This window comes from Mesorhizobium sp. M1273, from assembly GCF_040318195.1.
Lineage (GTDB): Bacteria > Pseudomonadota > Alphaproteobacteria > Rhizobiales > Rhizobiaceae > Mesorhizobium.
In genome coordinates this window covers 56,514-111,725 of sequence record NZ_JAMYLV010000016.1, presented here as the reverse complement: position 1 = coordinate 111,725, position 55,212 = coordinate 56,514, and the positions used below count along the sequence as shown (strand labels likewise).

Annotated in this window: 59 protein-coding genes, 1 tRNA gene and 1 pseudogene (1 of these 61 cut by a window edge); 23 read left to right on the top strand and 38 right to left on the bottom strand. The window is 62.1% G+C overall.

The features are described 5' to 3' along the window. Positions 1-210: 210 nt before the first annotated feature. The 3 genes from NKH30_RS18755 to NKH30_RS18745 form a co-directional block, all read right to left on the bottom strand. Positions 211-1,143, bottom strand: a complete 933-nt coding sequence (locus tag NKH30_RS18755) for an HlyD family secretion protein (protein WP_352996535.1) — start codon at positions 1,141-1,143, stop codon at positions 211-213. A gap of 92 nt (positions 1,144-1,235) precedes the next feature. Next, complete coding sequence (locus NKH30_RS18750) at positions 1,236-2,510, bottom strand: glycosyltransferase family 2 protein (protein ID WP_352471966.1); 1,275 nt, start codon at positions 2,508-2,510, stop codon at positions 1,236-1,238. Further along, complete coding sequence (locus NKH30_RS18745; protein ID WP_352970408.1) at positions 2,507-3,901, bottom strand: TackOD1 domain-containing metal-binding protein; 1,395 nt, start codon at positions 3,899-3,901, stop codon at positions 2,507-2,509. Before NKH30_RS18745 ends, NKH30_RS18750 begins: the two co-directional genes overlap by 4 nt. Before the next feature lie 374 nt (positions 3,902-4,275). On the opposite strand from NKH30_RS18745, the gene NKH30_RS18740 reads away from it, so the two are divergent. Then, positions 4,276-4,866, top strand: coding sequence for a hypothetical protein (locus tag NKH30_RS18740; protein WP_352996533.1), 591 nt, complete (start codon positions 4,276-4,278; stop codon positions 4,864-4,866). 7 nt (positions 4,867-4,873) lie between these two features. On the opposite strand, the gene NKH30_RS18735 is transcribed toward NKH30_RS18740, so the two are convergent. Beyond that, on the bottom strand, positions 4,874-5,977 hold the full coding sequence (locus tag NKH30_RS18735; RefSeq protein ID WP_352996531.1) for an NAD(P)/FAD-dependent oxidoreductase: 1,104 nt from the start codon (positions 5,975-5,977) through the stop codon (positions 4,874-4,876). A 97-nt stretch (positions 5,978-6,074) separates the two neighbouring features. Between NKH30_RS18735 and NKH30_RS18730 the strand changes: the two genes are divergently transcribed. Further along, positions 6,075-7,322: a cytochrome P450 gene (locus NKH30_RS18730; protein WP_352614131.1), complete on the top strand. Its 1,248-nt coding sequence runs from the start codon at positions 6,075-6,077 to the stop codon at positions 7,320-7,322. 160 nt (positions 7,323-7,482) lie between these two features. Here NKH30_RS18730 and NKH30_RS18725 read toward each other — a convergent pair whose 3' ends face one another. Further along, complete coding sequence (locus NKH30_RS18725) at positions 7,483-8,397, bottom strand: LysR family transcriptional regulator (protein WP_352682001.1); 915 nt, start codon at positions 8,395-8,397, stop codon at positions 7,483-7,485. A 109-nt stretch (positions 8,398-8,506) separates the two neighbouring features. Here NKH30_RS18725 and NKH30_RS18720 point away from each other — a divergent pair, with 109 nt between their 5' ends. Beyond that, complete coding sequence (locus tag NKH30_RS18720; protein WP_352996529.1) at positions 8,507-9,964, top strand: LVIVD repeat-containing protein; 1,458 nt, start codon at positions 8,507-8,509, stop codon at positions 9,962-9,964. Positions 9,965-10,120: 156 nt separating this feature from the next. On the opposite strand, the gene NKH30_RS18715 is transcribed toward NKH30_RS18720, so the two are convergent. From NKH30_RS18715 to NKH30_RS18695, 5 genes are all read right to left on the bottom strand, one after another. Continuing rightward, the gene (locus NKH30_RS18715) at positions 10,121-10,471 is read right to left on the bottom strand and encodes a cupin domain-containing protein (RefSeq protein ID WP_352769997.1); all 351 of its coding nucleotides are present in this window, start codon (positions 10,469-10,471) and stop codon (positions 10,121-10,123) included. A gap of 5 nt (positions 10,472-10,476) precedes the next feature. Beyond that, positions 10,477-11,757: an O-acetylhomoserine aminocarboxypropyltransferase gene (locus NKH30_RS18710; protein ID WP_023674650.1), complete on the bottom strand. Its 1,281-nt coding sequence runs from the start codon at positions 11,755-11,757 to the stop codon at positions 10,477-10,479. A gap of 152 nt (positions 11,758-11,909) precedes the next feature. After that, complete coding sequence (locus NKH30_RS18705; protein WP_352918825.1) at positions 11,910-12,431, bottom strand: CoA-binding protein; 522 nt, start codon at positions 12,429-12,431, stop codon at positions 11,910-11,912. A gap of 77 nt (positions 12,432-12,508) precedes the next feature. Beyond that, positions 12,509-12,931: a VOC family protein gene (locus NKH30_RS18700; RefSeq protein WP_352770005.1), complete on the bottom strand. Its 423-nt coding sequence runs from the start codon at positions 12,929-12,931 to the stop codon at positions 12,509-12,511. A gap of 9 nt (positions 12,932-12,940) precedes the next feature. After that, positions 12,941-13,762, bottom strand: coding sequence for an enoyl-CoA hydratase (locus NKH30_RS18695; protein WP_352501540.1), 822 nt, complete (start codon positions 13,760-13,762; stop codon positions 12,941-12,943). A 156-nt stretch (positions 13,763-13,918) separates the two neighbouring features. Between NKH30_RS18695 and NKH30_RS18690 the strand changes: the two genes are divergently transcribed. The 4 genes from NKH30_RS18690 (at position 13,919) to NKH30_RS18675 (ending at position 16,299) form a co-directional block, all read left to right on the top strand. Further along, the gene (locus NKH30_RS18690) at positions 13,919-14,383 is read left to right on the top strand and encodes a PaaI family thioesterase (RefSeq protein ID WP_352682013.1); all 465 of its coding nucleotides are present in this window, start codon (positions 13,919-13,921) and stop codon (positions 14,381-14,383) included. Positions 14,384-14,596: 213 nt separating this feature from the next. After that, on the top strand, positions 14,597-15,061 hold the full coding sequence (gene rplM / locus NKH30_RS18685; protein WP_023674645.1) for a 50S ribosomal protein L13: 465 nt from the start codon (positions 14,597-14,599) through the stop codon (positions 15,059-15,061). A gap of 1 nt (position 15,062) precedes the next feature. Next, entirely contained in the window at positions 15,063-15,545 is a 483-nt protein-coding gene (gene rpsI / locus NKH30_RS18680) for a 30S ribosomal protein S9 (RefSeq protein ID WP_023674644.1), read from the top strand. Between the two features lie 223 nt (positions 15,546-15,768). Further along, entirely contained in the window at positions 15,769-16,299 is a 531-nt protein-coding gene (locus tag NKH30_RS18675) for a hypothetical protein (protein WP_352614136.1), read from the top strand. A gap of 87 nt (positions 16,300-16,386) precedes the next feature. Here NKH30_RS18675 and NKH30_RS18670 read toward each other — a convergent pair whose 3' ends face one another. Continuing rightward, positions 16,387-17,295: a LysR family transcriptional regulator gene (locus NKH30_RS18670; protein WP_352614137.1), complete on the bottom strand. Its 909-nt coding sequence runs from the start codon at positions 17,293-17,295 to the stop codon at positions 16,387-16,389. 94 nt (positions 17,296-17,389) lie between these two features. On the opposite strand from NKH30_RS18670, the gene NKH30_RS18665 reads away from it, so the two are divergent. Then, positions 17,390-18,268 (top strand): aldo/keto reductase family oxidoreductase, encoded by an 879-nt coding sequence (locus NKH30_RS18665; protein WP_352996526.1) that lies wholly within the window; start codon positions 17,390-17,392, stop codon positions 18,266-18,268. Positions 18,269-18,621: 353 nt separating this feature from the next. Here the strand turns inward: NKH30_RS18665 and NKH30_RS18660 are convergent, their stop codons facing one another. Beyond that, on the bottom strand, positions 18,622-19,680 hold the full coding sequence (locus tag NKH30_RS18660) for a glycerophosphodiester phosphodiesterase family protein (RefSeq protein WP_352745892.1): 1,059 nt from the start codon (positions 19,678-19,680) through the stop codon (positions 18,622-18,624). A 304-nt stretch (positions 19,681-19,984) separates the two neighbouring features. Between NKH30_RS18660 and speB the strand changes: the two genes are divergently transcribed. The 3 genes from speB to NKH30_RS18645 are packed head-to-tail and all read left to right on the top strand — an operon-like array spanning position 19,985 to position 22,788. Continuing rightward, positions 19,985-20,992 carry an agmatinase gene (speB, locus tag NKH30_RS18655; RefSeq protein ID WP_352471982.1) on the top strand — a complete coding sequence of 336 codons (1,008 nt, stop codon included), beginning with the start codon at positions 19,985-19,987 and terminating at the stop codon, positions 20,990-20,992. Between the two features lie 29 nt (positions 20,993-21,021). Beyond that, positions 21,022-21,948, top strand: a complete 927-nt coding sequence (gene argC / locus NKH30_RS18650) for an N-acetyl-gamma-glutamyl-phosphate reductase (RefSeq protein ID WP_352501535.1) — start codon at positions 21,022-21,024, stop codon at positions 21,946-21,948. Next, positions 21,949-22,788, top strand: a complete 840-nt coding sequence (locus NKH30_RS18645) for an aminoglycoside phosphotransferase family protein (protein ID WP_352996524.1) — start codon at positions 21,949-21,951, stop codon at positions 22,786-22,788. Here the strand turns inward: NKH30_RS18645 and NKH30_RS18640 are convergent. Beyond that, positions 22,778-23,872: a COX15/CtaA family protein gene (locus NKH30_RS18640; protein ID WP_352745893.1), complete on the bottom strand. Its 1,095-nt coding sequence runs from the start codon at positions 23,870-23,872 to the stop codon at positions 22,778-22,780. The genes NKH30_RS18645 and NKH30_RS18640 overlap by 11 nt on opposite strands. 151 nt (positions 23,873-24,023) lie before the next feature. On the opposite strand from NKH30_RS18640, the gene NKH30_RS18635 reads away from it, so the two are divergent. Next, on the top strand, positions 24,024-24,251 hold the full coding sequence (locus NKH30_RS18635; protein WP_023674629.1) for a DUF2842 domain-containing protein: 228 nt from the start codon (positions 24,024-24,026) through the stop codon (positions 24,249-24,251). On the opposite strand, the gene NKH30_RS18630 is transcribed toward NKH30_RS18635, so the two are convergent. Further along, positions 24,248-25,306, bottom strand: a complete 1,059-nt coding sequence (locus NKH30_RS18630; RefSeq protein WP_352996522.1) for a polysaccharide deacetylase family protein — start codon at positions 25,304-25,306, stop codon at positions 24,248-24,250. The genes NKH30_RS18635 and NKH30_RS18630 overlap by 4 nt on opposite strands. An 89-nt stretch (positions 25,307-25,395) precedes the next feature. Between NKH30_RS18630 and NKH30_RS18625 the strand changes: the two genes are divergently transcribed. After that, a complete protein-coding gene (locus NKH30_RS18625) occupies positions 25,396-26,625 on the top strand; it encodes a GNAT family N-acetyltransferase (RefSeq protein WP_352996520.1) in 1,230 nt (409 codons plus the stop codon). A 23-nt stretch (positions 26,626-26,648) separates the two neighbouring features. Here the strand turns inward: NKH30_RS18625 and NKH30_RS18620 are convergent, their stop codons facing one another. Further along, complete coding sequence (locus NKH30_RS18620) at positions 26,649-28,898, bottom strand: GumC family protein (RefSeq protein WP_352770032.1); 2,250 nt, start codon at positions 28,896-28,898, stop codon at positions 26,649-26,651. Between the two features lie 255 nt (positions 28,899-29,153). On the opposite strand from NKH30_RS18620, the gene NKH30_RS18615 reads away from it, so the two are divergent. The 7 genes from NKH30_RS18615 (at position 29,154) to NKH30_RS18585 (ending at position 35,249) form a co-directional block, all read left to right on the top strand. Then, positions 29,154-29,717 (top strand): polysaccharide biosynthesis/export family protein, encoded by a 564-nt coding sequence (locus tag NKH30_RS18615; RefSeq protein WP_352491882.1) that lies wholly within the window; start codon positions 29,154-29,156, stop codon positions 29,715-29,717. Between the two features lie 12 nt (positions 29,718-29,729). Further along, positions 29,730-30,854, top strand: coding sequence for a glycosyltransferase family 4 protein (locus NKH30_RS18610; protein ID WP_352817641.1), 1,125 nt, complete (start codon positions 29,730-29,732; stop codon positions 30,852-30,854). Between the two features lie 116 nt (positions 30,855-30,970). Then, on the top strand, positions 30,971-32,506 hold the full coding sequence (locus NKH30_RS18605; RefSeq protein ID WP_352542416.1) for an undecaprenyl-phosphate glucose phosphotransferase: 1,536 nt from the start codon (positions 30,971-30,973) through the stop codon (positions 32,504-32,506). Further along, positions 32,503-33,792 carry an O-antigen ligase family protein gene (locus tag NKH30_RS18600; RefSeq protein ID WP_352542415.1) on the top strand — a complete coding sequence of 430 codons (1,290 nt, stop codon included), beginning with the start codon at positions 32,503-32,505 and terminating at the stop codon, positions 33,790-33,792. The genes NKH30_RS18605 and NKH30_RS18600 overlap by 4 nt, the downstream gene beginning before the upstream one ends. A 36-nt stretch (positions 33,793-33,828) precedes the next feature. Further along, positions 33,829-33,905 (top strand) — tRNA-Pro (locus tag NKH30_RS18595). A gap of 768 nt (positions 33,906-34,673) precedes the next feature. After that, positions 34,674-34,907: a hypothetical protein gene (locus NKH30_RS18590; RefSeq protein WP_352471996.1), complete on the top strand. Its 234-nt coding sequence runs from the start codon at positions 34,674-34,676 to the stop codon at positions 34,905-34,907. Between the two features lie 147 nt (positions 34,908-35,054). Then, complete coding sequence (locus NKH30_RS18585) at positions 35,055-35,249, top strand: hypothetical protein (RefSeq protein WP_023674517.1); 195 nt, start codon at positions 35,055-35,057, stop codon at positions 35,247-35,249. Positions 35,250-35,287: 38 nt separating this feature from the next. Here NKH30_RS18585 and NKH30_RS18580 read toward each other — a convergent pair. Together NKH30_RS18580 and NKH30_RS18575 are read right to left on the bottom strand one after the other, a co-directional pair. Further along, positions 35,288-35,744, bottom strand: a pseudogene (locus tag NKH30_RS18580) (YbaK/EbsC family protein). 119 nt (positions 35,745-35,863) lie between these two features. Continuing rightward, on the bottom strand, positions 35,864-36,142 hold the full coding sequence (locus tag NKH30_RS18575; RefSeq protein ID WP_352471998.1) for a helix-turn-helix domain-containing protein: 279 nt from the start codon (positions 36,140-36,142) through the stop codon (positions 35,864-35,866). Between the two features lie 317 nt (positions 36,143-36,459). Here NKH30_RS18575 and NKH30_RS18570 point away from each other — a divergent pair, with 317 nt between their 5' ends. After that, positions 36,460-36,651: a hypothetical protein gene (locus tag NKH30_RS18570; RefSeq protein WP_023674514.1), complete on the top strand. Its 192-nt coding sequence runs from the start codon at positions 36,460-36,462 to the stop codon at positions 36,649-36,651. Between the two features lie 126 nt (positions 36,652-36,777). Here NKH30_RS18570 and NKH30_RS18565 read toward each other — a convergent pair whose 3' ends face one another. From NKH30_RS18565 to NKH30_RS18535, 7 genes are all read right to left on the bottom strand, one after another. Next, positions 36,778-37,119 (bottom strand): hypothetical protein, encoded by a 342-nt coding sequence (locus tag NKH30_RS18565; protein ID WP_352926083.1) that lies wholly within the window; start codon positions 37,117-37,119, stop codon positions 36,778-36,780. 74 nt (positions 37,120-37,193) lie between these two features. Then, on the bottom strand, positions 37,194-37,736 hold the full coding sequence (locus NKH30_RS18560) for a MerR family transcriptional regulator (RefSeq protein ID WP_023674511.1): 543 nt from the start codon (positions 37,734-37,736) through the stop codon (positions 37,194-37,196). A 245-nt stretch (positions 37,737-37,981) separates the two neighbouring features. Then, positions 37,982-38,305: an integration host factor subunit alpha gene (locus NKH30_RS18555; RefSeq protein ID WP_023717292.1), complete on the bottom strand. Its 324-nt coding sequence runs from the start codon at positions 38,303-38,305 to the stop codon at positions 37,982-37,984. A 104-nt stretch (positions 38,306-38,409) separates the two neighbouring features. After that, a complete protein-coding gene (locus NKH30_RS18550; RefSeq protein WP_352682037.1) occupies positions 38,410-39,381 on the bottom strand; it encodes a beta-ketoacyl-ACP synthase III in 972 nt (323 codons plus the stop codon). 9 nt (positions 39,382-39,390) lie between these two features. Next, positions 39,391-40,461 carry a phosphate acyltransferase PlsX gene (gene plsX / locus NKH30_RS18545; RefSeq protein WP_352996518.1) on the bottom strand — a complete coding sequence of 357 codons (1,071 nt, stop codon included), beginning with the start codon at positions 40,459-40,461 and terminating at the stop codon, positions 39,391-39,393. 123 nt (positions 40,462-40,584) lie between these two features. Next, entirely contained in the window at positions 40,585-41,133 is a 549-nt protein-coding gene (locus NKH30_RS18540) for a YceD family protein (protein ID WP_352456592.1), read from the bottom strand. 40 nt (positions 41,134-41,173) lie between these two features. Beyond that, positions 41,174-41,713, bottom strand: coding sequence for a ubiquinol-cytochrome C chaperone family protein (locus NKH30_RS18535; protein WP_352996516.1), 540 nt, complete (start codon positions 41,711-41,713; stop codon positions 41,174-41,176). Positions 41,714-41,827: 114 nt separating this feature from the next. On the opposite strand from NKH30_RS18535, the gene NKH30_RS18530 reads away from it, so the two are divergent. Continuing rightward, the gene (locus NKH30_RS18530; protein WP_352472003.1) at positions 41,828-42,361 is read left to right on the top strand and encodes an outer membrane protein assembly factor BamE; all 534 of its coding nucleotides are present in this window, start codon (positions 41,828-41,830) and stop codon (positions 42,359-42,361) included. Between the two features lie 123 nt (positions 42,362-42,484). On the opposite strand, the gene NKH30_RS18525 is transcribed toward NKH30_RS18530, so the two are convergent. Further along, entirely contained in the window at positions 42,485-44,626 is a 2,142-nt protein-coding gene (locus NKH30_RS18525; RefSeq protein ID WP_352501522.1) for a sodium-translocating pyrophosphatase, read from the bottom strand. Between the two features lie 251 nt (positions 44,627-44,877). Next, positions 44,878-45,378: a DUF2165 family protein gene (locus NKH30_RS18520; protein WP_352472005.1), complete on the bottom strand. Its 501-nt coding sequence runs from the start codon at positions 45,376-45,378 to the stop codon at positions 44,878-44,880. Between the two features lie 79 nt (positions 45,379-45,457). On the opposite strand from NKH30_RS18520, the gene NKH30_RS18515 reads away from it, so the two are divergent. Continuing rightward, positions 45,458-45,691, top strand: coding sequence for a hypothetical protein (locus NKH30_RS18515; protein WP_023674502.1), 234 nt, complete (start codon positions 45,458-45,460; stop codon positions 45,689-45,691). Positions 45,692-45,718: 27 nt separating this feature from the next. On the opposite strand, the gene NKH30_RS18510 is transcribed toward NKH30_RS18515, so the two are convergent. The 12 genes from NKH30_RS18510 to glyA all read right to left on the bottom strand — a co-directional run. Then, positions 45,719-46,468 carry an ABC transporter permease gene (locus NKH30_RS18510; protein WP_352472006.1) on the bottom strand — a complete coding sequence of 250 codons (750 nt, stop codon included), beginning with the start codon at positions 46,466-46,468 and terminating at the stop codon, positions 45,719-45,721. Then, positions 46,465-47,403, bottom strand: a complete 939-nt coding sequence (locus tag NKH30_RS18505) for an ABC transporter ATP-binding protein (RefSeq protein WP_352996514.1) — start codon at positions 47,401-47,403, stop codon at positions 46,465-46,467. The genes NKH30_RS18510 and NKH30_RS18505 overlap by 4 nt, the downstream gene beginning before the upstream one ends. Continuing rightward, positions 47,400-48,575: an ABC transporter permease gene (locus NKH30_RS18500; RefSeq protein WP_352501519.1), complete on the bottom strand. Its 1,176-nt coding sequence runs from the start codon at positions 48,573-48,575 to the stop codon at positions 47,400-47,402. The genes NKH30_RS18505 and NKH30_RS18500 overlap by 4 nt, the downstream gene beginning before the upstream one ends. A gap of 43 nt (positions 48,576-48,618) precedes the next feature. Further along, on the bottom strand, positions 48,619-49,530 hold the full coding sequence (gene osmF, locus NKH30_RS18495; RefSeq protein WP_352682048.1) for a glycine betaine ABC transporter substrate-binding protein OsmF: 912 nt from the start codon (positions 49,528-49,530) through the stop codon (positions 48,619-48,621). A gap of 159 nt (positions 49,531-49,689) precedes the next feature. Next, the gene (locus NKH30_RS18490) at positions 49,690-50,907 is read right to left on the bottom strand and encodes an MFS transporter (RefSeq protein WP_352996512.1); all 1,218 of its coding nucleotides are present in this window, start codon (positions 50,905-50,907) and stop codon (positions 49,690-49,692) included. Next, the gene (nusB, locus tag NKH30_RS18485; protein WP_023674496.1) at positions 50,904-51,404 is read right to left on the bottom strand and encodes a transcription antitermination factor NusB; all 501 of its coding nucleotides are present in this window, start codon (positions 51,402-51,404) and stop codon (positions 50,904-50,906) included. The genes NKH30_RS18490 and nusB overlap by 4 nt, the downstream gene beginning before the upstream one ends. Then, positions 51,401-51,895, bottom strand: coding sequence for a 6,7-dimethyl-8-ribityllumazine synthase (ribH, locus tag NKH30_RS18480; protein WP_023674495.1), 495 nt, complete (start codon positions 51,893-51,895; stop codon positions 51,401-51,403). The genes nusB and ribH overlap by 4 nt, the downstream gene beginning before the upstream one ends. Before the next feature lie 130 nt (positions 51,896-52,025). After that, positions 52,026-52,643, bottom strand: a complete 618-nt coding sequence (locus tag NKH30_RS18475; protein ID WP_352501515.1) for a riboflavin synthase — start codon at positions 52,641-52,643, stop codon at positions 52,026-52,028. A 30-nt stretch (positions 52,644-52,673) separates the two neighbouring features. Then, complete coding sequence (ribD, locus tag NKH30_RS18470; RefSeq protein WP_352996510.1) at positions 52,674-53,804, bottom strand: bifunctional diaminohydroxyphosphoribosylaminopyrimidine deaminase/5-amino-6-(5-phosphoribosylamino)uracil reductase RibD; 1,131 nt, start codon at positions 53,802-53,804, stop codon at positions 52,674-52,676. A 2-nt stretch (positions 53,805-53,806) separates the two neighbouring features. Further along, positions 53,807-54,316, bottom strand: a complete 510-nt coding sequence (gene nrdR, locus NKH30_RS18465; protein WP_352472013.1) for a transcriptional regulator NrdR — start codon at positions 54,314-54,316, stop codon at positions 53,807-53,809. 153 nt (positions 54,317-54,469) lie between these two features. Further along, complete coding sequence (locus NKH30_RS18460; RefSeq protein WP_352996508.1) at positions 54,470-55,054, bottom strand: invasion associated locus B family protein; 585 nt, start codon at positions 55,052-55,054, stop codon at positions 54,470-54,472. A 69-nt stretch (positions 55,055-55,123) separates the two neighbouring features. Next, positions 55,124-55,212, bottom strand: the end of a protein-coding gene (gene glyA, locus NKH30_RS18455; protein WP_352996506.1) for a serine hydroxymethyltransferase. Its footprint extends 1,225 nt past the window's final position; 89 of the gene's 1,314 nt are visible here — the last part of the coding sequence; its start codon lies off the right edge, out of view; the stop codon is at positions 55,124-55,126.

Genomic DNA, 55,212 nt, shown 5'->3' with positions numbered 1-55,212 from the left:
AAACGAATCAAGCTTGCCGGACGGTGCCTGGAGGACGCGGCACGGATCCTGGTGGATTGACTTCACCTCTTTGATCCCACGGTTTCGCGCGGCCATGGTGGCACTGGCGTCGCTCACAACGCGAAGGGCCTGGAACGTCGTATCGGGCCAGGAAGATTGATTGCGTTCCCAGGACGGCTAAGTAGCTGCCTCCGCAGGATTAAGCAGGCATTACCTGGCCCAACAGAAGCCGAACGCGCAACCACTCACTGATACTTTTTGCGAGACCGCGAAGGAATTCGCCTCATCGAGTGCGATACGGATCAGCCTTGACCTGTCGCGGGGCCGGAACATGTTCTGAAACTCGTCCGGCAACGCGTCGGCGACCGACAGAATCTTTTCGACTGTTCCTCTTGCACGCTCGGTTCCGTTACCCACGTCGACCGCCATTCCTTCGCGCAGCGAAAACAGATAGTTGTCCGGCAGATAGGCGAGGACGTAGGACTTGCCGCCGTCGATCTGTAGAAGCGGATCGCCGAACCGCAGCACCTGGCCAGGGACCGGCACCTTCGCGCCAACGACCCCCTCCGTGACCGAGCGGATGTTTCCGCCGTCATATATGGCCTTTACCTCATCCATAGCCTCGCCCGATCTCGCACGGAATTGCGCCACCAGGGCGAGTTCGGATTTGGTCGCTTGCAATTGACCGGTCAGATCAGCCAGATGTTCGGCGGCCTGGAAGCTGCCACGAACGGCTTCGTCCTTCGTCGAAGTCGAGACGATGCCTGCCGTGACGATGGTGTCGATTCTCGCAAGTGTCGTCCTGGTTTCACGCGCTGTCCGCTCGGCCAGCGGCATCACGGACTGGATCGCTTCGTGTCGGCTGTGGAGCTGGCCCTCGCGAACGGCGAGTTCACCCTGTCGCAACAGCAGCTCCGCGATCTCCTTGACCATGTCGAACGATTGAAGCTCGACGAGCAATGTACCGGGCTCGACCTTGTCTCCCGCCTTGACAAAGACATGCGTTACCTTGGCCGGATAGGCGGCATCGACGGCATACCGATCCTTCAGGACAATACCGTCCGCTGACAAGACGACCGCATCACCAATGAGGTAGTAGACGATCGAAGAGGAAAACAAACCGAGGAGAGCGAGGTAAACCATGCGACCCCAACTTCCCACACTCGCGCGCTGCTGTTTTCCCAGATTGTCCACTCGGACATGTTTTCGAATGTATTTCATCTGAAGCTCGTTCTCTACCAGGGCCGCTCTAGCCGAACTTTGATCGGCGTGTAGTTGTCGCGATGTGAACCTGAGAACACCCATTCATCGATATAGGCGATCAATCGAACGGGTCTCATCACATAGGTCATGAACAGGGAGTAGCCGGGCAGGAACCATATGCTTCGCCAGAACCCCCGTCGCTCGGTGGTCCAACTGGCCAGCGCCAGCACAAACACGTCGAGAACCAGGAGGCCGCACTGCATGCCGATGAGGATCGCGGGCGTGAAAGAGCCGTACTGGAGAGCAAGCCAGACGAGATAGAGCGGGAATATCGCGGCACCAACGACGTTGAAAAGGAGGAAATCCCATTGGTGTAGGGCCTCCGGAAGCCGGAAACCCGAGTCCGAGACACGAAACAGGCGGTAGTGTTTGCGAAAGCGTAGCCAAATGGCATCGCGTTCCCAGCGCAATCGCTGGCGGATATATTGGTATGCGGTTATCGGGACGTCCGTATAGCAGATCGCATCCGGGACATAGGCCATGCGCCAGCCCGCCCGCCGCAATCTCAGCGTGACATCCAGATCCTCGCCACCGCCTACGTCGAACCCCCCAACCCCCAAAAGGGCTTTGCGCCTGAAGGCGCTGAACGCTCCCGAAATGCAAACGACCTGATCGAGAGCTCCAGCAATACGCTTTCCGACCGAAATCGACTGTAAATATTCGATCTCCTGAAACTGGGCGACGATACTCGCGTGGCCGTTGCGCGGTGCAATATCGCCGCATGCCGCTCCAACCGCTGGATCCGAAAAGGGGCCGAGAATATTTTCGATCGCGTACCGATCAAACGAACAGTCGCAATCGACATTGATCAGTATGTCGCCTTTGGCTACGCGGCACGCCAGATTGATCCCGCTCGCCTTGCCGCCCCGCAGATCCGTCGAAATGATGCGCGAGGCATAGCCTTTCTTGACCAGAGCTTGCGAGACCCTGCTCATCCGATCGGTCGAACCATCACTGACAATGACAACTTCGAAGTCATTGAAAGACTGTTCCCGCAACGAGCGGACGCAGGTTTCGATGGACTCAGCCTCATTATGGCCAACCAGAATGATGCTTACATTGGGCCGTAATGGTCGCTCATGCTCAATCGAACCCGCGGCATCACGCGAACGCATGGTCACAGCGGCCGCGACGAACGGAATGATGTAACGGGGGAACTCAAAGACCAGCGTGTACCAGAAAACGGAGGCCAGGCTCGCCGTCGATTGAGCTAGCAGGAATGCAAATCCGAGTTCGAGATCATTCAACGCGAGGCTTGCCCCGTTTTGGTCGCCACCCGAGGGCGAGGGTCAAGCTTTTCGCCCAAAGACGCCTCGCAGATTGAAAGCATTGCCGATATCTGCTCCGACAATGTCTCGTCGCCCTTCGCCGTCATGATGAAATAGTCGGCGGCGGCGCCTTTGTGCACCGATCCTGTCTCCGCAAGGTAATTGCTCAGGTTTTCGATGAAGAGACGGCGCAGTTTCTCAAACACGTCCTGGCCCTTTGATTTTATGAGCGAATCTCGTGCTCCGTAACGCAATTCCGTGACCGCCAACGGCGGGCCCTTCGCTCCGGTCATGCGTGCGCGGTCGAGTTCCTGAACCAGGGATGGCGGCAACCCCAACAAGGACGTTGGCAGCTTTTTCTCCGGACTGGTGAGCAGAGACAGCGCCTGATCCGTGAGTGCGTAGGAAAAAAAGTCGATACGTTTAACGCTGTCGCCATCAGCCCGCGCATCACAATCCTGGCAGACGAATCCAACAGCCGGCTCCGATGTCGAATCCTTGCACCTCCTGCAGATTTGCGAGTGGCCGGGCTTGTCATAGTCCTTTCCATAGTGACGCAATTGCTGGCTGCATTTGGGGCAGACCAGTGCGCTTCCCTGCCGAAAATCGCCTTCAGGACGAAGAGCGGCGCAACGATAATGATGAATAAGCTCGGCCTCGAACATATCGGCCGAACGGCAGGAGGGACATTCCTCGCGAACGGTAAGCCGCCGCGACCCGCAGGCGCCGCACTCATGCACGCGGTCGAAGAAGGTCTTAAGCAGAAGTCCGCGATGGGAGAGATCTTCGGCGATCGGGATCGTCTTGGCCGCCGACGGAAAGCCCGGATAGCTTATGGAGGCCGACGTCATCGGATAGCGCTTGGCTTCGATGCTTCTGCCGGCGACGAAGGCATGCGCAAGAAAGCGCGTTTCGGGCGTATTTGTCGAACGGATGTGCGCGGCAAGCTGTTCGCGGCGGCGGCGAAAATCGAGAATGCATTTTGCCGTCTCCGCCCAAGTCGTTTGCTGCATCAGATCGAAATGTACATCCGCGAACCGGCCGGCACGGCCGCCCAGATCGATGACAGGCACCATCGCCAGCGGAATGTGGTCACGCAGGTTGTCCAGCGGCGAGTTACGCCGCTCATCGGCCAGAAGAACGGCATCGATGTCCCCTTCCGACGAGGAGTCGAACATCGTGCGGTAGATCGCCGAATGCAGAACGACCACGCGTGGGAACCATTCGACGGCAGGCTTCCAGGACAATCCCATTCTGGCCCAGAGTGCCAGGCAAAGGTCGGTGAGTTCATGGCTTGCGGTGGAAGCCGTCGGTGCCGGCAGTTGCACAACGGATTTCGGAACAAGTTCTGCGGGCATGTCGGCCTCCATTTGCCCGGCGCTCGCAAAGGAACGCCGCCACAGGTACGACTTGCAGCCTGGGTGGAGGATCCAAGGGCAACGTCACATTTACTGAAAGGATTATTGCAGGACGAGATATGCGGAAAACGCGGGATCGCATGCGACACCGGATGGCCAGCTACGTCCCCCCACGACGTTCCTGACCAGCGACCAAGTCAATCAACTCGAATACGTCAAATGTTATTCGTTGATTGTTAGCGGATGCTTAATTGGCAGCAAGAATTTGTCTGTCGGACTCAGGTAGTCGAATTAACGAAGTTTGATGAATCGCCTTTTCCACGACATGGCTTTCCCTACAGTTCAACGTTGAACCCGCTTCATGCGGTTCAAACAGGGGGAGTTCCATGACCAGGAAAGCTTCTTCCTTCGCCATTGCCGGCCTGACCATGCTCGGCACAATGTCGGAAACGGCGGCCGGCGGACGCGCGGTCGAATGCTACGAGCAGGTCAATCGGCCGGCCGTCTACGACACCGTCTACGAGGACGTGCTCGTCAGCCCAGCCGGCCAGCAGGTGCAGTATGAAGCGCCGATCTACGGGACGCGCGAGCGCGTGGTGCAGATCGCGCCGGCGCGCGTCAGCTACGAGATCGTGCCCGCCATCACCCGCACCATCTACCGGTCCGTGAGGGTCGATGACGGCGGCTATTCCTGGGAATGGCGCATCATCGATGGCCGCAAGGTGCTGTGCAAGGTCAGGCACAAGGCGCGCTATGAACGCGTGGCCGAGATCGTCGTGATTGAGCCGGAACGCCGGCGGCGCGTTGTCCTGCCCGCCGAATACGAGAGCGTCGCCGAAGAGGTTCTCGTGCGGCCGGAGCAACGGCGCATCGTCGACATTCCGGCGTCTTATCAGACAGTGGCTCGCCGCGTGGTGGTCAGGGAGGGCTCATCCAGCTGGCGGCGCGTGCACATCCCACGCCACTGCCGGTACTAGCAGCCGCTCAGGCCACCTCTGCCCTGAGCCATTTCTTCAGGCCGTCGACATCGCCATTGCCGACGCAGGCCGCAACCCTTCTGCCGACTGCCGCGCCGAACTTGTAGCCGTGGCCGGAGCAGGCCGAGACGACCAGGCATCTGCCTTTCTGGTGTGCCAGAAATTTCTCGTCGGCGGTGAATGTGTAGGCGCAGGTGACCACCTCGGTGACCTTATACTCCTCGATACGGGCAAGCGGCGGCGAAAACAGGTTGCGGATCGCCTTACCCTCGCCCGGCACCGGCTGACGGTTCCAGTCGGCATCGCTGGTCGGCACCCTGTGCAGGCCCGAGCCGAATTTCATGCCGGCGCCGCCTGTCGGCGGGATTGCGTAGCCGTCGACAGTGCCGCCAATGTCGAGGACAACCGGCGCTGCCTGCCAGGCTGCCTGCAGATCCGCCGGCGGTTCGACATAGGCGAGCGCGGTGCGCCAGGTTTTCAGCTCGCGGTCCAGCTCCGGGAACAGTTTCAGCACCCAGGCGCCGGCAGCGACGACGATCCGTTCGGCCTGCATCGTTTCGCCGCCTGCCAGCACGATATGCCCGGCCTCGGCGTCGATCTCGACCACCTTGCTGTTCTCGTAGACATTGGCGCCGTTCGCGCGCAGCCACCTGGCGAGGCCGGCGGCGATCTTGCGGCAGTGCAGCGCGCCGCCGTCCGGCGAAAAATACGCATAGCGGAATGAACCAGGTTCCAGGAACGGCCAGCGTTCGACCGCGGCATCCGGCTCGAACAATTCGAACGGGTAGTTCCCGGCTTCCATGCCTTCTCGGTATTCCTCGGCCTCATCTCCCGGCTGGCGCGAAATGCAGATGAAGCCGCGCGGATCGAGATGGCTTTCGCCGAGATCGGCCCACATCTCATCCCAGGCTTCATAGGCTTCGGTGATCAGCCGGCCGTAGCCCGTTCCGGCCCGGTAGGCGCGGCGGATGATGCGGTGATGATCGCCCGAGGCGGCGAGCGGATTGGGGATCGGTCCCTGCTCGACGATCGAGACGAGGTGCCCGGCCCTGACCAGTGACCACGCCGTGGATAGCCCGGCAATGCCTGCACCGACCACGATCACATTCATGAAAACCGTCCTTCCGCAACCGCTTCGGCGGCTCGCCTCGCGGGAGGGCCAACATACGGTCTGGCACCAGACTGGCAAGCCGCGCTAATGATCTGGCATGACCGAATTGAAGCCGCCCTACCTTGCTTTTGATCCAGCCACGCGTCGCCTGCGGCTCGATCCGCACGAGCCGGCGTTCTTCCAGAATCCGTACGAAGCCTACGCCTTCCTGCATGGCGCATCGAACGCCTTCTTCTGGGAGGAGTTTGGTTTCTGGTGCTTTGGCGGCTTCGACGACGTCAACCGGCTGCTGCGCGATCGCCGCTTCGGCCGGCAGAACCCGGCCGGCATTCCGGACAGCCGAGGCATCGGTCAGGACCGCACGCACCTCAGCGCGTTCGACGGCATCGAGGCCAATTCGATGCTGGAGCTGGAGCCGCCTGTCCACACACGGCTCAGAACGCTGGTCAACCGCGCCTTCGTCTCGCGCCAGGTCGAGCGGCTCAGGCCACGTGTCGAGGCGCTGGCCAACGAACTGATCGACCGTTTCGAACCAGGAGGAGTCGACCTGCTGCCGGCATTCGCAGCTCCCTTGCCGATCACCATCATTGCGGAAATGCTCGGCGTGCCGGTCGACATGGGGCCGCAGCTGCTCGACTGGTCGCATCGGATGGTCGCCATGTACATGCATGGCCGCACCCGCGAGACGGAGGACACGGCCAATCGCGCCGCGCGCGACTTTTCCGATTTTCTGCGCGGCTACGTCGCCGAGCGGCGAAAGAGGCCGGGCGAGGATCTTCTGTCGCTGCTGATTGCGGCACAGGAGGACGGCCAGAAACTGTCGGAGAACGAGCTGGTATCCTCGGCCATCCTTTTGCTCAATGCCGGCCATGAAGCAACTGTCCACCAGACCGGCAATGCGGTGCGCTCGATCCTTGCGCAAGGCGGCGACCCGCGCCGCTTCTTCGCCTCACCGGAAGCAACAGCCGCGACGGTCGAAGAGTGCCTGCGCTTCGACGCGCCGCTACACATGTTCACGCGCTACGCCTATCAGGAGGCCGAGGCCGGGCCGGGGATCATCGTCCAGCCGGGCGAGACGATCGGTCTGCTGCTCGGCATGGCCAATCGCGACCCTACTGCGTTTGCCGAGCCCCTCGCCTTCAGGCCGGACCGTGCCGACCAGAAGAACGTGTCGTTCGGCGCCGGCATCCATTTCTGCATCGGCGCGCCGCTCGCCCGGCTCGAACTGCAGGTGTCGCTGAAAACCTTGTTCGAACGCCTGCCGCGGCTCCAAATGGCCGAACAGCCGCGCTTCCGTGACACGTATCATTTCCACGGGCTGGAAACGCTTGCCGTCAGAATCTGAGGACGGCTTCCGACGACAGGCTTCGAAGCCGGCTCCGGCGAATTCCGGTCAAATAGGTAACATCTCAAGGCCGCGAGTGCCGAATAATCGCTGATCGAACGATGAAGCTACCGGAAGCAGGACCTCACACTAACAATCCCGGATGCCTACAGAAATTCGGTCATGAAGCTTGAAGAGAGACGGGATTTGAATCTTTTTGCGTCGTCTCGCGGACGATGTCGAGGAAGGCCTTCAGCACCGGCGAGGGTTGTTCATGCCGGTAGATGATTGAAGTGTCGATAGACAAGGTTCGTCCCTGGATAGGGCGATAAACGACGCCGCTCCGGCGCAAATTTTGCAGACAGGCGGGCAGCAGCGAGACGCCCAGCCCGACGGATACAAGTCCGATGATTGTCTGCTTCGGCGTTGCTTCTCGAACGATCCTCGGGCTGAACCCGGATGAACGGCACAACCCGACGATCTCGTCATAGAGGGATGGATTGATGCTGCGCGGGAACTGAATCAACGCTTCGGAGGCCAAGTCGGCTAGCGCGACCTCTGCTTCCGAGGCCAGCCGATGCGTTTCCGGCAAGGCCACGATCAGGGGTTCGACCAGTATGCTTTCGACCTTCAATGCGTTGTGAACGACGGGAGGATGAACAAAACCGATATCGAGCTGGCGTTCGGCCACAGCCCTGACTTGATTGGGAATGCGCAGGTCGGTCAGGCTCAACTCGACCTCGGGATAGCGCTTGGTGAAGCGTTGGACGACAGACGGCACCACGCTGTAGATAGCCGCGTCGATGAATCCGACAGCAAGATGGCCGGTTTCGCCACGATCGGCTTTGCGAGCAAGCTCCACCGCCTGCTCTGTCTGCTGAAGCACGGCCCTAACCTCATCAAGGAACACACGCCCCGCCGCAGTCAGTTCGACCTTGCGCTTGGTGCGCTCCAGCAAGCGCACACCCATCGCCTGTTCCAGTTGCTGGATCTGCTTTGTCAGGGGCGGCTGTGAGATATGCAAGCGCGCTGCCGCGCGCCCGAAATGCAGCTCTTCGGCGACGGCCATGAAGGACTGCATCAGCTTGTGGTTCATCTTCAGCCTTTAATTTCCCAAATAGAATTACCCATGGCTCAAACGATATTGGACGGAAAGTATCGGAATCTGCAAAATCCGGAAAGCTGCAAAATCCGGGAGACGCGCTTTGAAAAATTCCGAGATTTCACGCCGCCAGATGCTGAAAGTGCCGCTCATCGGCGCGACGATCGCCGCGACATCTCAATCCGGTCTTGTCTGCGAGGCCCTTGCCCAGCCCGTTCCAGCTTCGTCGCCAGCGCCCCCTGGCGCTTTCGCCCACAATGTCGAAGCAGTGGGCTATACCGATCTCGATCATCGCCCAGCCTTCAAAATGGCGATCAGGCAGGTTGGCGAACGTTGGTATCTCTACACTGGGCACTTCTGGCACTCCGGCTGGAGCATCGTGGACGTGACCGACCCGGCCAAGCCCGAGACGGTCAAGTTCGTGCCCTATCTCGGCACGAATACTTGGACTCTACAAATAGATTTGTCCGGCGACACGATGGTGACCGCCCTCGAAAAGCCCTTTGCTAATTTCGGCGGTGACCCCGACGCACCGTTCGGCGAAGGCGTTCTGATCTGGGATATCGCGGACCCCATCAATCCGAAACAACTCAGTCACTACCGCACCGGCGGAAACGGCACGCATCGCAACCTCTATCCCGGTGGACGTTATGTCCACCTTGCCGCCGGCATGCCGGGTTACAGGGGCAACATCTACGTCATCCTCGATATTTCGGATCGCTCGAATCCGCGCGAAGCCGGACGCTGGTGGGTGCCGGGCCAGCACGAGGCCGGCGGCGAGAGCTTTGCGGCTGCGAAGCCCGCCGCCGACCAGGAGACCGTCGATCGCTACCGGTTGCGACTGAAGCCGCAATGCATGTGCGGCGCCTTCTGCGCCAGCACGGGCGAGGATGTCTCGCTGCACGGCCCGCCTTATGTCACTGGCAATCTTGTCTATTTGCCTTATGGTGCGGCGGGAATCGTTGTGCTCGATATTAGCGATGTCTCCCAGCCGAGGCAGGTCGGCGGCCTGAGCTTCAGCCCTCCGTTTCACTCGCGCTTCGGTGTGCATAGCGTGCTGCCGATTCCAGAGCGCGGCATTGCCTTCGCCAATTCGGAGAACGTCACCTATGGACTTGGTCCGAGGCATCACGCTTCGATCGTCGATATTTCCGATTCCAGTGAACCCTTTCTGCTGTCGCTGTTGCCTGAACCAGTGCCACCCGAAGGCGCTCCCTATTCGGATTTCACAACTCGTGGCGGCTGGCGCGGACCGCACAACATCAACCACCACCAGCATCATCCCGATGTCCAGAAACAAGGCGATCTGTTCTATATCGCGCACTTCAACGCCGGGCTCAGGGTCTATGACGTCTCGAATACTCGGCTTCCGCGCGAGGTCGGCTACTTCATCCCGCCGGAGCCAGTCCGACGCTACGGCCCTATGCCGGAAGACAAGCTGGTTGTTCAGACCGAGGACGTGGTCGTGGACCGGCGCGGCTTCGTTTACATAACTGACAAGAACCAGGGGCTCTGGATTCTCCGCTACACCGGCCCGCGGCCGGAAACGGATCGAACGTGACGGTCACATTCATCCTGAATGAAGCCTTAGTCGGAGCGCGGAAGCGGAGGCAGTCAGGATTTGCCGGGAGTTTCATGGCACCGCGACATGATGAGCCGATACGGATTTTCCGACACGGACATCGATCGCTTTTGTAAAGTCCGGCGCCATGCGAAATCAAAGCTTGATTACATACTCCTTGCGCGTCGTTTCAAGCACTTCCCAGCTTCCTCTAAAGCCCGGCCTCAGCACGAAGCTGTCGCCTGCCCTGACGGTGCGCGCATCGCCGCCGTCTTCAGCGATCACCGAAACCCCTGACAGGATGTGGCAGAACTCCCACTCATCATATTCGATGCGCCATTTGCCTGGCGTCGCTTCCCAGACGCCGGCATAGAGGCCGCCGTGCTGTTCCTCGACATTCCAGGTGCGGAATTTCGGATCGCCCGACATCAGGCGATCCGGCGCTGGTGCGCCAAGTTCCGGTTCGACGGCGTCGACGCCGACGGAAAGAAATTTCGGCGTGGCCATGGCGATCAAACCTTGGCGAGAGCCTGTTCCAGATCGGCGACGATGTCGTTGACGTCCTCGATGCCGACCGAAAGCCTGACCGTGTCAGGCCCTGCCCCGGCGTTGATCTTCTGCTCGTCGGAAAGCTGGCGATGCGTGGTCGATGCCGGGTGGATGACCAGCGACTTGGTGTCGCCGACATTGGCCAGATGCGAGAACAGTTCGAGCGCCTCGACGAACTTAATGCCCGCCGCATAGCCGCCCTTCAGCCCGAATGTGAACACCGCGCCGGCGCCAAGCGGCGAGTACTTCTTCTGCAACGCGTTGTTCTTGTCGCTGGGCAGGCCGGGATAGGAAACCCAGGCGACCTTGGGATGGTTGGAAAGCCATCCGGCGACCGCCGCCGCATTGTCGCAGTGGCGCTGCATCCTGAGCGGCAAGGTTTCCAGACCGGTCAGGATAAGGAATGCGTTGAACGGCGAAATCGCCGCGCCGATGTCGCGCAGGCCGAGCACGCGAGCAGCGATGGCGAAGGCGAAATTGCCGAAGGTCTCGTGCAGGACGAGGCCGCCATATTCGGGGCGCGGCTCCGACAGCATCGGATACTTGCCCGACTTCGACCAGTCGAACGTGCCGCCGTCGACAATGGCGCCGCCGATCGAATTGCCGTGACCGCCGATGAACTTGGTCAGCGAATGCACGACGATGTCGGCGCCATGCTCGATCGGCCGCAGCAGATAGGGCGAGGCCAGCGTGTTGTCGACGATCAGCGGCAGGCCGTGCTTGCGGGCGATGTCGCCGATCTTCTCGATGTCGACGAAGACGCCGCCGGGATTGGCCAGGCTCTCGATGAAGATCGCCTTGGTCCTGTCGTCGATCTGGCTCTCGAAGGTCGAGATATCGTTGGTGTCGGCCCAGCGCACCTGCCAACCGAAATTCTTGAAGGCGTGGCCGAATTGGTTGATCGAGCCGCCGTAAAGCTTTGTCGCTGAAACGAAATTGTCGCCGGGCTGCATCAGATTGTGGAAGACCAGCACCTGCGCGGCATGGCCGGAGGCGACCGCAAGGCCTGCCGTGCCGCCTTCGAGTGCCGCGATGCGCTCTTCCAGCACCGCCTGGGTCGGGTTCATGATGCGGGTGTAGATGTTGCCGAACGCCTTCAGCCCGAACAGCGAGGCGGCATGATCGGCATCGTCGAAGACGAAGGAGGTGGTCTGGTAGATCGGCGTCGCTCGCGCGCCGGTCGCCGGATCCGGCTTGGCGCCGGCATGGACGGCGAGCGTGTTGAAACCGGGCGTGCGGGCCATCGAAAAACCTCCCTCAATGGTGAATGGTGAATGGTGAATGGTGAATGGTGAATGGCAAAGTCGGCCAGCCCCACCCTGATTGCAAGCGGCTCATATGCCGCCTTGCCGGCCTTCCAGAAAAATCCTTCTATTCACCATTCACTATTCATTACCTACTTCTGGCGAACGCCGAAACTCTGGAATCCCGGCCGCATCAGCGGCTTCTTCGACGACAGCACGCCTGAATTGACGCCGGTCCAGCCGATCTCGCCGGACAGCTTGCCATATTCGATCTTGGGGCAACGGTTCATCACCACCTTGATGCCGGCGGCTTCGGCGCGTGCGGCCGCCTCGTCATGGCGTATGCCAAGCTGCATCCAGATGACCTTCGGCAGCGGATCGAGCCGCAGCACCTCGTCGACGATGCCCGGCACGGCAGCGGAAGCGCGAAACACGTCGACCATGTCGACGGGTCCCGGAACGTCGGCGAGCCTGGCATAGGTCATCTGGCCGAGGATCTCCTTGCCGGCCTGGCCGGGATTGATCGGGAACACCGAAAACCCCTTGCCGAGCAGATATTTCAGCACGAAATAGCTCGGCCGCACGTCGTTGGCCGACGCGCCGACCATGGCGATGGTCTTCACCGAATTGAGAATGCCGGCGATATAGGCGTTGTCGTAGGCGTCGTGGTTCATGCCTTGTCCTCATACAGCGCTTCGGAGTGAGGTGCCAACAGCCGCGTCAGTGGCTTGCAATGGGCCAGGGAAAGCCGTCAGCCCGGCAGCGAAATCGATCCGTCTTCCGCGATCGGAAAAGCCGGATTGTGCGCGACTTCCCAGACATGCCCGTCGGCATCGGCGAAATAGCCGTACCAGCCGCCCCAGAAGGCGCGCCCGGCCGGCTTGACGATCTTGCCGCCGGCCTTCTCAGCCGCCGCAAGCACTTCGTCGACCTCGGCGTCAGAGCGGGTGTTGTAGGCGAGGTAGACGGCCGACGGCGCCTTCGAGAAGCTGACGCCCGAATCCTCTTCGGCGCTTGGGCGCGGAAACAAGCCAAGAATGGCGCCGCCCATCTGGAAGAAGGCAACGCCCTCGGTGATCCCGGCATGGCGGGTCAGGCCCATCGCCTCATAGAAGCGCGTCGCACGGTCGAGATCGTCGGTGGCGATGGTGATGATGGAGATGCGCGGTTCCATATCCGCCTCCTATTCCTCCGGCCATTCCGGCTTGCGCTTGCCGATGAAGGCGCCAATGCCCTCTTCCGCATCGCGCGCCAGCATGTTCTCGACCATGACGCGCCCGGTGTAATCATAGGCCTCGGCCAGCCCCATTTCTGCCTGTTCGTAGAAGGCTTCCTTGCCGATCTTGACGACCAGAGAGGATTTGGACGCAATGGTTTGCGCGTATTTGGTGACAATCTGATTCAGATATTCGCGCGGCACGACGCGGTTGACCAAGCCGAATTCCTTGGCGGTTGCCGCATCGATCGTCTCGCCGGTCAAAAGCATCTCCATGGCGTGCTTGCGCGAAACGTTGCGCGACAGCGCCACCATCGGCGTCGAGCAGAACAGTCCGATATTGACGCCAGGCGTGCAGAAGGTCGCCTCGTGCGAGGCGATGGCGAGATCGCAGCTGGCGACCAACTGCAATCCGGCCGCCGTCGCCAGACCGTCGACTTCGGCGATCACCGGCTTAGGATGGCGAACGATCGCCTGCATCAGCGCGGCGCATGCGGAAAACGTCTTTTCGAAGAAGCCCCTGCCGCGATCGGCATCGGCGCGGTGCGCGCTCAACTCCTTGAGGTCGTGCCCGGCGCAGAACACTTTGCCGGTCGCCCCAAGGACGATGACGCGGACGGATTTGTCGGCCTTGGCGCGGTCGAGTTCCGCCGTCAGCGCCGCCATCACTGCAAGCGAAAGAGCATTGGCCGGCGGATTGGCGAGCGTAAGGCGCAGCACGCCGTTGTCCAGCCTGGAGACGACCGGCCCTTCGGCAACGGCAGGCTTGATGGCGACGATTTCGGCCATGATCATTCCTCTGCGATTCCGGATCGATGATGGACTAATCTAGTATGCCGCCTCGCTTCGTCCAACTCCCTCGTCCGCTTCTGCCATAATGAATGGGGTGTTGCCAGAAACGCCACGTCGCGTTCATACATGCAGGGCGCAAACCGGGAGACTGAAATGCCCGCCCACAGCAATCTCAAGCCGGTGCTGACGGCTGCCGAAATCAACGCGCTGATGGCGACCATTTTCCCGCAGCTCAACGACCAGTTCACCTTCTACGAGGCGTTGGAGGTGTTTCCAGGCGGCTGTGTCGTGCGGCTCAACGCCGACGAGCGCCATTTGCGTCCCGGCGGCACCGTGTCGGGTTCGGCGCTGTTCACGCTGGCCGACATAGGCGGTTATGTCTGCGTGCTCTCGCATGCCGGGCCGGATGCGCTTTCGGTCACCACCAGTCTCAACATCAATTTCGTCCGCAAGGCCGAGAGTGGTCCTATCGACGGCCATTGCCGCATCCTCAAGCTCGGCAAGAGCCTGATGGTGTTCGATATCGACATCGTCGCCGGCCCGGAGGGACACACGGTAGCGCACGCAACGGGCACCTATTCGATCCCGCCAAAGCGGATTGATGGTGTGGTAAAATAATACCTTTCATCCAAGGCATTGTTTTTGCTGGATTTTGATAGCTCGCCGACATTTCACGCGCCTTGACGCAGTCGCCGTCCTCTCCTATAAGCCCTCACGGAACAGCGGCCCGCAAAGGCCGCCGTTTTGTTATTGGCGGCGGGCAAGCGCCTTTCGCCAATCCAAGCAACAAGAAACGCCTTCTTTGAAGGTCCGAACCGAAAGCAACAATCCATGGCAACCTTTTCGCAGAAGCCTGCGGATGTGGTGAAGAAGTGGGTGCTGATCGACGCCGAGGGTCTCGTCGTCGGCCGTCTCGCCACTGTCATCGCCAATCATCTTCGCGGCAAACACAAGCCCACCTTCACCCCGCACGTCGACGACGGCGACAACGTCATCGTCATCAATGCCGACAAGGTGGTGTTCACCGGCAAGAAGTTCACCGACAAGGTCTATTACTGGCACACCGGCCACCCCGGCGGCGTCAAGGAGCGCACCGCGCGCCAGCTGCTCGAGGGTCGTTTCCCCGAGCGTGTCGTCGAGAAGGCCGTCGAACGCATGATCCCGCGTGGCCCGCTCGGCCGTCGCCAGATGAAGAACCTCCGCGTCTATGCAGGCACGGAACATCCGCATGTCGCCCAGCAGCCCGTCGTCCTCGACGTGGCCAAGCTGAACGCCAAGAACAAAAAGGTTTCGTAAGATGGCTGAGCTTTCCTCGCTCGCAGAACTCGGAGCTGCCACCGGCAATACCAACACCCAGCCGGCCGCACCCGTCCACGTCCAGAAACTCGATAAGTCGGGCCGCGCCTACGCCACCGGCAAGCGAAAGAACGCCATCGCCCGCGTCTGGGTGAAGCCCGGCTCCGGCAAGATCGTCGTCAACGACAAGGTGTTCGCCGAATATTTCGCGCGCCCGGTCCTGCAGATGATCCTCAACCAGCCGATCATCGCCGCCAACCGCGCCGGCCAGTACGACATCGTCGCCACCGTCATCGGCGGCGGCCTCTCCGGCCAGGCCGGTGCCGTGCGCCACGGCATCTCCAAGGCGCTGACCTATTACGAGCCGGCGCTGCGCGCCGTGCTCAAGAAGGGCGGCTTCCTGACCCGCGACAGCCGCGTCGTCGAGCGCAAGAAGTACGGCAAGGCGAAGGCCCGCCGCTCCTTCCAGTTCTCGAAGCGTTAAACAGAGACCTGTTTTCTATCGATTTTTTCAGAGGGGCTGCGTATTCGCAGCCCCTTTTCTTTGTCGACATAGCAATCCCGCATCTTCAGGTGACCCAACATAATATTAGTAGTATCTTAATTACAGGCGCGTTCCAGATCCCAGGCCAGCAGCCAACTCCACAGAGCGGGAGCTGTGCACGTTGCGACGCGCCGGTAACCCGACGCTCGCGAAGGAGGAGGCAATGCGCATCCATTCCAGCAGTGTGTTTCTGGCAGCTGTCGCCGCCACTTGGGCATTCGCCGCGCCTGCGGCCGACAAAAGCGACGAGCAGCTGATCGATAATGCGATTACAGCGGCACCGGCGGCTGTCGGCAAAAACGCCGCCGTCGTGAATTGGGAGATGAAAACGTTGAGGAAGGGCACCAACGGTTTCACTTGCATCCCGGACGACCCGAGCACTCCCGCCGACGACCCAATGTGCACGGATGAGAACGGGATGGCGTGGATGCACGCGATCATGTCCAAGAAGGAGCCGCCTGCAGGGAAAGTTGCTTTCGCCTACATGCTAAAAGGAGGCGATGCGGCCAGCAATACCGACCCCTTTGCAACCAAGCCGCCGGAGGGGGCCGAATGGCTGCATGATGGTCCGCACGTGATGGTCATGAACGCACCAGACATGATGGCCTTGTATCCCCACGAGCCGAACCCCACACAACCATACGTCATGTTCCCCGGCACGCCCTACGCGCACCTGATGATTCCAGTCAAATAGATCAAGCAACACCTGCCGCGAAGCGTAGTGGCGGGTCACCTGAGGGAAGGGAGCCGCGCTTATTTTCGGGCGCGGCTCTCCTGGGTGTCAGGGCTGGCCGGCGGACGCCTTGATGAAGTCAATGAACGCCCGCAACGGTGCCGGCACGAGGCGCCGGCCGGGATAGTAAAGGAACGGCCCGGAGAAGCTCTGCCACCAGGGTTCAAGCAGCGGTTCGAGCGCCCCGCTCTCGAAGTGAGGGCGTAGCCAATCCTCGAACAGGCTGATGATGCCCGTGCCGGCGATGGCTGCATCGACTTTGAGGTCAGTCGCCCCGCCCAGGGTCACGAGAAGCGGCCCCGTCGGGTCGACCCGCACCACCTCGCCGTCGCGCTCGAATTCCCACGGCGGCATCGCACGGCTGGCAAAGCGGCCGCGCAGGCAGGCGTGGCCGAGCAGGTCGCGCGGGTGTTGCGGCCGGCCATGACGATCCAGGTAGGCCGGGCTGGCGGCGGTGGCGAAGCGCTGCACGCGCGGTCCGATCGGCACAGCGATCATGTCCTGCTCCAGCCGCTCCTCATAGCGAATGCCGGCGTCGCACCCCGCCGCCAGCACATCGACGAAGCTCTCCTCCGAGATCACCTCCAACCGGATGCCTGGATAGGCGGCGAGAAAAGGCGGAACGATGCTGGGCAGTACCAGCCGCGCCGCGCTGACCGGCACATTGAGGCGCAACGTACCTGCCGGCCTGTCGCGAAAGCCGTTCACTACGTCGAGAGCCGACTCCACCTCGGTCAAGGCAGGACCGAGCCGCGCCAGCAGGCCTTCGCCGGCTTCCGTCAGGACAACGCTGCGGGTCGTCCGGTTGAGCAGCCTGACACCGAGCTGCGTCTCCAGGCGCCGCACCGCCTCGCTCAAGCCGGACGCACTGCCGCCGCTGGCGCGTGCCGCATCCCGAAAGCCTTTGGCGCGCGCTACGGCCACGAAGGCGTTCAGGTCCCCGAGATCAATCTGCATTGTTCGTCATTCCGCACAGCCCGTGCGAATTGTAGCCAATTATCATGAGATCGGACAGCGTCTATCTGTGCACCGTTCCTGAAGGAGAAAGACCATGTTCAGCGTCAACCATTCCGGCACATTCATCCTCGGCGACCGTAAGGTGAGACGGCTCGGCTACGGCGCCATGCAGCTCGCAGGGCCAGGCGTCTTCGGCCCACCAAAGGACCACGACGCGGCATTGGCCGTACTGCGCGAAGCCGTTGCACAAGGCGTCAACCACATCGACACCAGCGACTTCTATGGCCCGCAGGTGACCAACCTGTTGATCCGCGAAGCGCTCGCACCCTATCCCGACGACCTCGTTATTGTCACCAAGATCGGTGCCCGACGCGGCACGGATGGCTCGTGGCTGCCGGCTTTCTCGGCAGAAGAGCTGACACAGGCGGTGCACGACAATCTGCACAATCTCGGACTCGACGTGCTGGAGGTGGTCAACCTTCGGGTCATGTTCGACGCGCATGGCCCCGCCGAAGGGTCGATCGAGGCGCCGCTTGCGACGCTTGCCGAGCTCCAGCGACAGGGCCTCGTGCGCCACATCGGGCTGAGCAACGTCACCGCCGCACAGATCGCCGAAGGCCGCCGGATTTGCAGGATCGTCTGCGTGCAGAACCAGTACAATCTGGCGCATCGGGGCGATGATGCCTTGATCGACGATCTGGCCCGCGACGGCACCGCCTATGTGCCGTTCTTCCCACTTGGCGGCTTCAACCCGTTGCAGTCGTCGACCTTGTCCAAGGTCGCGGCACGCCTCGGCGCCACGCCCATGCAGGTCGCGCTCGCCTGGCTGCTTCGCCGCGCGCCCAACATTCTTCTGATTCCCGGCACGTCTTCCGTCGCGCATCTGCGGGAGAACCTCGCCGCTGCCGACCTCGAACTGTCGGACGATGTCATCAAGGAGCTGGATGGTGTGGCAATGGCGGCCTGCGGGTAGATTGCGGAAGGCAGTGATGAGCCAATCTCCCCCAAGTGGGTTCCCTTGCGGGGGAGATTGCCGGCAGGACAGCGAAGGCGCGACCTTGCAGGCGGAACCGCCGAGGCGCTGAAGGATCGTCGCATTTTTCTGCTACTACGCCACATTTTGTTCTTGCTTTGTGCCGGCAGCTATGCTACTAATCTGGGTATGGTGCTAATTGGCTCCAGCGACCCGCCCACGGAGGCGGGTTTTCTGTTTCTGGGTTCCTTCGAAAGTTTGGCGCTGCCGGCCTGGGGTCGGCGGGACAGCGCCCTTCTGCCCTGCCGGGCATCGTCACCACAAGAGGGAGATCCAATTCTCGCCGCGCCGGTCTAGTTGATGCTGGCCGTGTTGGCCGGCTCGGCCGGGCGCTTCTCACCGGCATAGGGCACGCGAAAACCGTTCGCCGCCAGCCAACTGATGGCGGCCTTCGGTTCGTCGGTCTGGATGATGGTGGCGCCGCGCTCGACCCAGAAGCCATAAGTCTCGCGCGGCAGGCTGGCCGCAACCGCCAGCTCGTCGCCGCGACCGCCGGCGAGGAAGCCTCCCGGCTTGTTGACGATGGCATAGGTGTCGGCCCAGATGTGCCAGTCGCCCCTCACCGCCAGCGCGCGCATGCGCGGGCTGAACAGCGGGCCGCCGGTCTCGGTCAGTGTCTCTGATCCCATGCGCCAGTTGATCATCTCGACCGCGCGCATCGGGAAGGCCCGGCCCACTTTCTCGGCAAACATGGCGTCGCGAACCGCGTCATCGGCGATAATCGGCATGAACTGGAAGCCGCTGCCGATCGCGTCCATGGCGGCCTTGACACTGGCAATCCGCTCCGCATTCCACAGGTTCTCCTTGACGATCACCTGTTCGGCCATGCCGAGGTCGCGCGCAACCGCGACCATGCCGACGAGGCTTTCGGTGTCGAGCTTGTTGTCGAGATTGATGAGGATCCTGTCCCTGGTCGTCATCAACATCTCGCGCAACGTCGAGACCGTCTCGCCCGTAACGGCGCCGGTGCCTTCGATCACCAAACGGCACGTCTTGAGTTCGGCCATCGTGCGGTTGACCACCTCACCCTTGCAATTCGTCGTGCGGTCGAGCCAACTGTCATGCATGACGACGAACTGTCCGTCCTTCGAGCGCCTTATATCGACCTCGACGATTTCGGCGCCCATTGCGATCGACGCCTCGGCGGCGGCGATCGAATTTTCGGGATAGAGCGTCTTGCCGGATTGCATGCCGCCGGCGCGGTGCGCGGCCACTATCACATGGTCGCGCCATTGGTTGGCGTGCTCGAAGCGGTCGAGAATCTGCCTGGCGCGCGTTTCGCCTGCCGATGCCTGGCCAAGGGAGAGCGCCAGCGCCGCGGAAAGTAGAAGGCTCAGCCAAATCGTTCGCATGAGACAGGTCGTTCGCACGAGAATCGCTCCGTACCGGGATCGCACCCCGGTTAAGCGATGCCCGTGACAGGCAGGTGAACGAAGCCGGCTTGCAAAATGCCGGAAAATCAGGTCAGCGCCGGCCGAAGCAGTCTTCGGCGGCTACTTTCGGTTGCTTGCCAGGCAATCTCCTGGCGAGCCTGCCGGGTTCGCCTGGCGAGCAAGGATTTGTGACCGGATCGAATGGCCATGATCCTCCGCAGGGGTCGCAATTCTGAGAATTATGTCCAATAAGGGTGCGCGTCGACGCACAGGAGATCGCTTCATGCCGCCAAGGACCATCGATCATGCCTTCACCACCCGCTCCAGGACGGGTGCGTCGTTCGAGCCGACCTATGCCGGCGCCCTGTCGTTCATGCGGCGCAAATATTCGAAGGACGTGAAGGACGCCGATGCGGTGGTGTGGGGCATTCCCTTCGACGCTGCGGTCACCAATCGGCCGGGCGCCCGTTTCGGACCGCAGGCAATCCGCCGCGCCTCGGCCATCCTCGACAACGACCCGCAATATCCGTTTTCGCGCGATCTGTTCGAACAGCTTGCCGTGGTCGATTATGGCGACTGCCTGCTCGACAGCGGCAATCACCAGAAGACGCCTGCCACGATCGAACGCGAAGCGGCCAAGATCCTGAAATCCGGCGCCTTTCTGCTGTCACTCGGTGGCGATCACTTCGTCACCTGGCCGCTGCTCAAGGCGCATGCCGCCATCCATGGCCCGCTGGCTCTGGTGCAGTTCGACGCACACCAGGACACCTGGCCCGACGACGGCAAGCGCATCGATCACGGCTCCTTCGTCGGCCGTGCAGTCAAGGAGGGCATCATCGACCCCGACCGGTCGATCCAGATCGGCATCCGCACCCATGCGCCCGACACGTTCGGTATCAAGATCCTGTACGGCCATGAAGTGGAGGAAATGCGTGCGTCCGACATCGCCTATGCCATCGTCGACCGTACGGGCGGCAAGAAGACCTATGTCACTTTCGACATCGATTGCCTGGACCCGGCTTTTGCGCCCGGCACCGGAACGCCGGTCGCGGGAGGCCCGTCTTCGGCAAAGATCCTGTCGGTGCTGCGCCAGATCAACCAGCTCGATATCGTCGGCGCCGACGTCGTCGAGGTTGCGCCAGCCTATGATCACGCCGATATAACGGCGATTGCCGGCTCGATGGTGGCCATGCACTATCTCGGGCTGCTGGCGGAACGAAAGGCCCGGCTCGAGGAAATGAACCAAGGCAATCACAGCGTTGCCGGATTGAATCAGGCGAGCGGCATATAGCTTTGAGATAACAGGAATTTTGGCACGCAATGAAACCGAAAATCTTCATCGACGGCGAGCACGGCACCACCGGTCTGCAGATAAGGGCGCTGCTTGCCGAGCGCGGCGACCTGGAAATCATCTCCATCCCGACCGAGCGCCGCAAGGAAACGGCAGCGCGCGCCGAGTTCCTCAATGCCGCCGATGTCGCGATTCTCTGCCTACCGGACGCGGCCGCCAAGGAAAGCGTTTCGCTGATCGCCAATGACACCACCAAAGTGATCGACGCCTCGACGGCGCATCGTGTCGCCGATGGGTGGGAATATGGTTTCGCCGAAATGGACAAGGACCAGGCGAAGAAGATCGCTTCGGCGAAGCGCGTCGCCAATCCTGGCTGCTGGCCGCAAGGACCAATCGCGACGCTGCGGCCGCTGGTTGCGGCGGGGCTGCTGCCGGCCGATTTTCCGGTCACCGTCAACGGCATTTCCGGCTATTCCGGCGGCGGCCGGCCTATGATCGAGGATTATGTCGCCAAGGGCGAGGATGCGCCGGAATTCCTGCCCTACGGACTGACGCTGCAGCACAAGCACGTGCCGGAACTCAGGACCTATGCCAGGCTTTCGCACGATCCGATCATGCAGCCGGCAGTCGGCAATTTCGCGCAAGGCATGATCACGGTGGTGCCGCTGCAACTCGGCGGCCTCGACCATGTGCCGACCGGCGCCGAGCTTCACGCGGCGATCGCCGATCATTTCGCTTCCATCGATGGCGGCGTGGTCGAGGTGGCGCCGTATCTGCATCAGGAACGCATGCCCGACATCGATCCGGAGATCTACAACGGCACCAACCGGATGAAGCTCTATGTCTTTGCCAATGATAACAGGGCGCAGGCGCTGCTGCTTGCCGTCTACGACAATCTCGGCAAGGGCGCCTCGGGCGCTGCCGTGCAGAACATGGATCTGATGCTCGGCCTCTGAATGGATGCGCCAGCATTTCCGAAGCGCTGGAAGGTCGGCGCGCCCGAACTCATCGCCGAAACGTTCAGCAGCCGCATCTGGAAGGTTGATCGCGAAGACGGCTCACCGGCAATCGTCAAGGATCTAAAGCCTTTCGACGATGTCGAGGACGAGTTGCGCAGCGAGCATTTCCTCGCCTGGCGACGCGGCGAAGGCGCGGTGCGGCTGCTGGGTCGCGATGGCCACCGGATGCTGCTCGAGTATGCCGGCGAAACCTCGCTGTCACAGATGATTGCGGATCAGGGCGACAATGCCGCCACCGCGATCGCGGCGGAGGTAATGGCCAAGCTGTTCTCGCCGTCGAAGCACCCTGCCCCGCCGGACCTTCAGCCGTTGCGGATCCGGTTTTCCAGCCTGTTCAAAAAGGCGAAGGCCGATCGCGCCGCCGGCGAAAAGAGCCTGTATGTCGAAGCTGCCGAAATCGCGGAACGGCTGTTGTCCAATCCGCACGACGTGCGGCCGCTGCATGGCGACCTGCATCACGACAACATCATGCACGGTCCGCGCGGCTGGCTGGCGATCGATCCGAAGGGCGTTCTCGGCGACCCCGGCTTCGATGCCGCCAATGTGTTCTACAACCCACTCGACCGAGACGATCTTTGCACCGATCCGCGGCGGATCGCGCATATGGCGCATGTCTTTGCAGCAACGCTCGGCCAGTCGCCGCCCGCGATACTGGACCACGCCATCGCCTATGGCTGCCTGTCGGCTGCATGGCACCATGAAGATCGCAATGCGGTCGACGAAAACCGCGAACTGGCGATTGCCGCGGCAATCCGGCGGGTGCGGCTCAGCCTCTGAGAGCGATCTCGTGGGGCAGCGGGTAAGCGCCCTTGGTACCGCGCCAATGCGCGGCGGCGAAGCCCAGCAGAAACAGCGCGAATGCCTGATGCGTCAGGGCCATGTGCAGAGGCACCTGCATCAATAGCGTGCCGATGCCGATCGACGCCTGCACCACGACAATCAGGAACAGCAGCGTCGCGCGTCGGGCATGCGTCGTGCCCGGCAGGCGCTGGCGTGTCGCAATCATGTGCCAGAGCGCGACCGCGAAGATCGTGTAGGCGCCGACCCGGTGGACGAATTGCACCGTCTTCGGGTTTTCGAAGAAATTGCGCCATGCCGGCTCCAGCAGCAGCAGGTCGCCGGGAACCAGCTTGCCGTCCATCAGCGGCCAGGTGTTGTAGCTCAAGCCGGCGTCTAGCCCTGCGACCAGCCCGCCGAGATAGATCTGGACCAGCGCCAGCAGCACCAGGAAGCCGGCCAGACGTTGCGTCGAGCGGTCGGCAGCAGGTTCCGAGTGCGGCGCCAGCCCACGCGCGACCACCATGGTCGCCGTGAAGATCAGCGCCGCCAGCGTCAGATGCGTCGCCAGCCGGTATTGGCTGACCGAAACCCGGTCAACCAACCCGGACGCCACCATCCACCAGCCTATCGCGCCCTGCAGGGCGCCGAGAAGGAGGATGCCCGACAACTTCGTGCCGAGGCCCCGCTCGATGCGGCGCGTCGCCCAGAAGAGCAGCAGCGGCAGGGCGAAGACCACGCCGACACTACGCGCCAGGATGCGGTGCACCCATTCCCACCAGAAGATCGACTTGAACGCCTCGATGCTCATGCCGTTGTTGAGTTCGGCATATTGCGGGGTCTGCTGGTAGCGCAGGAACTCCTCCTGCCACTCGGCATCATTGAGCGGCGGGATGACGCCGTGTATCGGCTGCCATTCGGTGATCGACAGGCCGGAATTGGTGAGCCTTGTAGCGCCGCCGACCAGTACCAGCGCAAACAGCACCAGGAGCACGACATAGAGCCAACCGCGTACCAGCGCGCGGTTGCGAAGGTCGCGATCGCGGGCGGCGAAAGGCGCGGCATCGGATATGGCAGCAGCCATGGATTTGTCCCGGCGGTTGAAGTCGCGGATTGGTGAACCATCGCAACCCGGCTTGCAAGACCGGACAGCGCGGCACGCCGTCGCGCCGTTTCTGGCGGGTTGCGCGTATTGGCTGTTCGGCCTAAGCGATAGCGATCAACGAGATCGCGCCATGCCCATTCGCCTGAAAAAGCTGATCGGAAGCTTCCTGCTGGTAGTGCTGGTCATAGTCTATGCGCTGGTCGCCTCGATTGTGGCGGTCGCCCAATTGTCGCAGTCCGGGCCGCTGGCGCACTTCATCTTCTTCCTGCTCAGCGGGCTTTTGTGGGTGCTGCCGGCGATGGGCATCATCAAATGGCTGATCCTGGAGCCGCGGCCGAAGGGGCGAGGCAACAGTTAGATCGTCACCACCGTCTTGCCGGCATTGGCCAGCGGCGTCGTCACGCCCGACAACATTGTTCGGATGTGGGCGACGCTCTGGTAGCGGCCATTGACCGAAATGCGCGGCAGGGCGTGCAGGAAGCCGGCATGCTCGGCGCGGAGTATGCCGTGGCGGGTCGTCACCGCCGAGGCGTAGCCGGCATCGCGGACTAGGCCTACTTCGCGGCGGCCGACGGCACTGGCATAACCGTAGGGATAGGCGAAATGGCGCGGCTCCTCGCCAAGTTTGGCCTGCAATATGCGCTTGACGTCGCCGATCTCATGTCGCGCATCGCTCTCGGGAAGCCGCTTCAGATTGCAGTGATTGACGCTATGTGCGCCGATCGTCACCAGCGGGTGCCCGGCCATGGTGCGGATCTCGTCCCAGTTCATCAGCGTGCTCGGGCGCGGACCACCCAATTCGATGCCGTTCGAGCGCGCCAGATCGCGCAACACCGCACGCTGGTCCTGCTCGCGCACCTTCAGCGTCAGATGAGCGTGCAGGCGCGCATTGGCCTGGACCTTTTTTCCCGGACTCGAGCAGTCGATTGTCACCGGGCCAGCGGGCGTCGTCAGCGTCAGGCGATCGCGCGCATTGACGATGTCCTCGACCACGTCCCACCACAAATCGGCAGCGCCGTCGATCAGTCCCGGCGCGACGTAGATGGTGATCGGCGCGCCGTGCTTCTCCAGCACCGGCAGCGCCTCGGTCATGTTGTCTCGATAGGCGTCGTCGGCGGTGATCGTCGCAAACTGGCCGTCCTTGTCGCCGGCCTTGATGCGCTCGATCGCCTCGTCAAGCGTGACGAAACTGTAGCCGTTCGCCTTCATGTCGGCGATCACGGTGTCGAGAAACCCAGGCGCGATGTTCAAGTGGCGGTTGACGCCGTTCGGCTTTTCCGGTGTCGCGGTTACCCGATGCAGCATCAGGATGGCGCCAAGGCCGCCGATAAACGGCTTGGCCAGCGGCGCGAGACCGGAATAGCGGGCGAGATTGAGCGCCAGTTTGCGGATTGCCTCGCCCCCGTCGATCATTCATTCACCTTTTGCGCCTAAGCTCATCAAGCATGGAATGCGCCTGCGCGGACCCCCAATCGCGACGAATACGCCCCAAGGATTGAGGTATGGTTGACGCCACCGCGTCATTTGACGGCAATCGGCTGGCAAGCAGCGAGGCGTCGCCGTATGCCTTGCCGGCCGGCAAAGCCGGCCTGTCAACCTCGGTCGCCGATAGTGCGGCGTTGGCGGCGTACGCAGAATTCTGCCATTCGGCGCTTTTTGCCCCTGCGCAAAGCGCCGGCTGGATCCTGAACTGGGCCGCACATACCGGCGCCGACGTTGTCGTTGCGACGCTGCGCGCCGAGGACAGGCCGGTTTTCTCACTGGCGCTGGAGGTCACTCGCAGTGGAGCGTTCCGCGTCGCCCGGTTCATGGGCGGCCGCCATGCAAACGGCAATTTTGCCGCCGCCGACCCGCAATGGCTGGCGAATGCCGATAGCGCGGCGATCCGCTCGATGCTGGCGGCGATTGCCAAGGCGCGGCGCGACATCGATCTTGTCGCGCTGGAGCGGCTGCTGCCCGATCTCGACGGCGTTGCCAACCCGCTCTCCGCCTTGCCGCATTTTTCGAGCCCCAATCTGTCGCTGGCTGCCGGTCTTGTGGGAGGATTTGACGCACTGCTCACCCGCGTGAGCGGCAAGCGCAGGCGCAAGAAGCATCGCTCGCAGGCGCGCAAGTTCGAGGCCGTTGGCAGCTATCGTCGCATCGAGGCGAGGACTGCGGACGAGGTGCACATGCTGCTCGATGCCTTTTTTGAGATGAAGGAATCCCGCTTCCGCAAGATGGGCATCGCCAATGTTTTCGGTGAGGCGGAGGTGCGCGCTTTTTTCCGCTCGCTGTTTGCCGACGCGCTTCAAGAGGAAGATCCGTCCTTCGTCCTGCATGGGCTGGAAGTCGCCGGCAAACTTCGTGCAGTCACCGGGTCGAGCCGCTCGGGCAAGCGGCTGATCTGCGAGTTCGGGGCGATTGCCGAGGACGACCTCGCACACACCAGCCCGGGCGACTTCCTGTTCTTCGAGAACATCCAGGAAGCCTGCGAGGCGGGTTTCGAAATCTATGATTTCTCGGTCGGCGACGAACCCTACAAGCGATTGTGGTGCGATGTCGAAACGCAGCATTTCGAGGTGCTGGTTCCGCTGACGCTGAAAGGTCGTGCGCTGGCGCTTGCGCTCAGGCACGGCGCAAGCCTGAAGGCATTCATCAAGCACAGCCCAATGGTCTGGAAGCTGACCAAGCTGCTGCGCCGCAAAGCCGTGGGGCGGACAGCACCGGCCGCAGGCGAAGACGACAGCTGATTTCGATTTGAGAGAAAACTGCCTCAGGCGGCCGAGCGCCGTCCTGGCATTGGGCCCGGCGCCACATGGCCGATGGGCGTGACCAGCGTCAGGTCGGGATAGCCACTCTCGATGAGCGCGACCGCGGCCTGCGTCACCTCGTCGTCCGGCTCAAGCATGGAGAGCAAAACCTCGGTCCCCTCGCCCACTAGGCGGCTGATGCCTTGCGCGCCGGCCGGTCCGCATTCGACCACGACCAAATCATAGGCGGTGGTCAGCGACTGCATGATTATCGGCAGCCGGTCGGCGGCGCGCATGGCGCGGACCGGATCGGCTGTGCCGACGGGAATCACGTGGCAGTCCGAATAGAGATCGGGGTGGATCACATCGCTGAACTGCGCTTGTGAGGCGAGCAGATCGGTGATGCCCGGAAACAGCCCGCTGTCCAGCATCGGCCGCGAGGCGGCACCCGAAGCGGTGAGATCAAGCAGCAGCACGCGAAGCCCGGCGTCGGAGACTGCGCGCGCCACCAGCACTGCCGAGGCAGCCGCCTCGTCGCCTTCCGGCGAGACGAATATGGCGCGGGCGGCACCGGTGGCGATCAGTTTTTCCGCGGCCTTGTCGATGTCGACCTCGCCGAGGATAGAACGTGCCGGTTCAATGTCTCCAGCTGCCATTTCAGAGTACTCCGGTTCGATTTTCTCGGCAGCCGCTTCCGCCACCGCGACGGGTTCCGGCTCCACTTTGCTTTCAATGATATTGTCGTCGTCGGCCTCATCGATCTCAACGACTGCCGGTTCGGACCGGCCAACCGACGGGTCGGGCTCGGCCATCACGCGTTCGGCCTGGACAGCCGGCATCGCAACCTGCTCGATGCGCTCGAAATGGGCACCGGCGGCCGGACGCATGGCGCGGCCGGAAAACAGTTCCTGCAGCAGCGTGACGATCGCCATGATGAGCAACGAGCCGACAAAGGCCGCACTGACAATCGGACCAATCTTGGGGAAATAAGGTTCGGCCGGCACCTGGGCCTCCGAAAATACGCGAGCGTCGACGGGCAGATAGTTGCGATCCTTGCGTGCGGCCGCCTGGAGATAGCTGGATGAATAGAGATCGAGCTGCTGACGCTTGGTCGCGGCATCACGCTGCAGCGCATCGAGTTCCACCTGCTCTTCGCCGGCGCGGGCGGACGCCGCCTTCAGCGTGTTGACGTCTGCCACGAGTTGAGCCTCTCGCGCCTTCGCGGTCTCGGCCTGCGCCATCAGACCTTTCATGATCTTTTCCGCTTCGTTGCGGATCTGGCGGTCGAGATCCGCGAGCTGCGACTTCAGCGCGCGGATGCGCGGATGGTTGTCGAGCAAGGTGGTGGAAAGGTCGGCGATGTTGTTCTTGAGTTCGACTTGCCGCTCGCGCAGGCGCTGGATCAGTTCGGAAGACAACACCTCCGGAACGGCATCCAGCGAGCCGCCATTGCGCAACGCCCTGCGCACGCTGTCAGCGGTCGCTTCCGCCGAAGCGCGATTGGCGCGCACGCGTGACAGTTCGCTCGACAATTCGGACAGCTGCTGGGTGGCAAGCACCGAATTGTTGCCGCCCATCAAAAGATCGGACTGCGCACGGAATGCGGCAACCTTGGCTTCCGCCTCCTTCACCCGGTTCTGCAGATCCGCGATTTCCGGCGCCAGAAAGTCGGTGGCGGCGGAATTCGATTCGAGCTTGGCATTGCCCTTGGAGGCGATATAGGCGTTTGCAATGGCGTTCGGGATCGCGGCGGCAAGCTTTGGATCCTCTGACGAGAACTCGATTGCGATCGCGCGGGTTTTTTCAACGCCATAGACGTTGAGCTTCTCATGCATTGCGTCCAGCACGCGCTCTTCCAGCGGAATCTCGAACGGATCGCTTTTCAAGCCAACAAGGACAAGGGCGCGGCTCAGCGCCGACATCTTCAGCGCCTCGTCGAATTCGGGCAATTTCGCCAGGTTGAGCTTCGCCGCCACTTGCTTGAGGATGTCGGGGGACGAGATGATCTGGACCTCGGTGGCCACAGCCTCTTCGTCGGGAATCGACCGCTCGTTGCCGTTGGCCCCGGCTGGCCGCGTGAACTCCGATTCTCGAGGCCCGATCTCCAGCTTGGCTGCCGCCTTGTATTCGGGCGTTGCAAGCCAGGCGAGCGCAAAGGCCAGGCCGGTTACAACCAGTGCGACGACAAGGATGCGCAGCCAGTTTCGCGCCAGGCTGGCGAAAAGCTGCCTGAGATCGACGTCGACATCTGCGGCCGCGGATTGAACGGACATGCATCCCTGCTCCGGTACTGAGTCAGCATGCACCGTAAACAACTATGGTAACTCAGCCGTTAATATCGCGGTAAGAACCTGTCAGGCCCTATTAACAAGCCGCAAACAAGAGGCTGAAAACCATCTGCATTCGTCGATCCGGCCCGCATCGGCCGCGCGCCTTTACCGGCCATTAACCCTAACAGGATGATAACCGAGCTCGATCGTTAAGGTTTGCCGCAGAGTCGCCGGCTATTCAAAGGTACGTGTCCGCTCATGAAAAGCACTGCTCCCCTTTTCCGCGCGCTGCTTGCCGTATCGATGCTTTCGGGCTGCTCCAGCTACCGGCCGACGCCGGCCGCATTCCATGAAGTTCTCGACCAGCCCTATCGCCTCGGCGCCGGCGACCGCGTCCGCGTAACCGTGTTCGAGCAGGAAGGACTGACCAATACCTACAGCGTCGATCAGTCCGGCTATCTCTCGCTGCCGCTCGTCGGCAACGTGCCGGCGCGCGGCCACACCGCCCAACAGCTTGAAAGCGAGATCGCCGAGAAACTGCGACAGGGTTATTTGCGGGATCCCGATGTTTCGGTAGAAATCGATCGCTACCGGCCGATCTTCGTCATGGGTGAAGTGAGTGCGGCGGGGCAGTATTCCTACGTTCCAGGCCTGACCGTGCAGAAAGCCGTCGCCATCGCCGGCGGGTTCACGCCACGCGCCAACCAGGAAAGCGTCGACATTACCCGCGACATCAACGGCAAGGTGATAACCGGACGCGTGGTGACCTCCGACCCGCTGCTGCCCGGCGATACAGTCTATGTTCGCGAACGCCTGTTTTGATGTGCTGACAAAGTGGCGGACACACTCAGGATCGTCCACTGCTTTCGCTCACCGGTCGGAGGCATCTTCCGGCATGTGCGCGACCTGACCGAGGCTCAGGTCGCCGCCGGCCATGCCGTCGGCATCGTCTGCGATTCGACGACGGGCGGCGATTTCGAGGAACGGCTGTTCGAACAGATGAAAGGCAGCCTGGCGCTCGGCATTCACCGCACCCCGATGCAGCGTCATGTCGGGCCAGGCGATCTCGCCTCGGCCCGGCGCACCTACAGGATCATAAAAGAATTGCGGCCGGACGTGCTGCACGGGCATGGCGCCAAAGGTGGCGCCTATGCCCGTCTGTTTGGCTCATTGTTGCGGGTATCCAGGTCTCGCGTAGCCCGCCTTTATTCGCCGCATGGCGGCTCGCTTCACTATGACGAGACCACCGCCATGGGGAAGCTGTTCTTCGCGCTCGAGCGCTTCATGGCTCGCTTCACCGATTGCCTGCTGTTTGTTTCCGATTATGAGCGGCGGACTTATCGCAGGAAGGTCGGCGAGCCGCCCATTCCGAACGCTCTCGTCCACAACGGCCTGCGCGCCGCCGAGTTCGAGCCGGTGCGGACCGAGCACAATGCGGTTGACCTCCTCTATATCGGCATGATGCGCGACCTCAAAGGCCCGGACATCTTCATCGATGCGCTGGGGCGAGCCGCGACACGGCTCGGCCGCCCATTGAAAGCGCTGATGGTCGGCGACGGCGACGACCTGCCGCGCTATCGCGCCCAGGTAGATCAGCTCGGCCTCGAGGTCAGCTTCCTGGCGCCGATGCCGGCCAGGCTCGCCTTCAGGCTGGCCGAACTGGTCGTCGTTCCCTCGCGCGCGGAAGCCATGCCCTATATAGTTCTGGAAGCGCTCGCCGCCGGCAAGCCGATCATCGCGACGGCGGTCGGCGGCATACCGGAAATCTTCGACACCGGCTCGCCTGTCCTGATCCGGCCCGACCCGCGCGAACTTGGCGACAAGATAAGCGCCGCATTGGCCGATCTCGACACCTACAAAGGCCTGATGCCCGGCCTCGCCGACCTCAAGGCACGCTTCGGCGCCGATGTAATGGCCGCCGAAATCGAAAAGGCCTATTTCGCCGCGCTCAAAAAATAGAACAACGGGTTTCCACCGGGCTGCTCCTGGTGAAAGCGTCTCCAAAGCCATCCGTTGTTTCAAGGGTTTCTTAGCTCTCTTTTGCTATTCACCTGAGGGAAACCTGCGGACGCCCCATGAACGAAATCGACCCAGCGCGCCGTTTTTCGCTAGACGCGGTGCGCAAATTCGACGCCCCTGCCGAGAACAATACGGCCGGCGGCATGAACGATGTTGCCCGCCAGGTCGCCTCGCAATACCGGCGCGATACGATGTCGCCGATCATGGTGAGCGGCGTCCTGCGCATGGTGGAATTCGCGCTGCTGTTGGTGTCAGGTCTTGCCGTCTATTTCTATTATGTCGGCTTTTTCAACTATCTTGCCTGGCAATACTCACTGACGATCGCCGCCACTTCGTTCCTCGCGGTCGTTCTGTTCGACGTCACCGACCGCTACCAGATCGTCGCGCTGATGCGGCCGATCGCCAATTTCGGCCGTCTCCTGCTGGTCTGGGCCGGAACATTCGCCTTGATGGCGCTCACCGCCTTCACCATGAAAATGTCGGAAGACTATTCGCGCCTGCTCTTCGGCACGTGGTTCGTCGTCGGTTTCGTGCTGATCCTGGGTCTCCGCCTGGTGATGTCGAAGCTGATCCGGCGCTGGGCGCGCGACGGGCGGATGGAGCGCCGCGCCGTCATCGTGGGCGGCGGCAAGGCGGCGGAGGTATTGATCCGCTCGGTCGAAAGGCAGCCCTACAACGACATCCGCATCTGCGGCATCTTCGACGACCGTGGCGACAAGCGGTCACCGCCGGTTGTCGCCGGCTATCCCAAGCTCGGTACAATTTCCGAACTCATCGAATTTGCCCGCATCGCGCGCATCGACATGCTGATCGTATCGCTGCCGCTGACCGCCGAATCGCGCGTGCTGCAGTTATTGAAGAAGCTGTGGGTGCTGCCGGTCGACATCCGGCTATCGGCGCATTCGAACGCGCTGCAGTTCAGGCCGCGCGCCTATTCCTACATCGGCTCGGTGCCGATGCTCGATATCTTCGACAAGCCGATCAACGACTGGGATTCGGTCGCCAAGCGCGCCTTCGACATTGTCTTTTCGATCATCGGCATCATCGTGTTCTCGCCGGTGATGCTGGCGACCGCAATCGCGATCAAACTCGACAGCAAGGGGCCGGTGCTGTTCCATCAGAAGCGGCACGGCTTCAACAACGAGATCATCGACGTCTACAAGTTCCGTTCGATGTATACCGACAAGGCGGACCCGACGGCCAAACAGACCGTGACCAAGAACGATCCGCGCGTCACCCGCGTCGGCCGCTTCATCCGCAAGACCTCGGTCGACGAACTGCCGCAGTTCTTCAATTCGCTGTTCGGTTCGCTGTCGCTGGTCGGGCCGCGCCCGCACGCCATTGCCGCGCAGTCGCACAACCTCCTCTACAATGAAGTGGTCGACGGCTATTTCGCTCGCCACAAGGTCAAACCCGGTGTGACCGGCTGGGCGCAGATCAATGGCTGGCGCGGCGAGATGGACACCAACGAGAAGATTCGCATGCGGACGGAATACGACCTCTATTATATCGAGAACTGGTCGCTCTTGTTCGACCTCAAAATCCTGTTCCTGACGCCGATCCGACTGCTCAATACGGAAAACGCGTATTGAGCGCGACGGCCTATGAATTGCCCGCGACGGCGGTCAACGCCAAGCTGATTGCATTGGTTGCTTCGGGGGCGGTTTTCCTCGGTGTTTTCCTGTCGGGCTTCGTCATCGATGAACCGGCGCCATACGACCTCTATATGGTCGGGCTGATCGTGGTGTGGCCCTTGTTCGGCCTGCGCATACAACGCGCGGCGGTGCCGCTGCTGGTGCTGCTGGTGATCATGAACATCGGCGGCATGATCTCGATGACGCAGATGTCGGACCTCGCCGGCACGCCGCTCTATCTCGCCGTCTCGCTGTTCCTGGCCTTAACCGCGGTTTTTTTCGCTTCGGTAACGGCGGTCCGGCCCAGTCTCTACCGGGTGATCTTCGTCGCCTATGTGGTGTCGGCGGTGCTGACTTCGCTGGTCGGCATAGCCGGCTATTTCCATGCCTTTCCAGGAGCCGAGATCTTCACCAAATACGACCGTGCCGCCGGCGCCTTCCAGGACCCGAACGTGTTCGGTCCGTTCCTGGTGCTGCCCGGCATCTACCTGCTCTACCTGCTGCTTACCGGCTCGGTCGCACGCATGCCGCTATTGGCGGTGCCGTTGCTGATCATCACCGCCGGCATCTTCTTTTCCTTTTCGCGCGGCGCCTGGGGCATGTTCGCCGTTTCGGCGATCCTTTTGACCGGTGCCTTGTTCCTGCAGAGCGCCAGCGGCAAGTTCAGGCTGCGCGTCGTCGTCATGACCATCGCCGCCGTCGGACTGCTGGTCATCGCAATGATCGTCATCCTGCAACTGCCAGGAGTCGCCGAAATGTTCTCGAACCGCGCACAGCTCGAACAAAGCTACGACACCGCCCGGCTCGGCCGCTTCGCCCGCTATACGATCGGCTTTCAGATGGCACTGGAGCATCCGTTCGGCATCGGCCCGCTCGTCTTCGGCAAGATCTTCGGCGAGGACACGCACGACATCTGGCTGAAGATGCTGATGGATTACGGCTGGCTCGGCTTCGTGTCGTTCCTGACGCTGACGTGCTGGACGATCGCCGCCGGCTTCCGCATTCTGCTGCGCGACCGGCCGTGGCAGCCTTATCTTCTATGCGCCTACGTCGCCTTCATCGGCAATATCGGGCTCGGCACCTTCATCGACATCGACCACTGGCGCCATGTCTACCTGCTGCTCGGCTTGATCTGGGGTGCCATCGCGCTCGAATACCGCCACCAGTGGCAGTTGCGGGCGACGCAGCGACCGGCAATCCCCGTCGCGGTTGCCTCAGGCAGGACAGCAACCGAATTCGGTTGACCGGACCCGGTCTATCACGATACATCGCGACCGGTCCGGAGTGTAGCGCAGCCCGGTAGCGCACTTGACTGGGGGTCAAGGGGTCGTCGGTTCGAATCCGGCCACTCCGACCATTAAAATCCAAAGGCTTAGCCAGTTTTCCCCCAAACTGGCTGTACAGACAATAGCCGCACTGCAGCCAGCGCAACATACGCAGGCGCGTGATCTCATCGAGGAATCGATCACGCATCACTCGTGCGCGAGGCACGGAGGCTGGCGTCTAGCCAGAAGCCCACCGAGAAACCGCGCGGTAATGGCTAGGTAAGCTTTGCTGCGTACGCCAACCTTTATCGTGAGAAAAGGTCCCGCCGCACATGCCAGAACGGCGGGACTCGATCAGGCGCCTTGCATCAGGCAGGGGTGACTCGGGGGTTGGGCATGCCCGGTGCGCGCGGATCGTACTGAACCCTAGGCGCATCAGCTGCAATGCGTCCACCAACCATCGGTTGGAAAGAACTAATTCAATCCCGACGGCTGGCCTGGCCTGAACAGGCGCGCGCTCAAGGCTCAGTTTCTTCCCGGGGAGGAGCTTTTTGGTCAGGACAATCAGGATAGGGCAATTCTTCACACGGAGAGGGCCTGTCGCCAACGCTGCGATAATGTTCCGCGAGTTTTGCGAAACCGTAGGCGAAGGCGAAAAGAAGCGCGAGGACAACCGCTATTCGGACGGCCATACCGTATTGTAGCAGGATCCTCGCATTGGAGCGCGCGGCGTTTTGGTACGTTTGAATGTTGAGTTCGAAAAAGGTTGGCTCTAGTTGAATTGCCGTCGTCCGCAGTTGTAAGGGCGAGCGGACGCTACGAAGATGCCACGCGCTTTCGCCCTTTTCGGGAGAGATGCAATGTCGCTTCAAGGAGTTGCCTGTCCTGCCGAGCTGACCATGTTGACCAAGGCACTTGATGCCCGATGCCGTGAACTAGGCCTCGCTGATGGAGATCCAGGCAGAGAAGTGCTCGGCCGCAGAGTGATGGATTTATTTGAAAGTGGTCAGCTCAGCGCCGAAGATTTGAGACTGGCTCTGAGCGGCGAGATCTTTAACGCCAAAAATCCTCCGGCCGGAGCCAGTGGGCCTTGATACGGCAAGCGGCTATCCGCGCAGCCATTTGAATCACTGGCCCAGCGTCGGCTTCCGTGTGCGCAGGAGCGCGTGTGAACAAATGTGATTTTGCGGTCGGTGCCAGACGGGCTAACTTTACCCATCGAGCGAAAGAGGAGAATGATCATGAAGACATTCCTCGCAATAGCCGCGGCACTGACCATGTCCATATCAGCTGCCTCTGCGGATTGCCCCGCGCATTCCAAGGTTCAGGCATCGGTCGACACGCAGACGAAGACAGCAAGCGTCGAGAAGGCCGATATGTCGACTGTCACGGACGCTCAGACGATCAAGAAAGAAGAGCCACAGAAGACCGAGTAGCGGTAACGCTCAGCGGATTCCACGACCCGGATAAATCGCTACTGGCACACATCCACCCACTCGGCGTCGACGAGTTCGGCCAGGCGTTGCGGGCTGAGCCGCACGGCGGCATTCGTCGCCTGCCGCCGGGACGACCTCGTCAAAGGCGCGCAGCGAGATGTCGCAGTAGACCGGGAGCGGCGCCGGTAGGCCGAACGGGCACACCCCACCGACGGGATGGTTGGTCGCGGCGAGCACCTGGTCGGCGTCCAGCATTCGCGCCTTGCCACCAAACCGGTCCTTGAATTTGCGATTGTCCAGCCTGGAGATCCCGCTGGCCACGATCAGCATCGTCTGGTCGCCGGCGCGCAAGCAGATCGTCTTGGCAATCTGCGCCGGCGCTACGCCATGCGCTTCGGCGGCCAGAGCCACCGTCGCCGAGCTTGCCTCCGTGACGATGACGTCAATGTCGGCCGCGTGTGCGGCGAAGAAGGCGCGAACGGATTCGAGGCTCATCTCCAGCAATTTCCGTCTGGCGTCGCCGTGGCGGCCGGCAAGTCCACTACGTGGCCGAAAAAACGAAGCCCGCCAGGGCGACCCATGGCGAGCTCGTGGAATAAAAGCATGACACGTCGCTACGACACGGATCGCCTTTTGGCAGGCAACACGGCTTCGTCAAACAGAGCGCTTTCCGGAAGTTGAAGCGCGGAGGCAATACGCCGACGTTTCGAGGGATCGGCATCCTTGCCGCTTTCAACGTCGGCAATCTCATAGGCTGCCAGCCCGCACGCCAGGGACAGCTCTTCGATGCTGTATCCACGGGCTTCCCGGGCGGTTCGGACGGCACTGCGTTCAGGCGTAACCGCGCTCGCCGCCAGTTCGGAATAAGGTTCGCGTTTTGCTATTTGGGGCATTGGCAACTCCGTGGGATGAAAGAGTTAGATCAAATCATGTTGTTGCCTGAGACGATCGGGAGAATGCCCGCTCGCCGGTGATTTGCCAAGCATCAAAGATAGCGTCACGGCATCGTGAACCGACGCCGGAATGGATGGCGGATGCCGGCGAGCTGACATCTGGCCGGATCCTCAGCAGACACAGTTCGGAAACAAAATTCTACAGGCCGGAGAAACTGCCGAAAAACTCCAAGGCGATAGTCCCAACCGCAGCGCTCGAGTCACCGACCTGAATCAGTGACGCTCAAATTCCGCCTGCGCAAAAAGGAAACGATGTCATGAAGAAGCCTCTTCTCTCCGCCCTTGGACTTGCAATCGCACTTGCCCTCTCGATGCCGATCATCGGCGCAAGCAGCGCGAATGCGACGACGATGCACACCACCGTCAAGAAGCATCACCGCCATCACTACCATCACCGCGTCCACCACTACCGCCACCATCACAAGAAGGTTGTCGCGAAGAAGTACTGAAAACACCCTCGGGCGAACAACCCGCAGTCAGGCGTTCTGGTCCTGGATCAAGGGCGGCGCGCTTGCCGGGTTTGCCGTGTCGGCGAAAAATGGCGGCGGTCCGCTGACCACCGCCATTTGCTTTTCTTAACGTGCCGACCTTGAACGCGCTCGCGGCGCGTTTTGCTGTCGGCCGCCGAGGAACAGACTGGCGACGAGCCCGACCAGAACCAGCCCGACAGCGGCCGCCGTCGCCGGGTGATCTCGGGCGGTCTTCTCGATCGCCCGGCCTTGCCTTTTGATTGCCGGCAAGGCGTTGCCGAGCCGCTCAGTGATATCCGAATAGTAATCCGACGCGGTATCGCGCCCGTCTTCGTAAAAGGCGCCGCCCTGCTTCAACACGGCTTTCTTCAAGGTGGCCAGTTCCCTGGCCAAGGCCGCGACCTGCTTGTTGAGATCGGTGTCGGAGATGCTCGAAAGCGATGCCATGACGTGCTTCCTTCATCTGCAGAAGGAAGCCTAACGTATGACCCTGAAGACCGTTCCGGTCAACCCGGCGGGCTCTAGCGAACCTGATCGAGCAGGCGCTTGCATTCCAGGAGGTCGAACAGCGCCTCCTGCAGCAACGCGCGATTGTCACGGGAAAGTTTTGACGTGTCCGGCGGAACCGGACCTTCCTCGTCGGTCTTGCCTATACCGAAAAAACGACGGCTGGGTTTCACCCTCGGCTGGCCAACCAGCATTTCGTCGTCCGGGCCGCGCGGCTGCGCCGCTTGCGTCAGCGGTACCGTGTCGGCCTGTCGACGCTGCGAGATCGCCTCGACCGCCGCCATGTCGCCACTGCCGACGGCGATCAGAAACTGGTTGCCGTTCTCGCGCAACAGCTTCTGCACGCCCTTGATCGTATAGCCCTGGTCGTAGAGCATATGACGAATACCCTTGATCAGTTCGACGTCCTGCGGACGGTAGTAGCGGCGACCGCCGCCGCGCTTCATCGGCTTGATCTGGTTGAAACGCGTCTCCCAGAAGCGCAGCACGTGCTGCGGCAAATCCAGATCCTCCGCGACCTCGCTGATGGTGCGGAAAGCATCAGGGCTCTTGTCCATGGACGAATCCTCACGCTAGAGCATGATCGCGAAAGGCGGGAACCGGGTTCGGGCGACATCACGCTTAACAAAGAGAGCAGCTTTCCGTCCCGGCGGAACGGATCACACCCAAATACCGATCCGGCCTACCGAATCGCATCTTATTTCAGCGGTTTATGAAACAATATTCAAGCCCGGCGCAAAAGCAGGGTTCATTTTTCAACCGAAGCCTGGAGCATGATTCTTGGCAAAGGGGGATTGGGCGGCTACTTGCTGCCCTTGGCTTTGCTGTTTTGATGGGAGCGCAGGATACGGTTCTTCAGTACGTTCGACGACTTGAAGGTCATCACCCGGCGCGGCAGGATCGGCACTTCCTCACCGGTCTTGGGATTGCGCCCGATGCGCTCGTTCTTGGAGCGGACGTGGAAAGTCGCGAAGGACGACAGCTTCACCGTCTCGCCGCGAACGATCGCCTCGCAGATCTCATTCAGCACCGCCTCGACAAGCTCGGCCGATTCAGTACGTGACAGCCCAACCTTGCGGTAAACGGCTTCGGCGAGGTCGGCGCGCGTAAGTGTCTTTCCCCCCATACGAACCGTCCCATCAGCTCAAAAACATAAATCGATACAAGCAACGGCAGAACCTAAGTAATTGATCCGTCAAGGTCAAGGACCCGAACCCGATAGTTCGGCACTTACCAGCGGAGCAGGACGGCACCCCAGGTGAAGCCGCCGCCCATCGCCTCGAGCAGTACCAGGTCACCCTTTCTGATGCGACCGTCGGCGACGGCTGCGGACAGTGCCAGCGGCACGGAAGCCGCCGAGGTATTACCGTGCAAATCGACGGTCACCACCACCTTCCGCTCCTCTATCCCGAGCTTTTTGGCCGAAGCGTCAATAATTCGTTTATTGGCTTGATGCGGCACGAACCAGTCGAGATCGGCGGCGCCGATGCCGGCCTGTGCGAACGTCGCCTCGATGACGTCGGTGATCATGCCGACCGCATGCTTGAACACTTCGCGGCCTTCCATCCTGAGGTGCCCGACCGTTCCGGTGGTCGACGGCCCACCGTCGACAAAAAGCTTGTCCTTGTGGATGCCGTCGGAGCGCAGGCTGGCCGCCAGAACGCCTCGGTCGGCGATGCCGCCTGCCCCCGTGCCTGCTTCCAGCACCATCGCGCCGGCGCCGTCGCCGAACAAAACGCAGGTCGAGCGGTCGTTCCAGTCGAGAATACGCGAAAATGTTTCCGAGCCGATCACCAGTACCCGTCTGGCCAAGCCGCCGCGGATATAGAGGTCCGCGGTCGTCACTGCATAGACGAAGCCGGAGCAGACCGCCTGCAGGTCGAAGGCAAAACCGTGGTGCATGCCGAGCCGGTTCTGGATCTCGACCGCGGTCGCGGGAAAGGTGTTGTTGGGCGTCGAGGTCGCCAGCACGATCAGGTCGATGTCGTCAGCCGTCAGGCCGGCACTGTCGAGGGCCGCGCGCGCTGCCGCCTCGCCCAGCGAGGCCGTCGTCTCGTCGTCGGCCGCAATGTGGCGCTGGCGAATGCCGGTGCGCTGGACGATCCACTCGTCCGACGTCTCGACCATGCCTTCGAAATCGGCATTCTTCATAATGCGGCGGGGCAGCGCGGCGCCCGTGCCGCGCACGACGGATCTGATCAATGCTCTTTCCTATTCCTTTGCGTCGATGACGACGTCGGATTTCCGGATTGTCTGGGCATTCGGATTGCGGGCATGGAACAGGTCGAGATCGGCTTCGATGCGGTCAAGCAGATTGTTGCGCACCATGTCGTAGCCAAGCTCGATCGCCGCCGCGAAGCCATCCGAATCAGCCCCGCCATGGCTCTTCACCACGATGCCGTTCAATCCGAGGAAGACGCCGCCATTGGAGCGGCCGACATCCATCTTCTCGCGCAGGCGATCGAAGGCGGTCTTGGCGAAGATATAGCCGATCCTGGCCATCAGCGTCCGGTTCATCGCCGCGCGCAGATAGCCGGCGATCTGCCTAACGGTGCCTTCCGCCGTCTTCAGCGCGATGTTGCCGGCAAATCCCTCGGTAACGACGACGTCGACACTGCCCTTGCCGATGTCGTCACCCTCGACAAAGCCATGGTAGTTCATCGAGGCCATGTTGGCCTCGCGCAACATACGACCCGCCTCCTTGACCTCTTCCTGACCCTTGATCTCCTCGACGCCGACATTGAGCAGCCCGACGCTCGGCCGTTCGATGCCGAAAACCGAGCGCGCCATGCCGGTGCCCAGAATGGCAAAGTCAACCAGTTGATGCGCATCCGCGCCAATGGTGGCGCCGACGTCCAGCACCACGCTCTCGCCGCGCAATGTCGGCCAGAGCGCCGCGATTGCCGGGCGATCGATGGTCGCCATGGTGCGAAGGCAGAATCTGGACATTGCCATCAGCGCGCCCGTATTGCCGGCCGAGATGCAGGCGTCGGCAGTGCCTGCCTTGACCGCCTCGACGGTCTTCCACATCGATGACTTCCAGCGGCCATGGCGCAGCGCCTGGCTCGGCTTGTCGTCCATCCGCACTGCGATCTCGCAGTGCACGAACTCACTCACTTCCGCCAGCTTGGGGAATTTGGCGAGTTCGGGCCGTACCACTTCTTCGCGCCCATAAATGACGAAGCGTATATCCGGACGGCGGGTGGCGACAGTCATGAGCGCCGGGATGACCACGCTTGGCCCGTGATCGCCGCCCATGGCATCGATGGAAATCCTGATCACGCGGTGTTCATCTCACGGTTGATTGGCCAGCGGGCTTGCCAAGGTGCGGGGCTCGCGAAGGTTCGGCGAAAATAACGGTTTTGGGCTGCCGCACAACCAACTTTTCTCAAATTGGGTCAGCCATCAGGATTTTCCCAACAGTGATCTGAGCTTTTGCTGGAATTCATTCTCCACAGGCTCGGCATCGCCGGCGGCCTCCAGCGATACACCCGGCTTGCGCGGATATGGATCGATCGCCAAGCCAAAGAACTGCTCGGCAAGCGCCCCGACGTCGATCGCATCGCCGGAAAAGGTTTCCGGGCTGTCGGGGCCTTCGGCGTCGAGCAGGATCTCACCGCCGCCGTCGAAACCTTGCCGCCCGAGCTTGGATTGCTCCGGCAGGAACAGCGCTTCGACCGGCTCGTCGATATGCGCCTCGACCGGGTCGAGGGTGACGATGCAGGCCTGCGTTATATCGGCCTCGACATGGCCGCTGACTTTCACCCCGTTGCGTTTCCAGGGCTCGACCAGGAGTTCGGCGCGATAATTCTCGACCGAAAGCAGCTCGTGCTCGACGGCCAGCAGGGCGCGCTGCCCAGCGTCGGCATCGATCACCACCGGCAGCCCCTTTTGCGGCAGCCGGGCGACATTTGCCAGGAATGACACTGGGCTGTGGGTATCAGGGTGTTTCATCTTCGCCTCCACTTCGCCACCTTCATAGGCCTGCCGTCGCTCAAGCGTTGGCCACGGGAAATGACACCGTTCCGGAAACGATCGATTCGGTCGGCTGTTCCGCGAGTTGCCTTGATGCATCGGCGGCATAGAGTGCCAGTTGCGACGCTTGCGGCCAGGCGCCGGCATCCGGCCTGACATTGCGGGCAAGGGCGACGGCGAGTGCATCATGGTCATTTCTTTGCAGCGCATCATCATAGGCGGCGGTACGGCCATAGAACATTTTCGCCAGTTTCCGCATTCGCTTCGGCACGCCGACGTCGCCAATGCCCAATTCACGCAACGAATGTTCGACATCCATGAAGAACTCGTCGATCAGCACCTGCGCAACCTCTGCCGCAGCACCGCCCTCGCCGCGCAACCGGTGCTGAAACAGGAACATGTGCAACGACAGCATCTCGAAGCGGCCGAGCGGCGTGTCCGGTACGTTCCAGGCGGAATAAAACACCGTTTGCCGCGCCGCCGCCACGATTTGTGCGTAAAGCGCCTCGGTGATGGCGCGGTTGGCATATCGTTCGCGGCCAAAGAGGCGCTGGAACATTTGAGGGTGGTCTCCCGGGACCGTTTGTTGAAGTGGCCTTGTTGCATCGGCAAGCAAGCTGGTTTACCGGTTTTGCGGCCCAGCGCAAGTTGCGGCCAGCTTATGGAGTTGTAGTTGCGCGCGCTGAAATTCAAGTCGACTTTCCTGCCCAAGCCCGGCGGTGCGGTTTCGCTGCTGGTGATCGCTGCGGCACTTTCCGCCTGCAATTCGTCCAAGATGATCGGCGATCTCAATCCGAGCGAGACGCTGACGCAAGGCTACGTCATAGACCAGCAGGCGATCGACCTGGTGCCGGTCGGCTCAAGCCGCGAACAGGTGCTGCTGGCGCTCGGCACTCCCTCGACGAAGGCGACCTTCGATAACGAGGCCTTTTATTACATTTCGCAGACGCGCAAGCGCTATGTCGCCTTCGACAAGCCGCGGCTGGTCGACCAGCATGTGCTGGCGGTCTATTTTGGCGATGACGGGCGCGTCACCCAGATCGCCAATTACGGCTTGAAAGACGGCAAGGTGTTCGACTTCATCTCGCGCACCACGCCGACCGGCGGCAAGGACCAGAACTTCCTCAGCCAGATCATCAGTGGCGCCAGCAAGCTGGCGCCTGGTATTCCCGGCGCCAGCGGCGGCAGCACGCTCGGCGGCAGCTGATCCACCCGAGGGTGTCGGCTTCCTTCCGTTCCTTTCGCTTCCCTGTAAGCGGCATATCTCAGGCAATGAAGAACCCGCGGGAGCGATCCCGCGGGTTTTGTTTTAAGGCCATAGCGACCGAGCTTAGCCGTGCGCGAGAACGGCCAGCAACAGCAGCGCGACGATGTTGGTGATCTTGATCGCCGGGTTGACCGCTGGGCCGGCAGTATCCTTGTAGGGATCGCCGACCGTGTCGCCGGTCACCGAAGCCTTGTGCGCTTCGGAGCCCTTGATGTGCTTGAGGCCGTCCTTGTCGACGAAACCATCTTCGAACGACTTCTTGGCGTTGTCCCAGGCGCCGCCGCCGGAGGTCATCGAGATGGCGACGAACAGGCCGTTGACGATGACGCCGAGCAGCGAGGCGCCAAGCGCGGCAAAGGCGGATGCCTTCGAACCGGAGATCAGGAGGACGCCGAAATAGACCACCAGCGGCGCCAGCACCGGCAGCAATGACGGAACGATCATCTCCCGGATCGCTGCCTTGGTCAGAAGGTCGACGGCGCGCGCATAGTTCGGCTTCGAGGTGCCTGCCATGATGCCCGGATCCTCCCGGAACTGCTTGCGCACCTCCTGGACGATAGCACCCGCGGCGCGGCCGACGGCGGTCATGGCGATGCCGCCGAACAGATACGGGATCAGGCCACCGAAGATCAGGCCGGCGACGACGTAAGGATTGGAGAGGTCGAAGGAGACGTCGCCCATACCCTGGAAGTAGGGGTATTTGTCGCCATTGGCGGCAAAGAACTTCAGGTCGTTAGAGTAGGCCGCGAACAGCACCAGCGCGCCGAGGCCGGCCGAACCGATGGCGTAGCCCTTGGTTACCGCCTTGGTGGTGTTGCCGACAGCGTCGAGCGCGTCGGTTGACTGGCGCACTTCCTTGGGTAGGCCGGCCATTTCGGCAATGCCGCCGGCATTGTCGGTGACCGGGCCGAAGGCATCGAGCGCGACGATCATGCCGGCGAGGCCAAGCATCGTCGTCACCGCGATCGCCGTGCCGTAGAGGCCGGCGAGCTGGTATGTCGAGATGATGCCGCCGACGATGACGATCGCCGGTAACGCCGTCGCTTCCAGCGAGACCGCGAGGCCCTGGATGACATTGGTGCCGTGACCGGTGACCGAGGCCTGGGCGATGGAGTTCACCGGACGCTTGTTGGTGCCGGTATAATATTCGGTGATCACCACGATGAGTCCGGTCACCGCAAGGCCGACAAGGCCGCAGATGAACAGGTTCGTGCCGGTGATGGTCATGCCGGCGACGGTGCCGATCTCACCCCAGCCGATGCATGCCGAGGTGGCCACGGCAAGGCCGACAATTGACAGCAGGCCGGTGACGATCAGGCCCTTGTAGAGCGCGCCCATGATCGAGCCGCTGGAACCGAGCTTGACGAAGAAAGTGCCGACGATCGAGGTGAGAATGCAGGCGCCGCAGATGGCCAGCGGATAGAGCATGGCCGCGCCGAGAACGTCGGTGCCACCGAAGAAGATGGCGGCGAGGACCATGGTGGCGACCACGGTCACCGCATAGGTCTCGAACAGGTCGGCGGCCATGCCGGCGCAATCGCCGACATTGTCGCCGACGTTGTCGGCAATGGTGGCCGGATTGCGTGGATCGTCCTCGGGAATGCCGGCTTCAACCTTGCCGACAAGATCGCCGCCGACGTCGGCGCCTTTTGTGAAGATGCCGCCGCCGAGACGGGCGAAGATCGAGATCAGCGAGGCGCCGAAGCCGAGCGAAACAAGCGAGTCGATGACGACGCGATCGTTTGGCTGCAGACCCATGAACTGGGTCAGGATCAGGTAGTAGATCGAGACGCCGAGCAGGGCCAGGCCAGCAACCAGCATGCCAGTGATGGCGCCCGACTTGAAGGCGATCTCGAGGCCGGCAGCGAGGCTGTTGGAAGCCGCCTGCGCGGTACGCACATTAGCGCGCACCGAGACGTGCATGCCGATGAAGCCAGCGGCACCCGATAGAACGGCGCCGATCAGGAAGCCGATGGCGGCGGTGATCGAAAGCAGCCACCAGGCAAGCAGCAGGACCACGACGCCGACGATGGCGATGGTGGTGTACTGGCGCGCCAGATAAGCCTGAGCGCCTTCGCGGATGGCCGCGGAAATTTCCTGCATGCGTGCATTGCCCTGATCGGCCGCGAGGACCGAACGTGTCGCCCAGATGGCGTAAAGGACTGAAAGCAGACCGCAGGCGATGACAGCTGAAATTATGGTCATTGCCGAATTTTCCTCGATTGGTGGCCCAAAAGAACCCCTCCCCGGGCCGTTGAGACAGGGGACGAATTTTCCGCAACCGGAATCCGTCCCTTCGCAGCGGCTTATGCGAAACAGGGCTCGGAACGTCAAGATATTGTTCCGTTCCTGTCCGGCTTTCGCCCAAAAGATCCCGGGTTTCGCCCAAAAGGCTGGACGGCAGCGCCTGTCGACACTGCCATCCGGTTAGATCGGTTGAAATCGGCGAACAGTGGTCAGGCTTTACGCGGGTCGCCGTCCGGCTGGACGACGAAGACCAGCACCAGCAGCATGGTGATGTAGAATTTGAACGCCGCCTCCTGACCATTCCAAGTCGAAGACTGCCACATGGCGAACCACTCGCCGCCAACGACCATGAAGCCGAAATACCAAACGAGGAAGCCCATTGTGGCGGCAATGATGGCGAACTTCTTGGCATCGTTGAAAGCCTGTCCGCTGGCGTTGCGCGCCTGCCAGAGTTGCCAGGCGGCGATTAGGTAAAGCAGGCAGGTCAGCGCCTCGCCAATGATGATCAGCCAGTAGCCAGCCGTCCACAGCGACGGGTTGGTGATCGAGCGGTACATCAGTGCATTGCCGGGAAAGGTCGTATCCATGCTCAGCACATGCTGGACAAAGGCGAAGTTTGAGCCGTAATCGGTGATGTTGCCGAAGGCGACGAGGAAGGCGAAAGCCGCCAGACACAAACACATGACGATCTTGGAGAAACGCGCGGTCATGGCAAGAACTCCTGCTGAAAGATCGGGGCATCGCACTCATCAATCGCCGAGTCCCGAAGATCGCGCAACGGGTGGGCCAGTGATCATCGTGCTCACAGCCATCGCGAGACATTATGCCGGCAAGCAAGACATTGCCGAGACTGTCGAAGCCCTCGATCTCGACAGTGATTGCGCGGTGGGCGACTTGGTCTCTGTGGTTAGAGCCGACACACAGCACGATTTCGCCATCATCCGCCGCCGCTGGATCACCGGCGAGACGGGCACAACGCTGGAACTGACGCTCGATCATCCGACGCGGTCGACCGGCCACTGAAAAAAGAGCGAACTTCGCCCCGAGACGCTACTCGGGCTCGCGTCCCATGCGCCGGGCGGTGTAGCGCTCGACCGCCGACAGCCCGTCATAGATCAGCACGGCAAGGGCGGCGACGATCAGGCCACCCTGCAGGATGAAGGCGAGGTTGTTCGACAGCAGGCCTGCGATGATCACCTCGCCCAGTGTCCTCGCCGCTACCGTCGAGCCGATGGTCGCGGTGGCGAGGCTGATCACCACCGACAGCCGGATACCACCGAGAATGATCGGCGCGCTGAGCGGCAGCTCGACCTTGACCAGTCTTTGCCAGCCGGTCATGCCGGCGCCACGCGCCGCCTCGACTACGTTGGCCGGCAGCGTCGTCAGGCCGGTCAGCGCATTCTCGAAGATCGGCAGCAGTCCGTAGAGAAACAGCGCAATCAGCGTCGGCTTTTCGCCGAAGCCGACGGCCGGCACGGCAAGCGCCAGCACCGCCACCGGCGGAAAGGTCTGGCCGATATTGACCAGGCTGCGCGACAGCGGCAGGAATTCGGCGCCGGCTGGCCTGGTGACCAGAATGGCCAGCGCGACCGCAACGACCGTCGCGGCAACGGTCGCGATCAGCACGGTCCGCAGATGCAGCAGCGTCAACGTCAAAAGGCTGCCCTGATTGTAGATTACCGGCGCGTTGTTCTCTGTCAGCGGCTTCAGCAGCGGTTCGAACCAGCCGGGATTGGTGACGAAGGCAATAAGCACCACCACCAGGGCAAGCCTGAGCAGCAAGGGAAGCCAGGCTTTCATGCCGGCCTCGCCGCTCGCTTAACCAGCCCGTCCACAGTGACGCGGCCAAGTGGCTTGCCGTCGGTATCTTTCACCGGAAGTGCCGGGCGGCCCGACCACAGGAGTTCGGCGAGCGCGTCGCGTTGGCTGGCGTCACCGGGGATCGCCTCGCCTTCGGCCGTGCCTTTTTCCACCGCGTTGCGCACCCGGCCAAGCGACAACAGCCGGAACGGTTTTTCACTGGCGCCAACCAGGGTCTCGACAAACGCGCTGGCCGGTTTCGCCAGTATCTCGGCCGGCGCGGCATATTGCACTACTTTGCCGCCATCCATCACCGCGATCTTGTCGCCCATGTGAACGGCCTCTTCCATGTCATGGGTGACGAGGATGATGGTGGTGCCGAAGCGTTTCTGGATCGCCAGCAGATCCTCCTGCGCCTTGTTGCGGATGATCGGATCGAGCGCGCCGAACGGCTCATCCATCAACAGCACGTTGGGTTCCGCGGCAAGCGCCCGGGCGACGCCGACGCGCTGCTGCTGACCGCCGGAAAGCTCATGCGGATAGCGTGGCCCGTAGGCTTGCGGGTCGAGCTGGTATAGCGTCATCAGCTCGTCGACGCGGGCCTTGATGCGGTTGGCGTCCCAGCCGAGCAATACCGGCACAGTGGCGATGTTCTGCGCCACCGTGCGATGCGGAAACAGCCCGTGGCCCTGGATGGCATAGCCGATGCTGCGGCGCAGCTCATAATCCGGGACCGAGCGGTTGTCGACGCCGTCGAGCTTGATCACGCCCGATGTCGGCTCGACCAGCCGGTTTATCATGCGAAGCAGCGTCGTCTTGCCGGAGCCGGAGGTGCCGACGATGACGGCGATGCTGCGCGGCTCGATTACTATCGACACGTCGTCGACGACTGTCGTCTCGCCGTAGCGCTTGGTGATGCCTTCGATCTCGATCATGCCGTCTCAACCCTGCGCTTGCTTGCGCTCATTTCGATCACTGCATCGAGGATGATGGCAGCGGCGAAGGCCAGCACCACCGTCGGAACAGCACCGAGCAGCACCAGGTCCATCGCCGTCTGGCCGACCCCTTGGAATACGAACACGCCAAAGCCGCCGCCGCCGATCAACGCGGCAATCGTGGCGAGGCCGATATTCTGCACCAGCACGATGCGGATGCCGGTGAGGATCACCGGGAAGGCCAGCGGAAACTCGACGCCGAACAGCCGCTGGCGGTCGGTCATGCCCATGCCGCGCGCTGCGTCGTTGGCGGCACGCGGCACACCGGCAAGGCCGACCACGGTGTTGGCCACTACCGGCAACAGTGAATAGAGGAACAAAGCGACGAAAGCCGGCGCTGTGCCGATGCCGCGAATGCCGAGCGCGGCAGCACCCGGCACATGCGAAGCGACCCAGCCGAGTGGTGCGATCAAGAGGCCGAACAGCGCGATCGAAGGAATGGTCTGGATGATGTTCAGCACGTTGAGCACGCCGGCCCGCAATTTCTCGACGCGATGGCAGAGGATGCCGAGCGGCAGGCCGATAATCACCGCAGCCGCCAGCGAACCCAGCGCCAGCGTCACGTGCTTGGAGCCTTCCGCCCAAAAACTATCAGCGCGATTGAAATATTCCTTGAGGATCGACAGGCTGTTCCAGCTTCCCGAGACGAGCAGCAGCCCGATCGCCGCGGCGGCGACAACAAGCACGCCGATGCGTGCCTGCGGCGACAGGTTCAGCCGCGTAAGCACGTCGGCGAGCAGAAGCGTGAAGGCGAAGATAAGCAGCCAAAAGCCCGAAGCCGGCGAGATACGGGCGAAGGTGTTGCCGGCGGGTGTCAGGAAACTGCCGGCGACGCCGATCAGCAGCGCCAGCGCTGCAAGCGCAACCACACTGGCGGCGAGGCGCAGAGCAAGCGGCGTTTTCAGCAGCGCAATGAGCGCCGCTGCGACGACAATCGCCATCAACAGCGGACCGACCGTCGCAGGCAAAGATTCGAGGATCGAGCGCGCCTCGCCGGGTACGATGCGATTGGCGCGGAAGGTGGCGAATGGCGCCGCAAAAGCCGCATAGGCCGATATCGCCGCGATGACCACGCCGAGCTTGTCGAACCGGATGCGCACGCCCTCCCCCATCGGCCGATCCGGCGCACCTCGAAAGCGGAGCGCCGGAATCGCCTTACTTCAGGAAGCCGTTCTTTTTCAAAAAGTCCTCGGCGACGCCCTTGACCGGCTCGCCGCCAACCTGCACGCGACCATTCAACTCCTGCAACGTGACGAGATCGAGCTTGGCGAACACCGGCTTCAGCAGCGTCTCGATCTCCGGATGCTCCTTCAGCACCGCCTCGCGGATGATCGGCGCCGGCTGGTAGACCGGCTGCACACCCTTGTCGTCCTCAAGCACGACGAGGCCGGAGGGCGCGATGCCGCCGTCGGTGCCATAGACCATGGCGGCGTTGGCGCCGTTGGTCTGGTTGGCTGCGGCGGCAATTGTCGCCGCCGTGTCGCCGCCCGACAGCGTGATCAACTGGTCCGGCTTCAGCGTGAAGCCATAGGTCTTCTGGAAAGCGGGCAGCGCGGCCGCCGAATTGACGAACTCGGCGGAGGCCGCCAGCACCACCTTGCCGCCGCCCGAGACATATTTGCCGAAGTCGGAAAGGGTGACGAGCTTATTGGTATCGGCGACCTCCTTGCGCAGGGCGATCGCCCAGGTATTGTTCGCCGGTGACGGTGACAGCCAGACGATCTTGTTGGCGTCGTAGTCGAGCTTCTTGGCAGTCTCGTAGGCCTTGGCGGCGTCTTTCCACACCGGATCATCGGCCTTCTCGAAGAAGAAGGCGGCGTTGCCGGTGTATTCCGGATAGATGTCTATCTCGCCGGCTGTAATCGCCTTGCGCACCACAGGTGTGCCGCCGAGTTGGATGCGGTCGGTGGTCTGGATATCGTTGGCGTTCAGCACCAGTTGGATGATATTGCCGAGCACGCCGCCTTCGGTGTCGATCTTCGACGACACCACCACCTGGGCACTCGCCGAGGCCAACGCAACTCCGAGCGCCAGTACAGCGCCGGCCAGAACCTTGATTGAAAACATCTCACAAATCCCTTGCTGTGAACCGGAATACGGCTGCCGCATATGAGCATGGCTTCGATGCCCCGTCGGGGTACACGGTTTCATAAGAAAGGGGATGGGCGCAATAATTTTGTTCGGATGCGAGTGACTCCGCCGTTGCCTCGTCCCGACAGCGTGACGTCAGCTGGCCGCGCGCAAGCCCGTCATCTTCAACACGCCCAGTGCCACGAAGCACAGCACGACGACCGGGAAAATCATCCAGTTCAACATCTCCCAGCCCCAGGCATTGTAGACCGCCCCCGACATCAGCGAGGCGAAGGCGACGGAGCCGAACAGGACGAAATCGTGAAACCCCTGGACCTTGCCTTTTTCGGATGACTGGTAGCTGTCGGCCACCATGGCGGTGGCACCGATGAAGCTGAAGTTCCAGCCAAGGCCGAGCAGGATCAGCGCCGTCCAGAACTGCCACAGTGCCAACCCTGACAGCGCCACTGTGGCGCAGCCAATCAGCAGCACCAGGCCGATCGCCACGATCCGCTCAGCGCCGAAGCGATAGATCAGCGACCCCGTGAAGAAGCTCGGCGCGAACATCGCCATCACATGCCAGGAAATGCCGAGCGTGGCGTCGTCGGTCGAAAGGCCGCAGCCGACCATGGCCAGCGGCGCGCCCGTCATGACGAAGCTCATCAGCGCGTAGCTGCCGACGGCGCAAAACAGCGCTGCGACGAAGCGCGGCCTGGTGACGATTTCCGAGAGCGGCCGGGCGTCGCTGTCGGCGATTTCCACCTTGTCGGTTGCCTTGGCCGGGATGCGCAACAAAGAGAGACTGGCGGCGCCGACCGCCGCCAGCACCAGGATGGACGCAAACGAGCCGGCAAACTTCACCGGCGAGAACAGGTCGCCGGTGAAGATGACGATCTGCGGTCCAAGGATGGCGGTGACGATGCCGCCGGCCAGCACGAAGGAGATGGCGCGCGCCTTGAATTCAGGCGGCGCATTGTCGGCGGCGGCAAAGCGGAACTGCTGGACGAAGGCGCCTCCGATGCCGATCACGGCCAAGCCGAAAGCGAATAGCCAGAAGCTGGCATGAAACAGCGCCAGCGTGGCGACCAGCCCGCCAAGCGCCGTGACCGCTGTGCCGGTCATGAAGCCGTCGCGCTGGCCGAGCCGGCGGATGATCGCCGCGGCCGGCAAGGAACCGAGCGCCACGCCGACATTGAAACCGGTGATCGGCGCGGTTGCCAGCGACTTGTCAGCATCGAGCAGGTACTGCCCCGCCAATCCGCCCATGGAAATGGCGATGGGTGCGGCCGAGCCGATGATCGCCTGCGAGGCTGCGAGGATGAAGGCGGTGCGACGCGCTTCCTTGCCCGCCCCAACGGCGACGATAGCAGTCATGAGGCGTCCTTGCCGCGGCCCTCGCCACGCACCCGGCGCGACACGCGATCAAGCACCGCATTGACCAGTTTCGGCTCGTCTTCCTCGTAAAATGCCTTGGCGATGTCGACATATTCGGAGACGATAACCGCCACCGGCACGTCCTCGCGCTGCATCAGCTCGTAGACGCCGGCGCGCAATATGGCGCGCAATGTGGAATCGAGCCTCGACAGAGGCCAGTCCTCGGTCAGCGCCTGTCGGATGACTGGATCGATTGTCTTCTGGTGCTCGACAACGCCGGCAAGAATGGCGCGAAACCATTGCGCGTCGGCCTCGCGATAGAGCGCGCCGTCGACTTCCTTGCCGAGCCTGAACGCCTCGTACTCGGCGGTGATCTCGAAGACGCCGCTGCCGGCGACATCCATCTGGTAGAGCGCCTGCACGGCGGCCAGACGGGCAGCACCGCGCTTGTTGGCGTGGCGCACCGTGGGCTGGCCGGGCGAAGCGGGTTCGCTCACGAGGGCGCTCCCAGCTGTTCCTTTAGAGCGATCATGGTCAGCGCCGCACGCGCCGCAAAGCCGCCCTTGTCGCCTTCCGAACGCCTGGCGCGTGTCCAGGCCTGTTCGTCGTTTTCGGTGGTCAGGATGCCGTTGCCGATGCAGACCGCATCCTGCACGGACAGGTCCATCAGGGCACGGCTGGATTCATTGGCGACGATATCGAAATGATAGGTGTCGCCGCGGACCACCGTGCCGAGGGCGACGAAGCCGTCATAGTTCGTCCCGCCTTCGGAGGCACCGTCGAGCGCGAAGGAAATCACCGCCGGGATTTCGAGCGAGCCCGGAACGGTGACGACATCGTATGTCGCGCCCGCTTCCTCGAGGGCCTTTGTCGCGCCTTCGAGCAACGCGTCGGCAAGGTCGTCGTGAAAGCGCGCCTCGATGACAAGAAGGTGGGCCTTCTTCTTCGGACGGATGAACGCTTTGCCGTGTTGGGATGTGCCTGCCATAGATGTCTCCGGGGATCGCCGGTGACTTAGGCCGAAGCCGGTTTGATCGCAAGCGGAAGATTGCCGAAGGAACTTTCAAGGCCAACTCGGCGGCGGTCGCACCAGGGAATGGGCTTTATGGACGAGCGCCTCAAAGCCCCTCTTTAGCCGCCTCCACCAGTCGCGCCGCATAGCGGGCCATGGTGTCGATCTCGAGATTGACGCGATCGCCGACCTGGCGTTCGCCCCAGGTGGTGACCGTCAGTGAGTGGTGGATCAACAGCACGTCGAAGCGGCTGCCTTCGACCTTGTTGACGGTCAGCGAAGTGCCGTCGAGTGCGACGGAGCCCTTGGGCGCGATGAATTTGGCCAGCTCTCGCGGTGCATCCAGGGTGAAGCGAACGGCGTCGCCTTCCTCCTTGCGCCCCACGATCTCGGCCATGCCGTCTACATGGCCTGAAACGATATGGCCGCCAAGCTCGTCGCCGATCTTCAGCGCCCGCTCCAGGTTGATGCGCGTGCCGGATTTCCAGCCCATCGCGGTCGTCAGCCTGAGTGCTTCTTCCCAGGCCTCGACCTCGAACCAGCGTGCGTTGGCGCCGTCTTCCGGCAATCCCGTCACCGTCAGGCAGACGCCGCCACAGGAAATCGAGGCACCGATGGCAATGGTCTGCGGATCGTAAGCGGTGTCGATACGCAAACCGACGCCTTCCCTGAGCGGCTTCACGGCAGCGACGGTGCCGACATCGGTGACGATTCCAGTGAACATTAGTTTGGCCCCGTGAACATCAGTTCGGTCCTAGATGTCTCTTATCCATTCCGCATATGTATCTTCGCCGAAACGCATGTTGCGCAATTTGCGAAATCCCGGCGGGATACTGTTGGCATCGATCGGCGATACAATGCCGCCCTCGCCGATCGCGTCCGGCCCTTGAAACAGCACGATACGATCGACCAGTTGTTCGTCGAGGAACGCCTTGGCCACCCTCGCGCCGCCCTCGACCAGGACGCTTGCCATGCCGAGCGCCGCCAGATCCTCGAGCAGTTCCGGCAGCGCAATATCGCCTTCATACGTCTCAGTACCGATGAAGCGAACGCCGGCACGTTCGAGCGCGGCGCGCCGGTGCGGATCGGCCTCGGCGCAGGCAGCGACATAGAGCGGCACACGATCGACGCCGGCGACCAGTTTCGAGGTCTCGGGTAGCCTGATCTGACGGTCGAGTACGATGCGCGCCGGCGAACGGCTCTCCAGTCCCGGAAGCCGAACCGTCAGCGCCGGATCGTCCTCCAGTGCCGTGCCGATGCCGATCAATATGCCATCGGCTCCGGCGCGCATCAGATAGACTTCGCGTCGGGCGATATCGCCGGTGATGGAGACCTGTCCCTCGCCTTTCACGCCGATCTTGTTGTCGCTCGAAAGCGCAAGTTTCAGGATCACTTCCGGGCGTTTTTTCAGAGATCGAATCAAATAGCCGGCCATCTGCTCCGCAGCCTCGGCCGCCAACACTTTTTCCACCACTTCGACGCCGGCGGCACGCAAGATTGCATAGCCCTTGCCGGAAACACGCGGGTCAGGATCGCTGGCAGCGCCGACCACACGCGCCACGCCGGCACTGACCAGCGCATTGGCGCAAGGCGGCGTGCGGCCGTGATGGGCGCAGGGCTCCAGCGTTACATAGGCGGTGGCGCCGCGCGCCAGTTCGCCGGCCTCTGCCAAAGCCTCGGTCTCGGCATGCGGCCGGCCGCCGACGGCGGTGACGCCGCTGCCGACGATCATCGGCCCGTCGCCGTCATCGCGCACGATCAGCGTGCCGACGGAAGGGTTGGTCGAGGTCCGCCCGGCATTCTTGCGCGACAGCCTGAGGGCTGCCGCCATATAGCGGCGATCGAGGACCTCTTGTTCAGCCGTGCTGCGTCCGGACCCTGCCATGCTCAGCTGGCGTCCTCTTCGCTCTTCAGCTCTTCGCCCCTGGGCTCGTCGGCTTTGAGCTCGTCGCCTTTGAGCTCGCCCAACACGTCGTGGAAATCCTTGGCCTCGCGGAAATTGCGGTAGACGGAGGCAAAGCGCACATAGGCGACATCATCGAGCGACTTAAGCGCCTCCATGACCAGCCGGCCGACTTCCCCCGAGGCCACCTCGGTCTCGCCCGAGCTTTCGAGCTGGCGCACGATGCCGGTCACCGCCCGATCGATACGTTCCGGGTCGACATTGCGCTTGCGTACCGCGATCTCGACTGAGCGCAGCAACTTGTCGCGGTCGAACGGCACCTTGCGCCCAGACTTCTTCACCACGACGAGATCGCGCAATTGGACGCGCTCGAAAGTGGTGAAGCGGCCGCCGCAATCCGGGCAGACGCGCCGCCTGCGGATCGCTGCACCGTCTTCGGCAGGGCGCGAATCCTTCACCTGCGTATCTTCGGACTGACAGTAGGGACAGCGCATGGAGAGCCTTCGGTTCGCGATTCTCGTGGTGCGAACGGCTTAGAGGTTTTTGCCACGATGGCAAAGTATGGCCGATGACCGATCGCGCCTCAGAGATAGCGAGGCACGAGGAAAATTGCGAGAGCGGCAATCAGTTGGACGGCAATACGCCAATCAGGGAGCGACGTCGCCGGTCGGGAAGCCGCAGGACGTGCCGAGATAGCGATAGGCCTTGGTGAAGCCGTCCATCGATATCGTCGCGACCGGCTTGTCGGCGAAGCTGACATCGAGGGCGCTGGTACGGCGCATGGCACGCAGTATGGCAACCGTGGTCTCGGGTTTGTTGTCCATCATCCACTGTCCGTCGGCGATAATATGAAAACCAGCCTTGATCTTGTCGTTGACGTCGCGGAACACCGCCGGGATGTTGTCCCCCTTGGGCAAGTCACTGTTTCTCACGGCGATGATGAGGCTCGGATAGCCCTCGGGTGGCAGTACGTCGCCATTCGAGATGGCCAGCGTGAGGGTGCCACTGGTGCCGTTAGCGTCGAAAAAGACCGTCGAGGCGGCGCAGGTCTTGCGCACATCCTCGCCGGTGTTGACCTCGTCCACCGTGGTGGACCAACTGCCGAAGGTCTCTGTCTTGGGTGCTGCCGGCGTCGGCTCGGTCTGCGCAAAGGCCGCGCCGAGTAGCGGCGAGGTGGCTAAGGTGAGCAAGGCAGCGCCAACACTGGCGAAACGGAAAATTCGCATCATCATCAAGCGTCTCCGAGATGCAGCCGTGCCCAGTTGATCGGCGCCGTCACAGTTGGGGAACGACGCCCAGCGTCAACCAAGATACGGGTAAAGCGGAAAACGATCCGTCAATGTCGTCACCTTGGCCTTCACGGTTGCCTCGACGGCCGCATTGCCCTCGT

Excerpts from the sequence above, each read along its gene's own strand:
- NKH30_RS18625 (WP_352996520.1), top strand. The coding sequence starts at position 25,396 with ATGGTTGACGCCACCGCGTCATTTGACGGCAATCGGCTGGCAAGCAGC.
- NKH30_RS18730 (WP_352614131.1), top strand. The coding sequence starts at position 6,075 with ATGACCGAATTGAAGCCGCCCTACCTTGCTTTTGATCCAGCCACGCGT.
- NKH30_RS18520 (WP_352472005.1), bottom strand. The coding sequence starts at position 45,378 with ATGACCGCGCGTTTCTCCAAGATCGTCATGTGTTTGTGTCTGGCGGCT.
- NKH30_RS18535 (WP_352996516.1), bottom strand. The coding sequence starts at position 41,713 with ATGTTCCAGCGCCTCTTTGGCCGCGAACGATATGCCAACCGCGCCATC.
- ribH (WP_023674495.1), bottom strand. The coding sequence starts at position 51,895 with ATGGCAGGCACATCCCAACACGGCAAAGCGTTCATCCGTCCGAAGAAG.
- NKH30_RS18745 (WP_352970408.1), bottom strand. The coding sequence starts at position 3,901 with ATGGAGGCCGACATGCCCGCAGAACTTGTTCCGAAATCCGTTGTGCAA.
- NKH30_RS18505 (WP_352996514.1), bottom strand. The coding sequence starts at position 47,403 with ATGATCGAGATCGAAGGCATCACCAAGCGCTACGGCGAGACGACAGTC.
- NKH30_RS18570 (WP_023674514.1), top strand. The coding sequence starts at position 36,460 with ATGAAGAAGCCTCTTCTCTCCGCCCTTGGACTTGCAATCGCACTTGCC.
- NKH30_RS18510 (WP_352472006.1), bottom strand. The coding sequence starts at position 46,468 with ATGAAAGCCTGGCTTCCCTTGCTGCTCAGGCTTGCCCTGGTGGTGGTG.
- NKH30_RS18645 (WP_352996524.1), top strand. The coding sequence starts at position 21,949 with ATGGATGCGCCAGCATTTCCGAAGCGCTGGAAGGTCGGCGCGCCCGAA.
- NKH30_RS18525 (WP_352501522.1), bottom strand. The coding sequence starts at position 44,626 with ATGACCATAATTTCAGCTGTCATCGCCTGCGGTCTGCTTTCAGTCCTT.
- rpsI (WP_023674644.1), top strand. The coding sequence starts at position 15,063 with ATGGCTGAGCTTTCCTCGCTCGCAGAACTCGGAGCTGCCACCGGCAAT.
- NKH30_RS18710 (WP_023674650.1), bottom strand. The coding sequence starts at position 11,757 with ATGGCCCGCACGCCCGGTTTCAACACGCTCGCCGTCCATGCCGGCGCC.
- NKH30_RS18575 (WP_352471998.1), bottom strand. The coding sequence starts at position 36,142 with ATGCCCCAAATAGCAAAACGCGAACCTTATTCCGAACTGGCGGCGAGC.
- NKH30_RS18695 (WP_352501540.1), bottom strand. The coding sequence starts at position 13,762 with ATGGCCGAAATCGTCGCCATCAAGCCTGCCGTTGCCGAAGGGCCGGTC.
- NKH30_RS18660 (WP_352745892.1), bottom strand. The coding sequence starts at position 19,680 with ATGCGAACGATTTGGCTGAGCCTTCTACTTTCCGCGGCGCTGGCGCTC.
- NKH30_RS18635 (WP_023674629.1), top strand. The coding sequence starts at position 24,024 with ATGCCCATTCGCCTGAAAAAGCTGATCGGAAGCTTCCTGCTGGTAGTG.
- NKH30_RS18725 (WP_352682001.1), bottom strand. The coding sequence starts at position 8,397 with ATGAACCACAAGCTGATGCAGTCCTTCATGGCCGTCGCCGAAGAGCTG.
- speB (WP_352471982.1), top strand. The coding sequence starts at position 19,985 with ATGCCGCCAAGGACCATCGATCATGCCTTCACCACCCGCTCCAGGACG.
- NKH30_RS18690 (WP_352682013.1), top strand. The coding sequence starts at position 13,919 with ATGCCCGCCCACAGCAATCTCAAGCCGGTGCTGACGGCTGCCGAAATC.
- NKH30_RS18735 (WP_352996531.1), bottom strand. The coding sequence starts at position 5,977 with ATGAATGTGATCGTGGTCGGTGCAGGCATTGCCGGGCTATCCACGGCG.
- NKH30_RS18560 (WP_023674511.1), bottom strand. The coding sequence starts at position 37,736 with ATGGACAAGAGCCCTGATGCTTTCCGCACCATCAGCGAGGTCGCGGAG.
- NKH30_RS18490 (WP_352996512.1), bottom strand. The coding sequence starts at position 50,907 with ATGACTGCTATCGTCGCCGTTGGGGCGGGCAAGGAAGCGCGTCGCACC.
- NKH30_RS18540 (WP_352456592.1), bottom strand. The coding sequence starts at position 41,133 with ATGAAACACCCTGATACCCACAGCCCAGTGTCATTCCTGGCAAATGTC.
- NKH30_RS18640 (WP_352745893.1), bottom strand. The coding sequence starts at position 23,872 with ATGGCTGCTGCCATATCCGATGCCGCGCCTTTCGCCGCCCGCGATCGC.
- NKH30_RS18755 (WP_352996535.1), bottom strand. The coding sequence starts at position 1,143 with ATGGTTTACCTCGCTCTCCTCGGTTTGTTTTCCTCTTCGATCGTCTAC.
- osmF (WP_352682048.1), bottom strand. The coding sequence starts at position 49,530 with ATGTTTTCAATCAAGGTTCTGGCCGGCGCTGTACTGGCGCTCGGAGTT.
- NKH30_RS18740 (WP_352996533.1), top strand. The coding sequence starts at position 4,276 with ATGACCAGGAAAGCTTCTTCCTTCGCCATTGCCGGCCTGACCATGCTC.
- NKH30_RS18475 (WP_352501515.1), bottom strand. The coding sequence starts at position 52,643 with ATGTTCACTGGAATCGTCACCGATGTCGGCACCGTCGCTGCCGTGAAG.
- nrdR (WP_352472013.1), bottom strand. The coding sequence starts at position 54,316 with ATGCGCTGTCCCTACTGTCAGTCCGAAGATACGCAGGTGAAGGATTCG.
- NKH30_RS18630 (WP_352996522.1), bottom strand. The coding sequence starts at position 25,306 with ATGATCGACGGGGGCGAGGCAATCCGCAAACTGGCGCTCAATCTCGCC.
- NKH30_RS18500 (WP_352501519.1), bottom strand. The coding sequence starts at position 48,575 with ATGGGGGAGGGCGTGCGCATCCGGTTCGACAAGCTCGGCGTGGTCATC.
- NKH30_RS18620 (WP_352770032.1), bottom strand. The coding sequence starts at position 28,898 with ATGTCCGTTCAATCCGCGGCCGCAGATGTCGACGTCGATCTCAGGCAG.
- NKH30_RS18605 (WP_352542416.1), top strand. The coding sequence starts at position 30,971 with ATGAACGAAATCGACCCAGCGCGCCGTTTTTCGCTAGACGCGGTGCGC.
- NKH30_RS18670 (WP_352614137.1), bottom strand. The coding sequence starts at position 17,295 with ATGCAGATTGATCTCGGGGACCTGAACGCCTTCGTGGCCGTAGCGCGC.
- argC (WP_352501535.1), top strand. The coding sequence starts at position 21,022 with ATGAAACCGAAAATCTTCATCGACGGCGAGCACGGCACCACCGGTCTG.
- NKH30_RS18615 (WP_352491882.1), top strand. The coding sequence starts at position 29,154 with ATGAAAAGCACTGCTCCCCTTTTCCGCGCGCTGCTTGCCGTATCGATG.
- NKH30_RS18565 (WP_352926083.1), bottom strand. The coding sequence starts at position 37,119 with ATGGCATCGCTTTCGAGCATCTCCGACACCGATCTCAACAAGCAGGTC.
- NKH30_RS18585 (WP_023674517.1), top strand. The coding sequence starts at position 35,055 with ATGAAGACATTCCTCGCAATAGCCGCGGCACTGACCATGTCCATATCA.
- NKH30_RS18715 (WP_352769997.1), bottom strand. The coding sequence starts at position 10,471 with ATGGCCACGCCGAAATTTCTTTCCGTCGGCGTCGACGCCGTCGAACCG.
- NKH30_RS18665 (WP_352996526.1), top strand. The coding sequence starts at position 17,390 with ATGTTCAGCGTCAACCATTCCGGCACATTCATCCTCGGCGACCGTAAG.
- NKH30_RS18700 (WP_352770005.1), bottom strand. The coding sequence starts at position 12,931 with ATGGAACCGCGCATCTCCATCATCACCATCGCCACCGACGATCTCGAC.
- ribD (WP_352996510.1), bottom strand. The coding sequence starts at position 53,804 with ATGGCAGGGTCCGGACGCAGCACGGCTGAACAAGAGGTCCTCGATCGC.
- NKH30_RS18460 (WP_352996508.1), bottom strand. The coding sequence starts at position 55,054 with ATGATGATGCGAATTTTCCGTTTCGCCAGTGTTGGCGCTGCCTTGCTC.
- rplM (WP_023674645.1), top strand. The coding sequence starts at position 14,597 with ATGGCAACCTTTTCGCAGAAGCCTGCGGATGTGGTGAAGAAGTGGGTG.
- NKH30_RS18675 (WP_352614136.1), top strand. The coding sequence starts at position 15,769 with ATGCGCATCCATTCCAGCAGTGTGTTTCTGGCAGCTGTCGCCGCCACT.
- NKH30_RS18590 (WP_352471996.1), top strand. The coding sequence starts at position 34,674 with ATGTCGCTTCAAGGAGTTGCCTGTCCTGCCGAGCTGACCATGTTGACC.
- NKH30_RS18705 (WP_352918825.1), bottom strand. The coding sequence starts at position 12,431 with ATGAACCACGACGCCTACGACAACGCCTATATCGCCGGCATTCTCAAT.
- NKH30_RS18555 (WP_023717292.1), bottom strand. The coding sequence starts at position 38,305 with ATGGGGGGAAAGACACTTACGCGCGCCGACCTCGCCGAAGCCGTTTAC.